General features: G+C 58.1%; 45 protein-coding genes and 1 pseudogene. 25 read left to right on the top strand and 21 right to left on the bottom strand.

Annotation, left to right across the window (positions count from 1 at the left end; all coding sequences use genetic code 11):
• Positions 1 to 212 (bottom strand): hypothetical protein (locus H8S59_RS26775; protein WP_214658234.1); only part of this gene is annotated, 212 nt, incomplete at its 3' end.
• On the opposite strand from H8S59_RS26775, the gene H8S59_RS07350 reads away from it, so the two are divergent.
• The 8 genes from H8S59_RS07350 to H8S59_RS07315 all read left to right on the top strand — a co-directional run bounded on the left by H8S59_RS07350 (position 213) and on the right by H8S59_RS07315 (position 9,617).
• Positions 213 to 1,265, top strand: coding sequence for an ABC transporter substrate-binding protein (locus tag H8S59_RS07350; RefSeq protein ID WP_187520982.1), 1,053 nt, complete (start codon positions 213 to 215; stop codon positions 1,263 to 1,265). It abuts the gene before it with no gap.
• A gap of 717 nt (positions 1,266 to 1,982) precedes the next feature.
• Entirely contained in the window at positions 1,983 to 2,912 is a 930-nt protein-coding gene (locus H8S59_RS07345) for an ABC transporter permease (RefSeq protein WP_187520981.1), read from the top strand.
• Positions 2,913 to 3,710 carry an ABC transporter permease gene (locus tag H8S59_RS07340; protein ID WP_095102156.1) on the top strand — a complete coding sequence of 266 codons (798 nt, stop codon included), beginning with the start codon at positions 2,913 to 2,915 and terminating at the stop codon, positions 3,708 to 3,710.
• Between the two features lie 226 nt (positions 3,711 to 3,936).
• Entirely contained in the window at positions 3,937 to 5,397 is a 1,461-nt protein-coding gene (locus H8S59_RS07335; RefSeq protein WP_187520980.1) for an NAD-dependent succinate-semialdehyde dehydrogenase, read from the top strand.
• Between the two features lie 130 nt (positions 5,398 to 5,527).
• Positions 5,528 to 6,613 carry an ABC transporter ATP-binding protein gene (locus H8S59_RS07330; protein ID WP_187520979.1) on the top strand — a complete coding sequence of 362 codons (1,086 nt, stop codon included), beginning with the start codon at positions 5,528 to 5,530 and terminating at the stop codon, positions 6,611 to 6,613.
• Between the two features lie 388 nt (positions 6,614 to 7,001).
• Positions 7,002 to 8,291 carry a 4-aminobutyrate--2-oxoglutarate transaminase gene (gene gabT / locus H8S59_RS07325; RefSeq protein WP_187520978.1) on the top strand — a complete coding sequence of 430 codons (1,290 nt, stop codon included), beginning with the start codon at positions 7,002 to 7,004 and terminating at the stop codon, positions 8,289 to 8,291.
• A gap of 108 nt (positions 8,292 to 8,399) precedes the next feature.
• Complete coding sequence (locus H8S59_RS07320) at positions 8,400 to 9,086, top strand: HAD family hydrolase (RefSeq protein WP_095102454.1); 687 nt, start codon at positions 8,400 to 8,402, stop codon at positions 9,084 to 9,086.
• A gap of 39 nt (positions 9,087 to 9,125) precedes the next feature.
• On the top strand, positions 9,126 to 9,617 hold the full coding sequence (locus H8S59_RS07315; protein WP_027900155.1) for an Lrp/AsnC family transcriptional regulator: 492 nt from the start codon (positions 9,126 to 9,128) through the stop codon (positions 9,615 to 9,617).
• Between the two features lie 294 nt (positions 9,618 to 9,911).
• Here the strand turns inward: H8S59_RS07315 and H8S59_RS07310 are convergent, their stop codons facing one another.
• From H8S59_RS07310 to H8S59_RS07300, 3 genes are all read right to left on the bottom strand, one after another.
• Positions 9,912 to 11,195 (bottom strand): NAD(P)/FAD-dependent oxidoreductase, encoded by a 1,284-nt coding sequence (locus tag H8S59_RS07310; protein WP_187520977.1) that lies wholly within the window; start codon positions 11,193 to 11,195, stop codon positions 9,912 to 9,914.
• Between the two features lie 74 nt (positions 11,196 to 11,269).
• Complete coding sequence (locus tag H8S59_RS07305; protein ID WP_187520976.1) at positions 11,270 to 11,974, bottom strand: HAD-IA family hydrolase; 705 nt, start codon at positions 11,972 to 11,974, stop codon at positions 11,270 to 11,272.
• A 140-nt stretch (positions 11,975 to 12,114) separates the two neighbouring features.
• Positions 12,115 to 13,062, bottom strand: a complete 948-nt coding sequence (locus H8S59_RS07300) for a LysR family transcriptional regulator (RefSeq protein ID WP_187520975.1) — start codon at positions 13,060 to 13,062, stop codon at positions 12,115 to 12,117.
• A gap of 149 nt (positions 13,063 to 13,211) precedes the next feature.
• Between H8S59_RS07300 and H8S59_RS07295 the strand changes: the two genes are divergently transcribed.
• Complete coding sequence (locus tag H8S59_RS07295) at positions 13,212 to 14,639, top strand: aldehyde dehydrogenase family protein (RefSeq protein WP_187520974.1); 1,428 nt, start codon at positions 13,212 to 13,214, stop codon at positions 14,637 to 14,639.
• A gap of 612 nt (positions 14,640 to 15,251) precedes the next feature.
• Here the strand turns inward: H8S59_RS07295 and H8S59_RS07290 are convergent.
• The 3 genes from H8S59_RS07290 to H8S59_RS07280 all read right to left on the bottom strand — a co-directional run bounded on the left by H8S59_RS07290 (position 15,252) and on the right by H8S59_RS07280 (position 19,203).
• Complete coding sequence (locus H8S59_RS07290) at positions 15,252 to 16,928, bottom strand: GMC family oxidoreductase N-terminal domain-containing protein (protein ID WP_187520984.1); 1,677 nt, start codon at positions 16,926 to 16,928, stop codon at positions 15,252 to 15,254.
• Between the two features lie 15 nt (positions 16,929 to 16,943).
• A complete protein-coding gene (locus H8S59_RS07285; RefSeq protein WP_187520973.1) occupies positions 16,944 to 17,981 on the bottom strand; it encodes an ABC transporter substrate-binding protein in 1,038 nt (345 codons plus the stop codon).
• A 307-nt stretch (positions 17,982 to 18,288) separates the two neighbouring features.
• Complete coding sequence (locus tag H8S59_RS07280) at positions 18,289 to 19,203, bottom strand: LysR substrate-binding domain-containing protein (RefSeq protein ID WP_187520972.1); 915 nt, start codon at positions 19,201 to 19,203, stop codon at positions 18,289 to 18,291.
• A gap of 108 nt (positions 19,204 to 19,311) precedes the next feature.
• On the opposite strand from H8S59_RS07280, the gene H8S59_RS07275 reads away from it, so the two are divergent.
• From H8S59_RS07275 to H8S59_RS07265, 3 genes are all read left to right on the top strand, one after another.
• Positions 19,312 to 20,397 (top strand): tartrate dehydrogenase, encoded by a 1,086-nt coding sequence (locus tag H8S59_RS07275; RefSeq protein ID WP_187520971.1) that lies wholly within the window; start codon positions 19,312 to 19,314, stop codon positions 20,395 to 20,397.
• Between the two features lie 218 nt (positions 20,398 to 20,615).
• Positions 20,616 to 21,446, top strand: coding sequence for a DUF1206 domain-containing protein (locus H8S59_RS07270; protein ID WP_187520970.1), 831 nt, complete (start codon positions 20,616 to 20,618; stop codon positions 21,444 to 21,446).
• A gap of 110 nt (positions 21,447 to 21,556) precedes the next feature.
• The gene (locus tag H8S59_RS07265; RefSeq protein ID WP_095102436.1) at positions 21,557 to 21,886 is read left to right on the top strand and encodes a hypothetical protein; all 330 of its coding nucleotides are present in this window, start codon (positions 21,557 to 21,559) and stop codon (positions 21,884 to 21,886) included.
• Positions 21,887 to 22,191: 305 nt separating this feature from the next.
• On the opposite strand, the gene H8S59_RS07260 is transcribed toward H8S59_RS07265, so the two are convergent.
• The 4 genes and pseudogenes from H8S59_RS07260 to H8S59_RS07245 all read right to left on the bottom strand — a co-directional run.
• Complete coding sequence (locus tag H8S59_RS07260; RefSeq protein ID WP_187520969.1) at positions 22,192 to 23,292, bottom strand: SMP-30/gluconolactonase/LRE family protein; 1,101 nt, start codon at positions 23,290 to 23,292, stop codon at positions 22,192 to 22,194.
• A gap of 140 nt (positions 23,293 to 23,432) precedes the next feature.
• The gene (locus tag H8S59_RS07255; RefSeq protein WP_187520968.1) at positions 23,433 to 24,170 is read right to left on the bottom strand and encodes an SDR family oxidoreductase; all 738 of its coding nucleotides are present in this window, start codon (positions 24,168 to 24,170) and stop codon (positions 23,433 to 23,435) included.
• A 237-nt stretch (positions 24,171 to 24,407) separates the two neighbouring features.
• The gene (locus H8S59_RS07250) at positions 24,408 to 24,668 is read right to left on the bottom strand and encodes a hypothetical protein (RefSeq protein ID WP_095102429.1); all 261 of its coding nucleotides are present in this window, start codon (positions 24,666 to 24,668) and stop codon (positions 24,408 to 24,410) included.
• A 156-nt stretch (positions 24,669 to 24,824) separates the two neighbouring features.
• Positions 24,825 to 25,136 (bottom strand): annotated as a pseudogene (locus tag H8S59_RS07245) (GNAT family N-acetyltransferase); the annotation flags it as partial.
• 248 nt (positions 25,137 to 25,384) lie between these two features.
• Between H8S59_RS07245 and H8S59_RS07240 the strand changes: the two are divergent.
• Positions 25,385 to 26,032: a YajG family lipoprotein gene (locus H8S59_RS07240; RefSeq protein WP_187520966.1), complete on the top strand. Its 648-nt coding sequence runs from the start codon at positions 25,385 to 25,387 to the stop codon at positions 26,030 to 26,032.
• A gap of 66 nt (positions 26,033 to 26,098) precedes the next feature.
• Here H8S59_RS07240 and H8S59_RS07235 read toward each other — a convergent pair whose 3' ends face one another.
• Positions 26,099 to 28,210, bottom strand: coding sequence for a TonB-dependent siderophore receptor (locus H8S59_RS07235; RefSeq protein WP_187520983.1), 2,112 nt, complete (start codon positions 28,208 to 28,210; stop codon positions 26,099 to 26,101).
• Between the two features lie 318 nt (positions 28,211 to 28,528).
• Between H8S59_RS07235 and H8S59_RS07230 the strand changes: the two genes are divergently transcribed.
• Positions 28,529 to 30,175 (top strand): methyl-accepting chemotaxis protein, encoded by a 1,647-nt coding sequence (locus H8S59_RS07230; protein ID WP_425504561.1) that lies wholly within the window; start codon positions 28,529 to 28,531, stop codon positions 30,173 to 30,175.
• Between the two features lie 55 nt (positions 30,176 to 30,230).
• Here H8S59_RS07230 and rtcA read toward each other — a convergent pair whose 3' ends face one another.
• Genes rtcA through H8S59_RS07210 form a run of 4 tightly spaced genes read right to left on the bottom strand, consistent with a single transcriptional unit; the run spans position 30,231 to position 34,699 of the window.
• Positions 30,231 to 31,259, bottom strand: a complete 1,029-nt coding sequence (gene rtcA / locus H8S59_RS07225; RefSeq protein ID WP_187520964.1) for an RNA 3'-terminal phosphate cyclase — start codon at positions 31,257 to 31,259, stop codon at positions 30,231 to 30,233.
• Positions 31,260 to 31,302: 43 nt separating this feature from the next.
• Positions 31,303 to 32,097: a nucleotidyltransferase domain-containing protein gene (locus H8S59_RS07220; RefSeq protein WP_425504562.1), complete on the bottom strand. Its 795-nt coding sequence runs from the start codon at positions 32,095 to 32,097 to the stop codon at positions 31,303 to 31,305.
• A 30-nt stretch (positions 32,098 to 32,127) separates the two neighbouring features.
• On the bottom strand, positions 32,128 to 33,468 hold the full coding sequence (locus H8S59_RS07215) for a HEAT repeat domain-containing protein (protein WP_187520962.1): 1,341 nt from the start codon (positions 33,466 to 33,468) through the stop codon (positions 32,128 to 32,130).
• A gap of 4 nt (positions 33,469 to 33,472) precedes the next feature.
• Positions 33,473 to 34,699, bottom strand: a complete 1,227-nt coding sequence (locus H8S59_RS07210) for an RtcB family protein (RefSeq protein ID WP_187520961.1) — start codon at positions 34,697 to 34,699, stop codon at positions 33,473 to 33,475.
• A 269-nt stretch (positions 34,700 to 34,968) separates the two neighbouring features.
• Here H8S59_RS07210 and rtcR point away from each other — a divergent pair, with 269 nt between their 5' ends.
• Positions 34,969 to 36,585: an RNA repair transcriptional activator RtcR gene (rtcR, locus tag H8S59_RS07205; protein WP_095102391.1), complete on the top strand. Its 1,617-nt coding sequence runs from the start codon at positions 34,969 to 34,971 to the stop codon at positions 36,583 to 36,585.
• 36 nt (positions 36,586 to 36,621) lie between these two features.
• The gene (locus tag H8S59_RS07200) at positions 36,622 to 37,368 is read left to right on the top strand and encodes an NUDIX hydrolase (RefSeq protein ID WP_095102385.1); all 747 of its coding nucleotides are present in this window, start codon (positions 36,622 to 36,624) and stop codon (positions 37,366 to 37,368) included.
• Between the two features lie 486 nt (positions 37,369 to 37,854).
• Here H8S59_RS07200 and H8S59_RS07195 read toward each other — a convergent pair whose 3' ends face one another.
• A complete protein-coding gene (locus H8S59_RS07195) occupies positions 37,855 to 38,745 on the bottom strand; it encodes a serine hydrolase domain-containing protein (protein WP_187520960.1) in 891 nt (296 codons plus the stop codon).
• Between the two features lie 177 nt (positions 38,746 to 38,922).
• On the opposite strand from H8S59_RS07195, the gene H8S59_RS07190 reads away from it, so the two are divergent.
• Positions 38,923 to 39,330 (top strand): SRPBCC family protein, encoded by a 408-nt coding sequence (locus H8S59_RS07190; RefSeq protein ID WP_095102378.1) that lies wholly within the window; start codon positions 38,923 to 38,925, stop codon positions 39,328 to 39,330.
• Positions 39,331 to 39,455: 125 nt separating this feature from the next.
• Positions 39,456 to 40,307 (top strand): CAP domain-containing protein, encoded by an 852-nt coding sequence (locus H8S59_RS07185; protein ID WP_095102375.1) that lies wholly within the window; start codon positions 39,456 to 39,458, stop codon positions 40,305 to 40,307.
• A 126-nt stretch (positions 40,308 to 40,433) separates the two neighbouring features.
• Here H8S59_RS07185 and H8S59_RS07180 read toward each other — a convergent pair whose 3' ends face one another.
• From H8S59_RS07180 to H8S59_RS07165, 4 genes are all read right to left on the bottom strand, one after another.
• Positions 40,434 to 40,871, bottom strand: coding sequence for a YqaA family protein (locus H8S59_RS07180; protein ID WP_095102372.1), 438 nt, complete (start codon positions 40,869 to 40,871; stop codon positions 40,434 to 40,436).
• Positions 40,872 to 40,897: 26 nt separating this feature from the next.
• Complete coding sequence (locus tag H8S59_RS07175; RefSeq protein ID WP_187520959.1) at positions 40,898 to 42,952, bottom strand: hybrid sensor histidine kinase/response regulator; 2,055 nt, start codon at positions 42,950 to 42,952, stop codon at positions 40,898 to 40,900.
• 93 nt (positions 42,953 to 43,045) lie between these two features.
• On the bottom strand, positions 43,046 to 44,665 hold the full coding sequence (locus H8S59_RS07170; protein WP_187520958.1) for a methyl-accepting chemotaxis protein: 1,620 nt from the start codon (positions 44,663 to 44,665) through the stop codon (positions 43,046 to 43,048).
• Between the two features lie 449 nt (positions 44,666 to 45,114).
• A complete protein-coding gene (locus H8S59_RS07165) occupies positions 45,115 to 45,951 on the bottom strand; it encodes an IclR family transcriptional regulator (protein WP_187520957.1) in 837 nt (278 codons plus the stop codon).
• 250 nt (positions 45,952 to 46,201) lie between these two features.
• Between H8S59_RS07165 and H8S59_RS07160 the strand changes: the two genes are divergently transcribed.
• The 7 genes from H8S59_RS07160 to H8S59_RS07130 all read left to right on the top strand — a co-directional run.
• Positions 46,202 to 47,230: an ABC transporter ATP-binding protein gene (locus tag H8S59_RS07160; protein ID WP_095102360.1), complete on the top strand. Its 1,029-nt coding sequence runs from the start codon at positions 46,202 to 46,204 to the stop codon at positions 47,228 to 47,230.
• Positions 47,227 to 48,099 carry an ABC transporter permease gene (locus tag H8S59_RS07155; RefSeq protein WP_095102354.1) on the top strand — a complete coding sequence of 291 codons (873 nt, stop codon included), beginning with the start codon at positions 47,227 to 47,229 and terminating at the stop codon, positions 48,097 to 48,099. The genes H8S59_RS07160 and H8S59_RS07155 overlap by 4 nt, the downstream gene beginning before the upstream one ends.
• Positions 48,100 to 48,102: 3 nt before the next feature.
• Positions 48,103 to 48,897 carry an ABC transporter permease gene (locus tag H8S59_RS07150; protein WP_027901476.1) on the top strand — a complete coding sequence of 265 codons (795 nt, stop codon included), beginning with the start codon at positions 48,103 to 48,105 and terminating at the stop codon, positions 48,895 to 48,897.
• Between the two features lie 24 nt (positions 48,898 to 48,921).
• Positions 48,922 to 49,212 carry a (2Fe-2S)-binding protein gene (locus H8S59_RS07145; protein WP_095102350.1) on the top strand — a complete coding sequence of 97 codons (291 nt, stop codon included), beginning with the start codon at positions 48,922 to 48,924 and terminating at the stop codon, positions 49,210 to 49,212.
• On the top strand, positions 49,209 to 50,579 hold the full coding sequence (locus H8S59_RS07140) for an NAD(P)/FAD-dependent oxidoreductase (RefSeq protein ID WP_187520956.1): 1,371 nt from the start codon (positions 49,209 to 49,211) through the stop codon (positions 50,577 to 50,579). Before H8S59_RS07145 ends, H8S59_RS07140 begins: the two co-directional genes overlap by 4 nt.
• Positions 50,576 to 51,718 carry an NAD(P)/FAD-dependent oxidoreductase gene (locus H8S59_RS07135; protein WP_187520955.1) on the top strand — a complete coding sequence of 381 codons (1,143 nt, stop codon included), beginning with the start codon at positions 50,576 to 50,578 and terminating at the stop codon, positions 51,716 to 51,718. The genes H8S59_RS07140 and H8S59_RS07135 overlap by 4 nt, the downstream gene beginning before the upstream one ends.
• A gap of 33 nt (positions 51,719 to 51,751) precedes the next feature.
• Positions 51,752 to 52,791: ABC transporter substrate-binding protein (locus tag H8S59_RS07130; protein WP_187520954.1), on the top strand; the 1,040-nt coding region annotated here is incomplete at its 3' end.

The raw sequence follows: 52,791 nt of genomic DNA, 5'->3' as shown, positions 1-52,791 counted from the left end.
GCGTCGCTGACAGAGAAAACACTTGGCGGCCGTTCAGCGCACGACATGCCGTCCCTCCTCCCCTTTTCGCAATAAAGCGCTTCTGCGTCGCGCATTTGTGCCCGCTTCATTTCCCGACATGCCAGTAAATTAAAGGCACGGTCCCGCAGAGCGACCGACAGCAAATCTCCAGCTCGCTCAAGAAATCTGCCAACCATCGGGGAGAACTTCATATGACAGCATCGAGTATCCGCAGCTTCAAACTGGCGAGTTTGGCAATCCTTACCGGCTGCGCCAATATGGCGTTCGCTGAAGACATCACATTTGTGTCCCAGGGCGGCGCTTATCAGGAAGCGCAAAGCAAGGCGATCCTCGAGCCTGCCGCGAAGAAACTCGGCCTGACGCTGAAACAGGACAGTTCGCCCAAAGCCTATCCCATCATCAAAACCCAGGTCGAAAGCGGCAAAGTCACCTGGGATGTGGTGGACCTGCCGACCGGCGACTGCGTACGCGGCGAGCAGGAAGGCTTGTTCGAAAAGCTCGACCTGGCGCTGATCCCCAACGCGGCGCAATTACCCGCGGATCTTAAGGATGATTACAGCGTTGGCTACATCAGCTACTCGACGGTGCTGGCTTATCGCACCGACGCTTTCAAAGGCGACAAGGCACCCAAAACCTGGGCGGATTTCTGGGACACGAAGAAATTCCCGGGGCAGCGTTCATTGCGGAACCTGCCGCGCCCGACCCTGGAAATAGCCCTCTTGGCCGACGGCGTCGCCCCCGACAAGCTCTACCCGCTGGATGTAGAACGCGCCTTCAAGAAACTCGAAGAAATCAAACCGCACATTTCCACCTGGTGGACGTCAGGCGGTCAGTCGGCACAGCTGATCAGCGACGGCGAAGTAGACATGATTCAAGCGTGGAACGGCCGCATTACCGCGGTGCAGGCTGACGGCGCGCCTGTGGCGTTCGATTACAACCAGGGCGTACTGGAAACCAACTCCCTCTGCGTCCTCAAGGGCACACCGCACAAAGCGGCGGCAATGAAGTTCGTCAACGAAGCCATCGATGCGAAACTGCAGGCGGCATTGCCAATGATCATCGATTACGGCCCGCTCAACCCCGAAGCATTCAAGACCGGCACGATTCCCGCTGAGCGGGCTGCCAAACTTCCATCCGCGCCGGAAAACATCTCCCGTCAGGCTCTGCTGTCGGCCAAATGGTGGGCGTCTGCAGACGGCATCAAGGCAGAGGAACGCTGGTTGTCGTTCGTGCAGAAGAAGTGATAGCTGCGCGCATTTCCCGGTAGGAGCGAACTTGTTCGCGAGGCGGCAGGACTGATACACCGCATCAAGCCCTCTCGCCAACAAGTTGCCTCCTACCTGACATCGCCGCCAAATGGGCATCCGCATCAAGGCCGAAGAATGCTGGTTGTCGTTCGTGCAGAAGAAGTGATAGCTGCGCGCATCTCCCGGTAGGAGCGAACTTGTTCGCGAGGCGGCAGGACTGATACACCGCATCAAGCCCTCTCGCCAACAAGTTGCCTCCTACCTGACATCGCCGCCAAATGGGTATCGACATCAAGGCAGAGGAACGCTGGTTGTCGTTCGTGCAGAAGAAGTAACAACTGAACGCCTATCCCGGTAGGAGCGAACTTGTTCGCGAGGCGGCAGGACTGATACACCGCATCAAGCACTCTCGCCAACAAGTTGCCTCCTACCTGACACGGCGGAGGGAATGAATACCGTGCCAGAAGCCCCAACGCAGGACATGCCGTCTACCCGCCCCATTACGCAATAAAGCACTTTGGCGCAGGGCATTTCAGCGGCTTCATTTGCCGACATCTGGGTACAGTGGAAATCGCACGGTCCCGCAGAGCGACCGAAACAGGAAACACCCTCGCTTTCAGCATCTGCCCCCACCTTTCGGGAGTCGTTCACATGCCAACACTCAAGCACGGCGCCTTCCAGCGCTTCAGCCAGACCAAGTGACGGGAGACAGACATGTCCAATGCTTATCTCGCCAAGTCCCTGCCTGAATCCGACAACCACAAGCATCAGCCGCCGCTGACCAATAGCGATGCCCTTGCCCGCGAAGAGCGCAAGGAAAATACCTCGATGATGCTGCTGCTTACCCCGGCGCTGGTCATGGTGGTGGTGCTGCTGATCCTGCCAATGTGCTGGCTGGCGTTTCAGTCGGTGCAGACCGAAGACGGCTTCTCCCTGGCCAACTATGTCCGCATTTTCGAAGAGCGAATCTACTGGGATACCTTTGTCCTGACCTTCAAGATCAGCCTCATCGTCACCGTGCTGTCGATTTTCCTCGGTTTCCCCATCGCCTATGCCGCTTCCCGCCTGCATGGCTTCTGGGCGAACCTGATTCTGATCTGCGTAATTATTCCGTTCTGGACCAGCGTGCTGGTGCGCTCCTACGCCTGGCTGGTTCTGCTGCAACGCCGGGGGCTGGTCAACCAGACGCTGATCGACATGGGCATCATCGATCAACCGCTCAACCTGATGCACAACACCACTGGCACGGTAATCGGCACCCTGCACGTGATGCTGCCGTTCATGGTTCTACCGCTGTATTCGGTGATGAAGAAAATCCCGCAGGACCTGATGCAAGCCTCGGAAAGCCTTGGGGCCAAGCCCTTTTACACCTTCCGCCGAGTGTTCTTGCCGATGGCGGCACCCGGCATCATGGCAGGGTCGATTCTGGTCTTTGTCATCTGCCTGGGCTTCTTCATCACCCCTGAACTGCTCGGTGGTGGCCGCACGATCCTGGTATCGATGCTGGTCCAGCGCAACGTTGAGCTTTATCACGCCTGGGGCGCCGCGAGTGCGGTCGGTCTGGTGCTGTTGTTGGTGGTATTCCTGATTTTCTGGGGTATCAACAAGTTCATCCCTATCGAACGCATTCTGGGAGCGCGCTAAATGAAACTGGTTGCCTATCTGCGTCAGGTCCGCGTCTCCCACTTGCTCTTCACCGTGTTGGTAGCAGCCATCCTGCTCTACCTGATTCTGCCAGTGCTGATTGTGGTGCCGATGTCGTTTTCCGAGGCGCGCTTCCTGCAATTCCCGCCCAAGGAGTGGTCACTGCGCTGGTACGCGGCGTTCTTCCAGAGCGCTGAATGGATGTCGGCGGCACGGGTCAGTCTGATTACCGCAGCGGTCACTACGGTGGTCAGCCTGCCCATCGGTATGGCTGCGGCCTACGCCATCAATAGCTCCAGCCTGAAGGTCGTGCGCACCCTGCAAATCATTCTGCTGCTGCCGATGATGGTGCCGATCATCCTCATCGCCGCCGGGGTGTTTTTTGTGTACGCCAGGGTGGGTCTGATCAGCACCATGACCGGGCTCATTCTGGCGCACATCATGCTGGCACTGCCCTACGTGATCATCGCCCTGCTGGCAGGTTTGCGTAACTTCGACATGTCTCAGGAAATGGTCGCTCGCAGCCTGGGCATGAACCGATTCCGGGCGTTCATGGCCGTGACATTGCCGCAAATCAAACCAAGCCTGGTCTCGGCCACGCTGTTCGCCTTCATCACTTCGCTGGATGAAACCGTGGTCGCGCTGTTCATCTCCGGTGGCGACAACCAGACCCTGACCAAACGGATGTTCACAGCCCTGCGCGATGAAATCGACCCGACGATTGCGGCCATCAGCTCGATTCTGATTCTGGCTTCACTGTTGTTGGTAGTGATCGCGGGGCGCAATAAACCGAGCTAACAACACCATCTTGTAGGAGCTGCCGAAGGCTGCGAAGACAATTTGTCTGACACACCGCCTCGCAGCCTTCGGCAGCTCCTACAAGGGTAATGATGAATAGCAACATCTGCCGCCAGCATCGCAAATTCAGCATCTACCACCCGCTCAAGTGGCTATCTCGGCATCGGCCACCGGGCAGACATTCTTAAAATGAGTCCATCGTTCGGACCCTCAAGGCACCTTGATCATGTTGAAAAATACCCTGCGTGACCCTTCCCTTCTCGTTGAGCGCGCCTACGTCAATGGCGAGTGGATCAGCGCCGATGACGGCGCGACGCTGGACGTGACCAATCCCGCCGACGGCAGTGTTATCGCCCGGGTTCCAGCCTTGCAAGCCGCGGAAACCCGCCGCGCCATAGAGGCAGCTGAAGCTCGTTTCGTGTCCTGGCGCGAAGTCCCGGCGGCCGAGCGCGCGCGTTTTCTTGAAGTCTGGTTCAAGCTGATCATGGACAATCAGGAAGACCTGGCGCTGATCATGACCGCCGAGCAAGGCAAGCCCCTTGCTGAGTCACGCGGCGAAATTGCCTACGGTGCCAGCTTCGTCAAATGGTTTGCTGAAGAGGCCCGGCGGATCTACGGCGACACCATTCCTTCGCCGGTCGCTGATCGACGAATCATCGTGCTCAAACAACCGATTGGCGTCGTCGCGGCGATCACCCCGTGGAACTTCCCTAACGCGATGATCACCCGTAAATGCGCTCCTGCTTTGGCTGCGGGTTGTCCGGTGCTGGTCAAGCCTTCTGAAATGACGCCGCTGTCAGCCCTGGCGTTAGCAGTACTGGCAGATCGCGCCGGAATCCCGGCCGGTGTGTTCAACGTATTGACCGGTTTGCCTGCCGGGGTCGGTGGTGAAATGACCAGCAATCCGGCAGTACGCAAGCTGTCATTCACAGGCTCGACCCGGGTTGGCCAACTGTTGATGAGCCAGTGTGCAAGCACCATCAAACGCCTGAGCCTGGAGCTGGGCGGCAATGCGCCATTTATCGTCTTCGATGATGCGGACCTGGACCTGGCCATTGCCGGGGTCATGCAGAGCAAATTCCGCAACGCCGGACAAACCTGCGTCTGCGCCAATCGCATTCTGGTGCAGGACGGTATTTATGATCGGTTCGCAGAACGCCTGAGCGCGGCCGTCGCCGAACTGAAAGTCGGTGACGGCCTGCAAACCGGGGTCACGATTGGCCCGCTGATCAATGCCGCCGCCGTGGACAAAGTGACCCGCCATATCGGCGATGCGCTGGAAAAAGGTGCCAGCGTGGTCATTGGCGGAGCGCCTCAGGGCAACGGTCTTTACGTCCAGCCCACCGTCTTGCGCGATGCCAAAGCCGACATGCTGCTGGCCAGCGAAGAAACGTTCGGCCCTGTTGCGCCGCTGTTCCGTTTCAAGGACGAGGCCGAGGCGCTGGCGCTCGCCAACGCCACGCCGTATGGCCTCGGTGCGTATTACTTCACCCAGGACATGCGTCGCGCCTGGCGCGTAGGTGAGCGACTGGAGTTCGGCATGGTCGGTCTGAATACCGGGATTATTTCCATGGAAGTCGCCCCCTTTGGCGGCATGAAGCAGTCAGGCACCGGCCGTGAAGGCTCGAAGTACGGCCTGGACGAATTCCTCGAAGTGAAGGCCTGGCATATCGGCGGTCTGGACTGACGGCCAGCGTTGGACACGGATACCGCCGGGCAGCAGATCCTGTTTTTCCGGCGGCTCAAAACGGCACGAACACGGCCAGCGCCTGTGTTCAGATGGATGCAGACACCCGCTCTGCACAGGAGGACGCTTCATGAATTTCACTGAAGGTTTTGAATCAGTCAGCGTCAATCAGGTTTGCAAGGATTACGGCAGTTTGAAGGCGCTGAACAACGTGAACCTCAAGGTGGAAGCGGGAGAATTCATGTCCCTGCTGGGCCCTTCCGGGTCGGGCAAAACCACATTGCTAAGCATTCTGGGCGGCTTTATCCGGGTCAGCTCCGGCAGCATCCTGTTTGGCGAGCGCGACGTCACGCTGATGCCACCGCACAAACGCGAAATCGGTGTGGTCTTCCAGAACTACGCATTGTTCCCCCACATGACGGTGGGCGAAAACGTTGCCTTTCCCTTGCGCGCCAGAGGTGAAAGCGCCGCCAAAAGCCTGGGCCGCGTGAAGCAGGCACTGGCAACAGTTGAATTGAGCGGCTACGAAAGCCGCTCCATTGCAGCACTCTCCGGCGGCCAGCGGCAACGGGTGGCACTGGCCCGTGCGATTGTCTTCGAACCCAAACTGATCCTGATGGATGAACCGCTTTCCGCTCTCGATAAACAGCTGCGCGAGACTATGCAGATTGAGCTGCGCGCCCTGCACAAACGCCTCGGCGCGACGATGATTTACGTCACCCACGACCAGCGTGAAGCGCTGACCATGAGCGACCGCATTGCGATCATGCGTGGCGGCCAGTTGGTACAGGTCGATACACCGCGTCGTCTGCACGATCATCCGTCCGATGATTTCGTCGCCAGCTTCATTGGCGAAAGCACGCTGATCCCGTTGCAACGCAGTGAAAGCGGCCTGAACCTGGGCGCTACTGCACTGCGCACGACCCGTCCAATCCCGCCGTCGGGGGACGTATTCCTCGCGCTGCAGTCGGAAAAACTGTTGCTGGACAATGACACGTCAGGCCCCGAGTGGAACCGCCTGCGCGGGCGTGTTTCGGACATCGTGTTCCAGGGTGAAAGCCTCAAGGTATTCGTCGACCTTGAAGGCGGCCCGACCGTCAGCCTGCGTCAACCAAGCCATCACGAAGGCAACCTGAGCCTGCCCCCCATTGGCTCCCCGCTGCTGATGCGTTTGCATCCGGAAGACACCATCGTTGTGCCGCGGGCAGCGGTTTGACGCAGGGCTATTATGTGGGAGCTGCCCAGGTGTCCCTGACACAGCGCTATGCGAATCAACCCATAACTGTAGGAGCGCACGAGCACCGCGAGGCCGCGATAGCGATTTGTCTGACACACCGCCATCGCTGCCTCGCGGTGCTCGTGAGCTCCTACAAAAAACACTCCAAGTCAGGTAAGTGCATTTATTTGATAGGAGCAAGCTCTGTTCCCACAGGGATTTACGAACCACCCAAAATTGCTTGCACCACCCCACAGTGAAATATTTCGCAACCTCCCTCTAAAACAGTCGATCACAGCACTGGTCCGGGCAACTTCAGTGCTTGTGGTTCCGGCCAGTGCTTATCCTGATCACATCACCTGCCACCCCGGCGATCACGGAGATTGAGATGAATTCTGCACTGACTGAAACCCAACGGTTGCTCGCCCTGCGTGAGCAACACATCCCGCGCGGCATCATCACGGCTCACCCGGTTGTTGCGGCGCGCGCCGAAGGCGCCCAGCTGTGGGATGTGGACGGCAAGCGCTATCTGGATTTCGTCGGTGGTATCGGCGTACTCAACGTTGGCCATAACCACCCCAGAGTTGTCGAAGCAGTACGGCGTCAGGTGGGTGAAATTTCCCATGCCAGTTTTCAGGTCGCGGCCTACGAAAGCTACATCGAAGTCGCCGCACGCCTGAACACGCTGATTGGCGGCGAAGAGCACTACAAAAGCATCCTGTTTACCTCGGGTGCCGAAGCGGTGGAAAACGCGATCAAGATTGCCCGCAGCCACACCAATCGTACGGCGGTGATTTCCTTCCGGGGCGGCTTCCATGGCCGGACCCTGCTGGGCGTGACCCTGACCGGTATGAGCCAGCCCTATAAACAGAATTTCGGCCCCTTCCCGGCCGAGATCTACCACGCCACCTACCCAAATCCTTATCGCGGGATCAGCAGCGACGACGCGCTGGCCGAGCTGGATGAACTCTTCGCCACCGATGTCGCACCTGACCGGGTTGCAGCAATCCTCATCGAGCCTGTTCAGGGCGATGGTGGTTTTATTGCGGCCTCAAACGAATTTCTCCAGGCCTTGCGGGCGCGCTGCACGCAACACGGCATTGTGCTGATCCTCGATGAAATCCAGACCGGCTTTGGTCGTACCGGCAGGATGTTCGGCTTCCAGCACTCGGGCATCAAACCTGATCTGGTGACCGTTGCAAAAAGCCTCGCGGGCGGCATGCCGTTATCCGGCGTTGTTGGCCGTGCCGACATCATGGATGCGCCGACACCGGGCGGACTGGGCGGCACGTACGGCGGCAACGCGGTGGCTTGTGCGGCGGCGCTGGCGGTGCTGGACCTTTTCAAAGAGCAGGATCTGCTGGGGAAAGGCGCGAAACTCTCCACACAGCTGCATCAAGGTTTGCTGGCCTTGCAGACACGTTACCCGCGTATCGGTGATGTAAGAGGCCTGGGTTTCATGCTGGCAATTGAAATGGTGGCAGCCGACGACAAGCAAAGTCCGGACGCTGCGCTGGCACAAAAAGTTATTGATGAAGCGCGCCATGCCGGCCTGCTGGTGATCAAGTGTGGGGTGCACCGTAACGTGGTGCGTTTCCTCGCACCGCTGGTGACCACCACAGAGCAGGTGGCAGAAGCTTTGCAGATGCTCGACTCCGCACTGGCTGCGGCCTGCTGAGACCCGCGCGGCAAGACCTGGCCCGGCCTGTTGGTGCAGCGCCGGGCCGGGTTCGGAACACGGGTGCGGAACGTGACGGAACCGAGAGCTGTTACTCAGGAGCGAATCATGAAAGTCACCCAGTACAAGGCATTGGGGTTTTCCTTCGGAACACTGATTGATCGAGAACGGGGCATTCTTGAGGGGCTTCGACCGCTGGCAGTGCAAGGCAATCAGGCGATCAGTGATGAACAGCTGCTGAGCGCCTACCGAAGTACCGCCGACCTGCTGATCAGCAGTGGATCAGCGGGCAGCCCGACCGCCTTTCACGGTCAGTTGTACCAACGTCTGGCTCACCAATTGCATACCATTCCTGACTGGGATCAGAGTGTTGCTTTCAGTAGCTCCTCTGATCACTGGCCCATATTCGAAGATGTTCCAGGTGCCTTGCAGTACCTGAGCAAGTTCTACCGTTTGATACTGATCGCCCCACCTCACGGCATCAATGTGAGTTCGCTGACAGACCGGTTGCCGCTAACGTTCGATGCAGTCATCGAGCCCGTTGACAGCGACTGGCACACGAGCCTGGATGCCGCGTTACTCCAGCTGGAACTGGAGCGATCAGAATTGTTACCGGTGCGTAGTACCGAGGCGGACGACCCGTGGAACGAGCGGGTGGATTTCCCCCTATGTACATTGCGACGGGGTCATAGCCAGCCGTGGAATCACTCACCGCAGGCACTGGATGGCAAGCGCTGTGAATACGCCAGCCTGGCAGACCTCGTCCACGCGCATCAAAAAGCACTGCACGCCTGAGGTGAGCAGTCTGAATTTTGAAATGGCGAGGACTGAACCATGGACGCGGCAACGAAGCTCGATCGTATCGACATCAACATCCTGGTCCAATTGCAGAAAGACGGGCGAATGACCAACGTCAGCCTCGCCGAAGCTGTCGGCCTGTCTCCCAGTCCTTGCTTACAGCGGGTCAAACGGCTCGAATCGGCCGGTTACATCAGCGGCTACGAAGCCCACGTCAATCTGGCCAAGTTCGCCAACTCGGTCACCGTCTTCACCGAAGTCACCCTCTCCGACCACAAACGTGGCGATTTCGTGAAATTCGAATCCAGCATCCGCAACATCGACGAGGTGCTGGAATGCCATTTGATCAGCGGCGGTTATGATTATCTGGTGCGATTCCTGTGTAGCAGCATTCAGCACTACCAGGAATTGATGGAGTCGATCCTGGACAAGAACATCGGGATCGAGAAGTACTTCAGCTACATCGTGATCAAGTCACCGGTGGTGAAAAGCACCGTGCCGTTGCGGAGTCTGGTCAGGGCGGTTTGACACACAAGACTCGGTTACTCCTGGCAAACATGACGCTCTCCCGGCTAAAGCCGGTCCTACAGGGCATACACATCCGTAGGACCGGCTTTAGCCGGGAGGGCGTCAGGTCAGTCACTACATAAGGCAGGGTGCTGAATGCTGTGAATCAGTTACAGAATTGCACCCTCCGATCTGGAATGCTTTTTCTGTAGGAGCTGCCGAAGGCTGCGAAGCATTCATTCTGATACACCGCCATCGCAGCCTTCGGCAGCTCCTACAGGTCCAATGTTTGAGGCAGATAGCGTGGTGCAATGATCACCGCCCGATAACATCAAGGAATTGCTGCCACCCTGCAGCCAGGCGCACTCCGGGCGCGCGGAATGCGTGCATGGGAATGGGATTGAATTTGTCGCCGCAAAGTAAACCCAGATCGACCTTCTCTCCGGCCGTCATCTTCGCCAACTGCCCGCCCATATACGTCGACATGGCGACTCCACCACCGTTGTAACCGATCGCGTAGAAACTGCGTTCGTCCAGTTGTCCTGCATGGGGCAGATAGTCCAGAGTCATGGCGACCAGGCCAGACCAGCGGAAATCCACCTGGTAATCACGCAGTAAGGGAAAAACCTCCCCCATGCTGCGCTGCAAGGTACGGAATGCACTCTCGGAATCGTTCTTGCCGAAGGCACCACGGCCACCAAAAATCAGCCGGTCGCCCACGACCCTGAACCAGCGCAACATGCGCTTGGTGTCCCCACACACCTGACCACCCGGCATGATCTGCGCCAGCACATCGGCTGGAAGCGGCTGAGTAGCAATAATCGCGCTGCGAAACGGGATCAGGCGTCGATGCAGGGTGTCGGTGACACGGGTCTGATCGGAATAGCCATTGGTGGCGTAGATCACCTGCCGTGCGCTGATTCGCCCTTGAGGGGTCATGACAATGACGCGGCCCGCCTCATGACGAATCTGGTTGGCAGGACTGTTGATGTACAACTTCACGCCGCGATCAGTCAGGCTTTGCGCAATGCCCCGAGCGTAATTGAGAGGATGAATGCCGCCTGCTTTGGGCGTCAGCAAGCCACCGGTAAAAATCTTCGACCCGGTGGCTTCGCGAACCTGCTCGGCGCTGATCATCAACGACGAGGTGCCACCGGTTTCGCGCTTGATCCAGTTAGCCGTGGACTCAAGCCCGCCTAACGCATGAACGCTATGCGCAGCGGCAATGTGCCCGCCCATGTGCAACTGCGCCCCGGACAGGCCAAGGCTTTCGACCATTTCCACCAGACTGTCCACTGCAGCATAACCGGTGCGGTACATCTGCAAGGCCGTGTCTCGGCCAAAACGCTCCATCAGTGTCGGAAAGCCTACACGGAACTTGGGCGAAACCACCCCGCCGTTACGCCCGCTGGCGCCCCAGGCCAGGGTATTGGCCTCGACAATCAATGGTTCGCGACCACTAAGGGCAATGTGGTGCGCCGCAGACAAACCGGTATAACCGGCACCGATGATCACCACGTCGCACTGGCGGTCACCTTCAAGGGATTGCAATGCGGGAGAAGGCCGGGCAGTGGCCGCCCACAGGCTCTGAACAGTCATGGCGAACATCCAGCTAAAAAGAGAAAAGGCGCTCGCAGCAAGGCCAGAGCGCCAGAGTCGTCACCCAGCGTCAGTCAGCCCAGTTCTTTCTCGACCGCGTCCGCCAATTGCGCCAGCGAAGTGAAGTGGTAATGCGGCTCCACGCGATCGGACTCAAGCGTACCTCCAGTCCCTTTTTGCGCGAAGCGACGTTCGATCCAGCAGGTTTGATAGCCCAGACGCATGGCCACGCCGATGTCGTGGTACTGGCTCTGTGCAACGTGCAGGATGTTTTCGAACAGGATGCCTTGAGTCGCCAGCACGCCGCGGGTGTAGGCAAAGAACTGTGGATCAGGCTTTTCGAAACGCACGTCGTCAACGGTCACCCGCACATCAAACGGTTCCTCCAATGTCTTGGCCATTAGATCCAGTGCCCATATCTGCGAGTTGGTGGTCGCGACCAGTTTGAAATGCTTGCGCAGACGCTTCAGCGCCTCAATCGAATCAGGGAACGCAGGGAAATTCTTCACCGCAAGGCTCAGGCCCTTGGCGTATTCGTCGTTGTCGGGCAGTCCCAGTTTCGCGGCGATGACGTGGTAGCAGCGCTCCAGATCATCCGGCCACCAGCCTGAATCGGTTTGTGCACGAGCCTCGCGATAGGCTTTGAGAATGTCGTCATCGCTATGGGCTTTACCTGCTTCGCCCGTCACTTCACGAACATGAGCGAGAATGCCGGCTTCAAAATCAATGAGGGTGCCAACGACATCGAACGTCAGGGCTTTGAATTGCTTGAATGACATAGGGCGCTCCGCAGGATATTCATGGGGTCGAGCAAGCTGGTTGACTCATTATCAACGTGCTTCCCTCATGAAATATTCCGTTTTTCACAGACCTTGAAGCATAACCTACGGTTTTTCCACGTTGTGCGGCACACCTGATCTCAACGACCCGACTGGAGAAGTGCCGACAGCCCCAAATGAGGGTAAAGCGCGTCCACTTTTGCGACGTCGGCACGCATCTCTTCGATGATCCAGTCACGAACACTTTCGACCACCGGGCGCACCGGACGATTCGCTGGAGTCACCAGACAACACCGACGCTGTGTGACATGAACCTGTTCGGCGGCGGGCACCAACTCGCCTTTGACCAGGCTGTTCGAGACGACCGTCAACCAACCCAGCGCCATCCCCTGCCCCAGCAAGGCAGCCTGCACGACCACTGCATAGTCAGAAAAAATCAGGGCATTTTCCACGCGCCCGGACGAGCCAAATTCCAGTGTCCAGTCCCGATCCTGATTGTCCATGCAGATCATCGTCGGCGGCTGCTTTTTGCCTGCGTCCTGAAAGACCTGCTGGAAATACTGGGGGTTGCAGACGGGCAAGGTTATTTCCGGGACAACCAGTGTATCCGTGGCTTTCAGGCTGCCTGAGTCGATGTAGCGCATGCCCAGATCGACATCCACCAAAGGCCCGCCAATCCGGCCAGACATCAGCTGATATCGCATGTCCACACTGGGAAATCGCTGACTGAAGCGGCTCATGCGCGGCATTAGCCAATGGGTCGTGAATGCCGTTGAGACGGACAGCGTGACGGTTTCGATGCCCGTTGCGCGGGATTCAATTTCGCTGATCGCCGACTCGATGGTGCTGAATCCTTCCTGCACCCGTCGATACAAAATGCTGCCGCTCTCGGTGAGTCGCGCACCGCCCCGCGTGCGCTCGAAAAGCTGCACGCCGAGATGCTCCTCGAGACGCGACAGCATCCGGCTGACCGCTGGCTGGCTGACGCACAGTTCATCCGCCGCCCGGGTGAAGCTGCCACACCGCGCAGCCGCTTCAAAGACGAACAGAGAACTTGAACTGGGTAGCTTTCGGCGAAGATTAGACATGACCTGAGCTTATGCCTGAAGCAACTATTAGTAAATTGCCGGATGCAGAAATTGATGCTTATTCTTGCGAGCGACCGAGTGTGTGTTTTGCAACGATCAAGATCCTCACTCGCCCTTTTCTGCTCTTCCCGACGAGACCGCGCCTGATTATGGAAAACGCCCTGAAGTTTTATATCAATGGTGGCTGGGTAGCACCCGCCGGGGACTCGCAGCTGGCAGTCATCAATCCCGCCACTGAACAGCCCTTCAGCCAGATAGCCATGGGCAATCAGGCCGACGTGGACGCCGCAGTCGCCGCGGCACGCCATGCATTTCCGGCATTTGCCCGCACGACGCCCAATGAAAGGAAAGTCCTGATCGAGCAGATACTGGACGTATTCATGCAGCGTTACGACGAGATTGCCGAAGCCATCATGGCCGAAGTCGGTGCACCGAAAGCACTTGCCTACGACTGGCAGGCCGGTATCGGCAAGCGTCATCTGCAACAACTCCTGCGCACGCTGGACACGTTCGCGTTTCAGAAAACCAACGGCAATACCCTGATCAATCTGGAGCCGGTGGGGGTCGTTGCACTCATTACACCCTGGAACTGGCCCATCAATCAGATCGTCTGCAAAGTCGCTCCAGCGCTGGCGGCAGGTTGCACAATGGTCCTCAAACCCAGTGAAATCGCCCCTCTCAATGCAGTGCTGTTTGCCGAAGTCATGCATGAAGCGGGTGTGCCTGCCGGGGTGTTCAACCTGATCAATGGCGACGGGCCAACCGTGGGTGCTGCATTGGCAGCTCACCCCGGAGTGGACATGGTTTCATTCACCGGCTCGACGCGTGCCGGGGTGGAAGTCGCTCGTCTGGCGGCGCCCTCCGTGAAACGCGTACATCAGGAACTCGGTGGTAAATCGGCAAATATCCTGCTGGACGATGTCTACCTGGAGAAAGCCGTCACCTCAGGGGTCAATGGCTGCTTCGGAAACAGCGGACAGTCCTGCAATGCGCCTACCCGCATGCTGGTGCCTGCTGCGTTGCATGATCAGGCAGTGGAAATCGCCTGTCGTGCGGCCCTCGCCCATCAGGTGGGTGATCCAACCGACCCGCAATCGACCATGGGACCGGTGATCAGCGACCGGCAATTTCAAGCCATCCAGCGAATGATCGCCATTGGCATCGAAGAAGGTGCGCAATTGGTGTTCGGTGGCCTGGGCCGGCCCGAAGGCCTGGAGCGTGGCTACTACGTGAAGCCCACCGTGTTTGCCGGAGTGACGCCGGACATGACCATCGCCAAAGAGGAAATCTTCGGACCGGTGCTGGTGATACAGGCCTATGACGATGATGAGCATGCGGTGGTGCTGGCCAATGACAGCGTATTTGGTCTGGCCGGTTACGTACAGTCCTCCAGCCTGCAGCGGGCCCGGGAGATTGCGTTGCAGCTTCGGGTCGGCGGCGTCTACATCAACCATCCCGACTGGAACCCCGGCGCGCCGTTTGGCGGTTACAAGCAATCGGGTAATGGCCGGGAATATGCAGAGTGGGGACTGGAGGCGTTTCTGGAGACCAAGGCGATTGTGGGCTTCCACCCTTAATGATCCCACCCTATCTCCCGCCAGCTCAAATCCCGGTGGGAGATTCCATGTTTGCCCGCAAGCTGATTGACGACGTGGGACCGGCTTTAGCCGGGAAGACGGTATTTCTGCAGATGAAGATTCAGCGTCTGTGCCGGCCTCTTCCCGGCTGAAGCCGGTCCCACGTCAGTGACTCTTGCAAGAGCGAATTCATTCGCGAGGAGGCCGGTACATCCGCAGTCGGTATGTCGTCTGAAATACCGCCCTCCCGAATGAATTCGGTCCTACCGTACTGCGTCTAGCCCACGTTACCGGTAGGAGCGAATTCATTCGCGAGGAGGCCGGTACATCCGCAGTCGGTGTGTCGTCTGAAACACCGCCCTCCCGAATGAATTCGGTCCTACCATACTGCGTCTAGCCCACGTTACCGGTAGGAGCGAATTCATTCGCGAGGAGGCCGGTACATCCGCAGCCTATGTGTCGCCTTAGCCATCGCCCTCCCGAATGAATTCGGTCCTACCAACTCTGCGCCCTGGACAGGTTACAGGTAGGAGCGAATTCATTCGCGAGGAGGCCGGTACATCCGCAGTCGGTATGTCGTCTGAAATACCGCCCTCGCGAACAAGTTCGTTCCTACCCAGCCTTGATCAGGTCTGCAATCCGCTCCGCAATCATGATCGTTGGCACGTTGGTATTGGCACACGGAATAGACGGCATCAACGACGCATCACATACCCGCAAGCCAGTGACACCAATGACGCGTCCATCACTGAGGGTGACGGCCAGCGGATCATCGGCCCGGCCCATGCGGCAGGTGCCTGACGGATGCCAGGTGCCGCCGACATTTCGCCTGACAAACCCGGTCAGTGCCTGATCATCAGCGAGCAGTTTTTTCAGCGTCACGCCCTGAGTAACCAACCCGTGAACAAGCCACGCCCGAAACGGCCCGGCCACGTCCAGCAAGAGGCTCAACACCCCGCGCAACATGCCGTTGATCGCGCCAGGCTGAGCGACTTTAGCCACCCGGGGCGAGTAACTGGTGGGGAATGCCACGCTACGAAGCGCGCCGAGGTGCGGAGCTGAAAGCGTGGCCGCACCAAATTTCAGTGCCTGCTTGAGGCGCTCCAGGTCTCGTGGATCAGACAGCATATTGAAGTTCACTTCCGGTTCCTGAGCCGGATCACTGGAGACCAGTCGTACACGGCCTCGGGAAAAAGACTTGTTGACCCAGAAAAACATTGTGCCCAATCGATACCCCAAAGAGTGCCAGCCGGATCGCGACAGAATCGCGCCATGCATGTCGCAAGGCACGGTGTCCGGCAAACCCGAGGAAAAGCGCACGATGGCTTGCTCGTGGTGCTCGTCGGGGAACGCCGTGCGCCCTGCTTTGCTCAACAATGCCGAGACTGCTATCGATGGATGCTCCATCAGATTACCGCCGACACCTGGACGGTCAGCTACGACGAAAATGCCTGACTGGACCAACTCATCGGCGGGCCCGATGCCGCTGCGCATCAATACTGCAGGGCTGTGGATCGCCCCGGAACAGACGATCACTTCTTTGGCGAACAGATCAATTGAGGAGCCGTCCGCCTGGACAATGCGCGCCCCTATGGCCTGATGGGACTTGAACAGCACACGGTCAACCAGACATTCAGTGCGTACTTTCAGATTGCTGCGTTGGCGAACCTCATCGGACAGATAACATACCGAGGTGGGAATCCGCTCACCCTCAGGACTGACGCCAATTGCCCCGATATAAACGCCGGGTTCCCAAGGGCCGTTCTGATCCGGCTTTGTCGCCAGACCGCCCTCCCCCAACACGTTCATGACGGCTTTGACGAAAGGTGAAAGAAACTCCTGCGCGGTGCGGCGAATCCTCAGAGGACCTTGCTTGCCGTGCAGCGGTCCGTCGAAATCGGTATCGTTTTCCAGTTTGCGGAAGTACGGCAGGCAATTATCCCAATTCCACCCCTCGGCACCGAGTCGCTGCCACTCGTCATAGTCGTCGGGCGCGCCGCGATTGGTCATCAGGGCATTGATCGCCGAACCGCCGCCCAGCAAGCGTGCCTGCTCATAACGACGTTCGGTAGAGAGTTTGCCCATCAGCGCCGTCAGCTGTCGCCAGATATTGCGGGTATCCAGGTAAGCACGCCCCGGATAGCGGCTGCGAATCTCGGCAGGCATGTTGCCCGCCGAGATGTCGCGCCCCGCTTCAACCAGGCACACACGCTTGTCAGCATCCTCGGACAACCGCGCAGCCAGCACGCAGCCTGCAGAACCGCCGCCCAGAATCAGGTAATCGAGCACTTTCAAGAGGTCGGCCTACTGAACAAACTTGAGCCAGCGATCCTTGGCCGCAATGCCAGCGGCCGACGACCACCACTCTTCAGACATCAATGCCTGCTTTGCGGCGTTATCCGGTGAGCTCGGCAGCTCTTTGGCCCGCTCGGCGGTCAACTTGCCGGTGCCAAACGCAGCCGGGTTACCGGGACCGTAATCGATATACATCGGCAGGTTGGCCTGCAGGTCCGGCGAGAGCGCTTCATTGACGAACCGGACCGCAGTTGCGTAGTTCGGCGCGCCTTTGAGGATGCACAATTGGGTGTTTTGCAGAATGCCGTCGTTATAGGTGAAAGCGACGTCAGGATTATCCTTGCGGACTGCGCTGGCGCGGCCGTTCCAGATCATCAACATGTCCACTTCGCCGTCGTTGAGCAACTGCGCCGACTGACCACCCGAGCTCCACCACACCGCGATATCCGGTTTGATCTGCTCCAGCCGTTTGTAGGCACGATCAACATCCAGTGGGTAAAGCTTGTCACGAGGCACGCCGTCCGACAGCAATGCCGCCTCCAGCGTCCCCATCGGGTCGTTGCGTAATGAGCGCGTCCCCGGAAAATCCTTCACGTTCCAGAAGTCGGCCCAACTCTGCGGCACCTTCTTCAATGTTTTGGTGTTATAGCCCAGAACCGAGGAATAAAACTCATAGGCGACGGAGTAAGGCGTGCGGTAGGCCTCAGGCATGGCCTGAACATTGGGCATCTTGCTCAGGTCGAGTTTTTCGATCAACCCTTCGTTGCCACCACGAATACAATTGGAAGGCGGCGTATCGATCACATCCCAGACCGGCTTGCCCGCCGAACCCTGAGCCTTGACCATGGGCAGAGCATCGGGGACGCTGTCTTGTTTGATGGTGATGTTCAGACGCTTGGCTGCGGGATCAAGAATCGCCTTGGTCTGGGCTTCCTGATAAACCCCGCCTTGGGAAACGAAGGTGATTTCTTCTGCCGATACCGACATCGCGCACGATATCGACACGCACAACAGGGATAAGACTGAACCCACTGAAACGGTTTTCATGGCAAATCTTCCTGAACGTAGAATGATTCGGCAGCTGCAAAAACCCTGTTCTGAACACCCTGCAAAAACGAACGCATGCTCAGGTTTAAGTTTTATTGTTACCGAGCGGGTCGGCAGGACGTTACAAGAGCCGGGGCCTGTCCGGCAATGCACCAATAATCATTACTGACATGATCTGTCGTTATGCGACTTGCCACCTCCGCTGTTGGAGCGAGGCTTGCCCGCGAATCATACTTGCAGCGATTCATCCATCAGCCGACCTGACGCCTTCGCGGGCAAGCCTCGCTCCAACAGATCTCGTTAGACTTCAGTATCCCGGCACCGCAAACGGCAGGCGCTTGGTCAGTTCCTGCGCGAGGTATCGGGTGAACAGCGAGATGCGCTGCGGGATGTGCCGTCGATGCTGGTAGACCGCAAAGATATCGCCACGTGGCGGTTGATAATCTTCCAATACCGGCACCAGCCGTCCACTTTCCAGGTGCGCCTGCACATCCCAGCGCGAACGCAAAATCAGACCGTGGCCGTCAAGCGCCAGACTCAGCGCCACTTCACCGTCGTTGCTCGATAGCGTGCCACTGACCTTATGGGTGAAATCCTGGCCGTCTTTCCGAAAACGCCAGATCGCGTAATCACTGCCGAACTGACGCAGCACGATACAGTTGTGCTCGGCCAGATCCGTTACACGCGTCAGCGCAGGCCGACCTTCCAGATAATCAGGTGACGCACAGAGAATCCGTGGATTCTCCAGCAGGCGAATGCCGATCAACCGTGAATCTGGCGGCTCTCCCATGAACACGCCAATGTCGAACTGATCATCGAGCAAGCTGACGGGCTGGCTGGTCAGCTCCAGGGAAATCTCCAGTTCAGGATGCAGCCGGGCAAAACCCGACACCACGGGAGCCAGATGCCGTCTTCCGAAACCTAGCGTGGCATTGATTCGCAGACGCCCATGCAACGTTGGTTGGCGACTGTTCAGGGCACTTTCCAACTCTTCAAGTTGACGCAGTATCGGCCGCCCTCCTTCCAGATAGAGCACGCCTTCAGGAGTCAACGATAACCGGCGCGTAGTGCGCTGCAGCAGTTGCACGCCGAGCCGCGCCTCAAGTTGGCTCAAACGTTTGCTCACGGCGGGCAGCGACAACCCCAACTGACGTGCAACTTCGGTCAGGCTGCCGCGTGTGGCCACCTGCTGAAAGAAGCTCAGGTCATCGATCATGGTCATCGATTATTTCCTTGGATCTAAGAATGGCTTTCGCGAATGACTAATTATTAATCCAGAGACACTGCATACACTGAGCTTCGTTCACCATCAACTCTGGAGTCGAAACTCATGAGCAAGCCCCATTACAAAATTGCCGTCATCCCTGGCGATGGCATAGGCAAGGAAGTCATGCCCGAAGGCGTACGCGTGCTGGACGTGGTGGCCGCGCAGCACAACCTGGAGTTGCAATGGGACTGGTTCGACTTTGCCAGCGCCGACTACTACCTGGCCCACGGCAAAATGATGCCCGACAACTGGTTCGATATTCTCAAAGGCTACGACGCGATTTACTTTGGCGCAGTGGGCTGGCCGGACGTGGTGCCTGATCATATTTCCCTGTGGGATTCCCTGCTGCAGTTCCGCCGTGAGTTCGACCAGTACGTAAACCTGCGCCCTTGCCGCCTGATGCCTGGCGTGAAAGCACCGCTGGCCAATCGCAAACCGGGTGACATCGACTTCTGGGTGGTGCGTGAAAATACCGAGGGCGAATACTCCAGCGTTGGCGGCAAGATGTTCCCGGGCACCGACCGGGAAATTGTCCTGCAGGAAACCGTCATGACCCGTGTCGGCGTCGACCGTATCCTCAAATTCGCTTACGACCTGGCCCAGAGCCGTCCGAAGAAGCACCTGACTTCTGCGACCAAGTCCAACGGCATTGCGATCACCATGCCGTATTGGGACGAGCGCGTCGTGGAAATGGGCAAGAAATACCCTGACGTGAACGTCGACAAGTACCACATCGATATTCTCACCGCGAACTTCGTCCTGCATCCGGACTGGTTCGACGTCGTCGTGGCCAGCAACCTGTTCGGCGACATCCTCTCCGACCTGGGGCCGGCCTGCACGGGCACCATCGGCATCGCGCCTTCGGCCAACATCAACCCTGAACGCAACTTCCCGAGCCTGTTCGAGCCGGTGCATGGCTCCGCCCCGGACATCGCCGGCAGAGGCATCGCCAACCCGATCGGACAAATCTGGTGCGGCGCGATGATGCTTGAGCATCTGGGTCATCCAGAGGCCGGTGCAGCAGTGCTCACCGCGATTGAAACCGTGCTGGCCATGGGTCCGGAAAACGCACCGCTGACTGCTGATATTGGCGGTAAGGGCAATACCGAGTCGCTGGGTAAAGCCATTGCGGCTGCGTGTGCACGATAAGGAGCAGTCCGCATCGCCTCTCAACTGAATTGAAATGCATTCTCTGTAGGAGCTGCCGCAGGCTGCGAAGCATTTATCCTGACACACCGCTATCGCAGCCTCCGGCAGCTCCTACAGATCCAATGCCTCCCACGCGGCACCGGCTACACACCAATTAAAGCGAACCCCGCGTGCCGACATCGGTCTGCTCCTGTATCACTTTCAGGAAGATCCCCTTTATGTCCACGCAACGCAGCCTCACTCTCCTCGCCCGAAGCGGCTATGCCGCTCGCGGTGTGGTGTATCTGATCATTGGTATTTTTGCCCTGCTCGCCGCCCAGGGTTCGTCTCAGCCCAAAGACAGCCACAGCAGCCTTGAAGCGCTGTTGAGTCAGCCCTTCGGCAACGTCATGGTCGCGATTGTGGTGGTCGGCCTGCTGGCGTTTGCAGCCTGGCGCGTTCTGCAGGCTACTCGCGATGTGGATCATCACGGCACAGAATTCAAAGGTCTGGTGATTCGCACTGGCTTGATGGTGGGTGGCGTGACCTACGGCGCGTTGGCCTTTTTTGCTTTGGGTCTGTTAATCAGCGCCCTGAAAAGCTCCGGCGATTCAGGCGGTAAAACCCAGGACCTGCTCGCCACTGTCTTGTCCTGGGATCATTCGAATATTCTCGTTTACCTCGTGGCACTGGTGCCGCTCGGCGTGGGCATCACCCACATCATCAAAGGCTGGAAAGCGTCTTTCGAGAAGTACTTCGAAGCCGATGAAGAGGTGATGCGCTATGTGCGTCCGGTATCGCAATTCGGCTTGATTGCCCGAGGCGTAGCATTCATCGAAATCGCTGCGTTGCTGGCCATCAGTGGTTCGAGCTATGACGCCATGCACCCGCCCGGCCTGAAAGACGCGCTCAACGGCCTGCAGGATCTGCCCGCCGGAGGCATTGTGCTGATGATCGTGGCCTTGGGGCTGATCGCATTTTCGGTGTACAGCTTTGCCGAAGCGGCCTGGCGCAAGATCAATATGGACGTGCCCGATGCACCGCATGCGGTCACCAAGCATTTCAACTGACGGGGCACGTCAGCGAAAGTTGTCCCGAAATAATACCCATTGCTGGCCCCTCGCCTCCTAGCGAACTTGGCAAACTTGCTTTCTTTTCAGAAGCTTAGGGGCTGGCATTTATGCGGATTCTTGTATTGACCGTAGCGACGCTCGCGCTGGCCAGCGTTTCACTGGCGTCGCAGGCCAAAGACGTTACTCAGAGCGGTCGGTCGATTTGCACGTGGGGTTCGGGCATCGCCGCAGGCGCCCAGGAATCGAAACTCGCCGGAATCACCCTATACGGCGCACGCAAGAAATTACAGGGTCGCAAATTCAACCAGCCCTGGATGCGCATGACCGCCATGGGCATTACCGAACAGACCTATAAAAGCACGTCGCGGCTCAAACCTGCGGCCATCAAACAGACCTATTACGAACAATGCATCAAGCACGAACTGGCGAAACGCTGATTCTTTATCCTGACACTTCGCTCTCGCGCAGCAACAACAATGGGACCTGTGGGAGATTCTGTGTTGGCCTGCAAACTGATTGACGACGTGGGACCGGCTTTAGCCGGGAAGGCGGTAGTTCTGCCGATGAAGATTCAGCGTCTGTCACGGCCTCTTCCCGGCTGAAGCCGGTCACACGTCATCAATGATTCCTGTGGGCGCTGCCGAAAGCTGCGATCGCGGTGTACCAGAAGAAATGCTTCGCAGCCTTCGGCAGCTCCTACAGATTAATATCGCCGCGAGAAACTGCGGTAGTTTTTACCCAATCAAACGAACGTCGCACCGCGCGTATTCACGAACAAGGAATAGACCGAGTGGCTGCCAGCCATGAACAGTCGGTTGCCCTCACGCCCGCCGAAACACAGGTTCGGGCAACGCTCCGGCAAGGAGATGTGACCGATGGCTTTGCCATCCGGATTGAACACTCGAACACCGTCGAGTTTTTCCGGATCAGCCTTGGGATCACTGTTGCTGCCCCAGCCGCACCACAGGTTACCGCTTTCATCACACTTGATGCCGTCAATACCGGCGAACTCCAGCCCTTCAATGTGCTTGCGGCGCAGTCCCAATGTGCCGTCGTCGTTGACAGCAATGGCCCAGATAATCCGGTTGGGTTTGGCTCGACCTTCAACCACGTAAAGGGTTTTTTCGTCCGGTGAAAAACACAGGCCGTTAGGCCCTGTCAGATCGTCAATCACCCGGCTGACCTTGCCGCTCGCGCCATCGATGCGGTACACCGCGTGGGGCAACTCAGGGGTGACTTTATGTCCTTCGTAGTTGTTGCCGGTCTGGAACGGAGGATCGGTGAACCACACCGAGCCGTCGCGTTTGCAAACGATGTCGTTAGGCGAGTTAAAAGGCTTGCCCTCGTAGTTGTCGGCCAGCACGGTGATGCTGCCGTTGTACTCGGTGCGGGTCACGCGGCGGCCTTCCTTGCTGGTCGTCGAGCCTTCGCAGACCAGCAAGCGACCCTGCCGGTCACGGCACATGCCGTTGGAAAAGTTAGAGTTGTCGCGGTAAACCGACAGGCCACCGGTGACTTCATCCCAGCGCATGATGCGGTTGTTGGGGATATCGCTGAACAGCAAGTAACGACCGTCACCTACCCACACAGGACCTTCTACCCAGCGCAGGCCAGTCGCGAGGCGTTCAACGCTGGCATTGAAAATGCGCAGGTCCATGAAGCTGTCGTCGAGGATGCTGACCAGCGGATCTGGATAACGCTGACTCAACGGCTCGGCGGCGCTGGCCAGTCGAGGCAACGCAGCGCTGCCCAACGCAGCTACGCCGGCGGATACTGCCAGCGACGTTTTGAGGAATGCTCTGCGACCATGGTCGGCGGCTGTGTCCCGTTGCGATGAGTCCATCGTGCATCTCCGTTATTTTATTGTTGGACGGGGTGCTCGTTGTACATCGGCTCAGGTCATCGTACAAGTGTTAAGGACGAGGGTTTGCCCGCTATCAACGTGCCGGTAAGCCCTCGCACTTTGGGCTGATACCGGGTAAATCAGTAAGGGCTGGCGGTAGGGCGCACGATCAGTTCACTGACGTCGACATCGGCTGGCTGCTCAACGGCGTAGGCAATTGCCCGGGCGATGGCCAATGCCGGGATGGCGATTTTGCGGAACTCGCGCATCTCGGCGCGCCCGCCTTCATCAGAAATACTGTCAGCAAGCTCAGACTCGGTGACGCCCGGGGAAATTACCGTGACGCGAATGTCGGCACCGGCTTCCTGACGCAAGCCTTCGGAAATCGCCCGCACGGAGTACTTGGTTGCGCAGTAGACCGCCGCAGTCGGACTCACCGCATAGGCCCCGATGGAAGCGATGTTGATGAATTGCCCCGCTTGCTGCTTCTGCATCAATGGCAGCCCGGCCGCTATGCCGTGCAACACGCCACGAATGTTGACATCGATCATCTGGTCCCACTCGGACACTTTCAACGCATCCAGCCTGGACAGCGGCATGACCCCGGCGTTGTTGACGATCACATCGACACGACCAAACTGGCTAACGGCGTAGTCGACGAAGGCTTGCACATTGGCCCGATCGGTCACGTCCACTGCCTGATACTGCGCGCTGCCACCGGCGGCAACCAGCTCTTTGCAGAGTTCTGCCAGGCGCTCCGTACGCCGCGCACCGAGCACAACGTGCGCGCCCTTCTCGGCCAGCAGCCGCGCGGTGGCTTCGCCGATACCACTGCTTGCGCCGGTGATTACCACGACTTTGTTTTTGATGTTCGACATGATTATTGTCCTTATCCGAGTGGTGAGCCAGATGGCTCGATACGCATCAGAGTAAGGCGATAACGCGGGAGCAATTAGACCGATCCTTCGGAGTGATTGCCTGATTCTGCGGTGGGGTTTGCGGAGAAAAACGAACAGCTGTAGGACGGGGCTTTAGCCGGGAGAGCGTTATCCTGACCGGAAAACAGAGTGGATTTAACGCCCCTCTCCCGGCTAAAGCCGGTCCTGCGGTGTTTATCAGTTCTTCTCAGGTGTCTTGAGCGACTCTGGAACCTGGGTGGTTGGCACGAAGGTCTTATCTTCTTCTGCCTTGGCTTCCTTGGACTCGGCCTGCGCTTCTGCAGCCTTGGCATTTTCCTTGGCCGCATCGGCAGCTTTGTCCTGTGCTTTCTCAGCGTGCTGTTGGGCTTCCTGCGCCTTGTCTTCGGATTTCGGATCGCAAGCGGCCAGACCAAGGGTGGAAGCCAGCATCAGACTGTAGGCAAGAGTTTTAAGCATGGGGTGAATGTCCCTGATTGAGAATGTATTGCTTCGAACCGCGGGCTAGAGCGTTGGTTCCATAAAAGCAGAACGTCCCTTCATTCATCATGCATTGGCATTACCGGTCCGGACGAAAGAGTACCGGTCAATGTCTGTCCTTAATTGCCAACCTTGCTTGCGCCAATAATCAGCAGCCGCGTGGTTGGTTTTAAGGACATCGATGTGGCACTTGAAAATGCCTTCACGTTCGAGACTGGAAAGGCAGCGCTCCACCAACTCATTGGCAATGCCCTGCCGCCGATACTTATCCAGTACCAGCAAATGCTGCAAATAACCTCGTCGCCCATCGTGACCACACATCACGCAACCAATAAGTACGGAATCTGCCTCAGCTACGAAGCTCATTCCGGGATTGCGTTGCAGATACCTGGCAGTCGACTCGCGAGAATCTGCGTCCCGGACAGAAACGCCGGGCGTGCTGCTCATGAGGGCAATGACTGAGTCGTAGTCGTCCATGGTCATGATGCGAATAGTGAACATTGAAAGTGCTCGTCGGACATGGATGTCGACCGACGAGGCTAGCAGAAATCGGGGGCGAAAAAGTTGCACTTGTGCTGCAGGGAAGGAATGGCCATGATGCCGACGCCAAAAAAGGCACAATGACATCACCGCATAGCCGCCCGAAGTGGCGGTACGCGCATGAGTAATGGATAGAAACAATGACTGGAGCCGTCATGAAACACCTGAAAATCGCCGCCCTTCTGATGCTTTCCACCGTACTTTTCGGCTGTGTCAGCAGCCGCTCCGTTATAGACGTACAGACGCCACAAAGTCCAAATGGTACAGGTCAGAAGGTGACGATTACCGCGATCGATGAGCGTCGTTTTGAAACTGCACCGAAGCAGGCAGACACGCCGTCACTGAAACACGCTGAAGAAATCTCCGACAAGAAAATCACCGAGCGCGCCATTGGCAGGAAGCGCAACAGCTACGGCATGGCTATGGGTGACGTATTGCTTCCTGAAGGCAAAACCGTTTCTCAACTCATCGCAAAAAGCGTCGCTGAAGGTTATCGAAAGGCCGGTTATCAGGTGGTCGAGGCTGCCGAAAAGAACGGTGAGACCCAGGCTGTGACCGTGCATATCACTGAGTTCTGGTCATGGTTTTCGCCCGGTGCGTTTTCAATTGCCGTCAACAACAAGGCGCGCCTGAATATCACCTCCACCGGTCAGCCCTCCCCAATCAGTCTGATCACTGACAAGCGCGAATCCATGCAACTGGTCGTGGAAAGCGACTGGAAGGTGATCACCGAGGAAGGTCTGCAGGCGATCACTGAGGCGACGGTCAAAGAGCTGTGCGCCAAAGGGTCCTGCAAGAAGTAAAACGGCGGCGCAGTTCAGGAACTGTCGGGGTGCGACGCCGACAGTTCCTGCTGTGATCAAGCGCTGTTAGAACGTAACGCTGGCAGTCAAACGCGCAGTACGCGCTTCGCCGACGTTGATCTGCAAATCGCTGCTTCCCGTACCTGACGGGTAGTACTCTTTGTCGAACAGGTTATCGACGTTCAACTGCAAGCGGGTCTTGTAGTCTTTGGTTGGCAGGTCCCAACGCAGGAAAGCGTCAGCAACGGTGTAGCTGTCCATGAAGAAAGTGTTTGCGGTGTCGCCCGGGCGCTCGCCTACGTAACGTGCACCGCCACCGACATGCCATTGTCCTGTCTGTTCAGGGAAAGCCAGATGGTGAGTCAGATAAAGACTGGCGGTGTGCATGGGGGCATTGCTGAGGCGCTTGCCTTCGTTCGTCGGGTCGTCAAGCACTTCTGTGTGGGTATAGGCGTAGGTGCCTATCATGTCCCAGCGCTCGGCCAGTTTGCCTGTGACGTCGAGTTCCAGGCCTCTGGAGCCTGCTTTGCCTGTTAGCTCATTGGTGGTAATGGTACCAACCGTGACTGGAGTCACCACGTTTTTCTTGACGATATCAAACACAGCAACGTTGACGTTCAACCGATCCGAAGGATTGTACTTCAAGCCAACTTCGTAGCTGCGTCCTTCTTCAGGATCAAAGGTCTTGTTGTCATCCGAGACGGTTTCGTTAGGTACAAACGATTCGCTGTAGTTGCCATATAGCGAAAGCGCTTCGGTGGGTTGATAGACGACACCGACAAACGGAACGAAGGCGTCACCATTGTCGTCACGCCCCACTACGCGGGTAACCAAACCCTGATCACTGTATTGATCATAGTGCTGCTGGCGTCCGCCAAAGACCAGAATCCACTGGTCATTCAAATGCCAGTTGTCCTTGAAATAAACGGACGTGGAAGTCAGTTCGTTGCGAGCATTGCTCTGGACTGAGTTAACAGTGCTGGGTTCAGCCAACCCACCATATTGAGGGTTATTGATATTGATTGATCCAGCACCATTCCTGCCAAGCGCATTTCGATATGTCTTGCCTCGATACTTGTCGAGCGCTTCGTTGTCCACTCCAACCAATATGTCATGGCGTTGACCGAACAACTGCTGCTCGCCGATGAAGTCGAGGCTGGTATAGCGTGTCTCATAATCGTAATGACCGCCATTGGCACGACGAGTCAGCGTGCTGCCAGTCAAAGTATCGGGCTGGGCAATCGCCAGACTATAGCGATCATTGTTCCAGCCATACGTCACCCGGGTCTTCCAGTCGTCATTGAGTTGGTATTCAAACTTCGCGCTGGCGGTTTCGCTGATGCCGACGGTCTTGGCCCAGCGCTCATCCAGACGATCCTTGTAACTGGCCGCTGCGGGCTTGCCATTGGCGAATACGGTGCCGCGGTCGAACGGGCTGGAATAGTCGTTGTATTCGTAAGCCAGGGTCAGCTTGGCGCGCTCGCCGGTCCAGCTCAGGGAGGGAGCCACAAGCGTGTGCTCGTTGACCCCGTAGTTGCGCCAGTAATCTTCGTGGCCACGCTCGGCAACCAGCCGGTAGGCGAGCCCGGTATCTTCAATCGGTCCGGTGGTGTCGACGCTGAACGTGCCACCGCCTTCGCTGTAACCGGAGCCAGTAATCGTGGTGCTGCGGGTATATTGCGGCTGCTTGCTGACGACGTTGATCAACCCGCCCGGCTCGATCGCGCCGTACAACAGCGACGCCGGCCCTTTCAATACCTCAACATGGTCAGTGGTCGCCCCGAGGTTGTGCCCCACCACCGAACGAATGCCGTCGCGCAAAATGCCCCCGTCATCGTTGGTACCAAAGCCACGCTTGATTAGCGCATCTTTGGTATTGCCCAGGGTGTTGGACTGCGACACCCCGCTGACAAACTTCATCGCATCGTCCAGCGACTTGACCTGAAAATCGTCAAGGGTCTGCTGGGTGACCACGTTGACTGACTGTGCTTCATCCCTGATCGGCACTTCCGATTTGCTTGCGGTGCTGCTGGTAGAACGAACATAAGGGCTGCTTTCGATATCGCCAGCGGCTTGAATATCGGTGGCAGGCAGCTCGGTAACGGTGTCTTCAGCGTGAGAGAAGGCAGGCAGCAACACACAACCGAAAGCCAGGGAAACGCAATAGGCGCGACGCATTGGGATGAACACAGAGGACAATTCCGGGCACTAATGGGAATTGTTATTATCTACGAACCATTTCCAAATGTGTAGCGCTTTGCCTGTTGTCGCAATGGACGGATCGTCGCAGGGGTCAATGGCCTCGCTTGAGAGAAAGCCAGGCAAAGGGGAACTCAGGCCGCTGACGCTTCTTGTCCGCTCATCCAGAAAAACCTTCGCAAGATTGGATCCCGCTTAAGGACAGGAAAGCCTTGCCGATAGGCTTAGGTAACCTATTCGCTTCCGTCAGACGGAGCGGGTCATTTCCCAACGTTCTTCGAACAATCTCTGCAGGACATGCCGATGAGTTGGCTGCACGATGCAAAACTGTCGACCAAATTGATTACCGCCTTCGGGCTTTGCGCTTTTATCACCTTGGGCGTTGGCTTGCTTGGCAGCCGGGGTGTTTCTCAGCTCTCCGATAGCCTGAAACTGGTATTCAGCAATAACCTGGTGTCGGTGGCTAAAACCGCAGAGGCGAAAGCCAAAGCTGTGGAGCAATCGCGAGACATGTATCGCCTGTACATCGCCACCAGCACCAATGCACCGCAGAACGAAAAAGATGAACTGCTGGCGTCCATGAAGGCTAATCAGTTGGCGAGTGAGCTGGCCTATTCGACTTACCGCAAGACTCCCCTGGCCGATGACGAACGTCTGGCTGGCGACAAAATGGATAAGGATTGGCCGGTTTATCAGGAGTTTGTGCAGAAGTTTGTGGCACTCATGAAAGCCGGTGATGTTGAGGGTGGCAACGCGTTGCTGCGCGGTGATCTGCAGAAAAGTTATCGGATTGTCATGGATGAACTGACGCTCATGGTTGAATCCAACAATCGTCAGATCGGCGAAGGTGCAGCGGACGCCGACGCCATGGAGTCTTCAGCCACGACTGCGCTTTACACCGGCATTACCTTGGCGTTCATTGCCGCACTTGCTCTTGGGTTGTTCATCAGTCGCCTGATCAGTCGCCCCATCGCAACAGCAGTAACCAGTGCTCAGCGCATTGCCAATGGAGACTTGACCCAGAATATCGTCAGCACCGGGCGCGATGAGGGAGGCCAGTTGCTCAGCGCGTTGAGCGATATGCAAATCAGCCTCAAAGGCACCATTCAGCAAATCTCCAGCGCCTCTGACCAATTGGCCTCCGCAGCCGAAGAATTGACCGCCGTCACCGATAATGGCAGCCGTGGCCTGGTACGCCAGAATGACGAGATCCAGCAAGCAGCGACCGCTGTTACTGAGATGACGTCAGCGGTCGAAGAAGTCGCACGTAACGCGATTTCTACATCAGAAGCGTCGAAATCAACCAGCCTGCAAGCCACCAACGGTCGCGACAAAGCCCGAAATGCGGTGTCCGCCATCAACAATGCGACGACTGAAATCGCGGCATCGACCACCATGGTCGAAGACCTGGCGGTCCAAGTCCGTGATATCGGCAAGGTGCTGGATGTGATTCGCGGAATTGCCGAGCAGACCAACCTGCTGGCCCTCAACGCGGCCATCGAAGCCGCTCGCGCAGGCGAGCAAGGTCGTGGTTTTGCGGTGGTAGCGGACGAAGTTCGCGCCCTTGCGGCGCGCACCCAGGCATCGACCGGGGAAATCGAGGGCATGATCAACTCGGTGCAAACCAGCGCTGACCAGGCCGTTCGCGCCATGGGTAAAAGCCAGTCTCTGGTAACCGACACCCAAAGCCTGGCTCAGGCTACCGGTGAGGCACTGGAGCAGATCGCTGAAGGCATCTCGCAAATCAACGAGCGCAACATGGTTATTGCCAGCGCGTCAGAAGAGCAAGCCAACGTGGCACGTGAAGTCGACCGTAATCTGGTCAATATCCAGGACCTGTCGACCCAGACCGCTGCTGGCGCGCACCAGACCAACGCTTCCACCCAAGAGCTGTCGAATCTGGCACTGTCGTTCAATAATCTGGTCAGCCGCTTCCGTTTGTAAGCAGCACATCGGGCAGCGCGGCTCGAGCGAGCCGCGCTGCTGAACCGCTACGCGTTTAGACGATGGATTTGCACTCCACCCGCAGCAGGTTTTCAGCCTGTTGCTGGCAGTCGAAACGCACCGGCAGAAAGCGCTCAATGACGGAAATGTTGCTCTGCAAATGCTCCGTCATTGAGGGTGTGGTGAAGCTTCCAGCACCCGCGATTGCCATCGGCAGCAGCAATTGATCCGCCAAATGCTCGCCGACGGCCGCAGGGCTGCCCAGCCAGTGCCGGGCCTGATCTACCCCACCTTGCGCCACAACCTCGGCACGCACTCTTGACTGACCAAAAGCACTGAACAGCTCAGTCACCTGTTCGCAGGCGAACTCCAGCATCAGGACGTTACCTGGGCCACGCTCATCAGCCAGCACCACACAGTGCCGGGCTTCAGAGGCGATATCCAGACTCGTCCCGGCGTGCAGCAGTTCACGCTCTGCGACCTGCCGGTCCAGCCCGGCGATCAACGCGATAGCTTTCGAATCAAGCAACATGCCTCGATCCGTCAGATGCAACGGCTTCAGCATCGAGGGCTTGATATGCACTTCCAGCTCACCGCCACCGGCCGGTACAAACCCATGACGCAACAGGTTCAGCCCTACGTCAGCGCCCATACGCCGCAATTGTGGCAACCACGCTCGCTCGATGAAGTCCGACGGCGGCGCCAACGGGTTATGGGTGCCACCGGAGATCGTCACCCGGCTCGGTTCCGACGCCTGCAACAGCGCGGGCAGCAAGGTCTGCAGCACCAATGTGCAACTTCCGGCGGTGCCAATGGCAAAGCGGTACTCGCCACCCCGAACAACGCCTGGCTCAAAGCGCAGACGCTGGGAACCCAACTCCGCCCCCGTGACGCTGGCGCCACACACTTGAGCAGCAGCGAGCACAGCGGTCAGGTGTTGGCGCAGCAATCCCGGACGGCTGCGCCGGGCTCTGATGTTTTCGATCTGTAATGTCCGACCGGTCAACATCGACAAGCTCAAGGCGCTACGTAACACCTGACCGCCGCCAATGGATCCGTCCAGTTCAATCATGTCCTGCTTCATCTGTTTCACCCTTCTGCGTATGTTTCACCCTTCTGCGTGTGTTTCACCCTTCTGCGTAGTGCCGAACCATTTGCCGCAGGTATTCGTCCAGTAATCCGTTGTCTTCAACCGTTCGCTTCAGCACCGGCACCGGACGCTCAAGCTCTGCCGTGATGAAGGCATGTAACGCGACTCGCCGGGGGCCATAAGCGGCCTCATCGGCATTGCGCTTGAGGACCAGCAGCTCGGCGACTTCATCGAGCAGCGCTTGATCGTCAACCGTGGCCAACAAATCCGTGAACGTCATGGGCGGCCTTCCCCGCCCCTGGTCGATCCAGCGCACCGCCAACAACGGCCGAAGTACATAGAAGTACTTTTTGAGCCGCACCTCGTCACCTTGCAGATAACCACGAAAATTCTTCTTCGCCATCGACAGGTAATGATTGCGCGCCGCTGGCGGACTGTAGAACGCCTCGGCCAGCTCGCGCAGACGCTGGGTCGCTGCGGTTTCGCTGCGATAAACCAACGGCGAATCGAGCCATTCCAGCAACGTCGGATTGGACTTGCGCAGCAAGCCGAGGGTCTTGCGCAACTCCCAGCCACTGATGTCCAGTTCGTCATCCAGAGGACGCTCGATTACATCCCGAGGCGCGTCGACCTGAACGAACCATTCCGGGCGCTCGACGTACACAAAACGCACATCGTAATCGCTGTCAGTTGACGCAAAACCCCAGGCGCGACTGCCTGATTCACAGGCATACAGCACGGTGACATTGTGTTCACGCTCTATACGCTTCAACTCATCCAGCACCCGTTCGCGCATGGCGCTACTGAGGGGATGAGTGACTGCATCTTCCATTTCCATGACCCTATCCCTCATGTTTCACATTCAACGCAGGCGACGTACCGTGCCTGACTTCAAATCTCCTGAATCTTCCATGACCTGCAAACGCTGCAATAGCGCCTCGCGCTGCACTTTCGGCGTAACCGGATCCACCAGCGTGTACTGAGCGTCACACCAGACGACGATATGATTTAGCCAGGCATCAGCATCCACCGTGGCCTGATCGTAACGTCGCAGCAGATACTGCAACTGAAGCCACACAGGCTTGAGTCGCAATAACGCTGCACGACGCTGATCACTCAGGACATGCCAGTCACGGTCCAGACGCTGATCAAGTTGCGCATCGAACCGCGACCACGTCTGTTGACTCAACAGCTGTACCGCGCCACGGAACACCTTGTCAGACTGATCGTCCAGCGCCGCAAGTTGCCGGCCCAGCCCCGCCTCCCCCAATAATTGCAGCGCCTGCACACGAACAACGGCGACAGGCGACTTCAATGCAGCTTGCAGCACTGAAGCGGGCAGCGGCTGATCCAGCTCTTTCGCCAATCCGAGCAGCCCCAGCCATTCGCGCTTGCTGGACGGAACGTCCTTGTCCAGTCGCGACAGCAATACTTCCCGGCTGTCCACGGCGTAACGCGGCGCAGCCCATCGAGCCAGACAGCGAACTGCAGAGGAGCCATCGAGCAGGCCAGCCTGCAAATGCTCACGGGGATCCTCCAGCATGCTCAGCAAGCCCCGCAACGCTTGCACTCGAAGGCTGGCCGCCGAAGATTGCAGTGCCCGTTCAAGCAACGGCACAGCATCTGTCGCCAGTAAATCCGCGCAGGCAGTGACTGCCTTTTGCCTGACCGTGACATCCTCATGTATCAGCGCAGCGGCCAGAAACGAAGGTCGGTCCGCGCAGTGCTCAAGCGTCAGGTCAAAGACAAACCGCGCAGCCCTGCCGCGGCATGACGCAAAAGCTTGCCCGACCTGTTCACGCAATTGCGGCAGCGATAACAGGCTGCGAGCCTTGAGCAAGGTGTCCCGATGATCTACACGCTGCTTGTCTCCCAACGCCAACAACGGCGTCAGGGCTTGCAGCAACAGGTCAACACGCTCGACAACCAGAAACTGCTCGAGCGCCTTTTGCGCCTGTTGCCTGACCTGCGGCACCCAATCATTCAAGCGCTCCAGGATCGCGAGCAGTGCCTCAGTGGAGGCCTGCCCGGCAAGTCGTTGCACCGCTGCCTCACGAACAAAACCATTGCCAAACTGGCTCAGCTTCACCAGGGCTCTGGCCGCATCATGAGTTTCCTGGATCTCCCGAACATACCTGGCCTCAAGGTCAGTCAGCTGGTAATGCCAGTCTCGCAGGTGTTCGAACGTCATCACCTCATTCATCGCCCTATCCTTTAACGCATACGACCTGTCGCAAGGTATGCAGCACTTCCACCAACTCACGCTGGGCGTGCATGACCTTATCGATGTCTTTGTAGGCCATTGGAATTTCGTCGATCACTGCGGCGTCCTTACGGCACTCAACGTGAGCCGTGGCGCGAATCTGGTCTTCCACAGTGAACGTGTTCTTGGCTCTGGTCCGGCTCATGGTGCGCCCGGCACCGTGGCTGCAAGAGCAGAAAGCCTCTTCATTGCCCAAACCGCGGACGATGAAGCTCTTGGCCCCCATGGAGCCGGGGATAATCCCCAGTTCGCCCTTCTTCGCCGACACCGCACCTTTGCGGGTGATCAGCACTTCCTCACCAAAATGCTGCTCTTTTTGCACATAGTTGTGGTGGCAGTTGACGGCTTCCAACGCCACTTGAAACGGCTTGCTGATCACTTGACGCGTGGCCTGAATCACCGCCTGCATCATCAGCTCCCGGTTCTGCCGGGCAAAATCCTGCGCCCATCCCACGGCTTCCACATAATCGTCGAAGTGCTGACTGCCCTCTTCGAAATAGGCCAGATCACGATGCGGCAGATCCGCAATGTGTTGCCGCATGTCCGCCTGGGCCATCTGAATGAACAGGTTACCGATAGCGTTTCCTACCCCGCGGGAGCCGCTGTGCAACATGAACCAGACACGGTTGCCCTCGTCCAGACAGACCTCGATGAAGTGGTTACCGGTGCCCAGCGTTCCCAGGTGCTGGCGGTTGTTGGTGTTGGCCAGCGAGGGGTATTTGTCCGTGATCAACTTGAATCGCGGGTACAGCGCGGCCCAAACGTTATCAGCCTGTTGCGGGATCTCGTCCCAGGCGCCTTTGTCCCGACGGGAACGCGTCGACGTTCGGCCATGAGGCACCGCTTTTTCGATGGCGCTGCGCAGCCCGGCCAGATTGTCCGGAAGGTCCGCCGCCGTGAGCGAGGTTCGCGCGGCAATCATGCCGCAGCCGATATCCACACCCACAGCCGCCGGAATGATCGCGCCCACCGTCGGAATCACACTGCCAATCGTGGAACCCTTGCCCAGATGCACGTCAGGCATGACGGCCATGTGTTTGAAAATGAACGGCATCCGCGCCGTGTTCATCAATTGCTCTTTGGCTTCATTCTCTACCGGCACGCCCTCGGTCCACATTTTGATGGGTTTGCCGTTGATGACTTCCAGCAATTGGTAAGTGCTCTTTTCCATGATCTCTACTTCTGTTCAATGACTGCTATTCAAAACGATGGGCTCGGAGTTGCACGCCTGCGGTTCGCACTCATTGCGTCAACCGGCCCTGCTTGGAACAGGTAACTGCAGCAGCCATGCCAATCTTGAAAATGGGAAACCATAAACTTTATAAGCAATTGTTTTAAATAGATAAAATAATCAATCGCTCGCAACATCCAAAAAACAAGAGGCAGCTCAAGTCGGAATTATCTATCCTTGTATCTCGTTTTTTATCTTCTGAGATAACCATGTCTACAACACGAACTGTAGCCATCGGCTTCATCGGCTCGAAACTCGACCGCGTCGGCAAGGGTGCCAACCGCTGGAATCACTGGCGCCCCAGCGTTGGCCTGTGTCAGCAGGAAGATGTGCAGATTCACCGGCTGGAGCTGATCCACGGCGAGACTGCACGGGACGTCAGTCTCGCGCAGCGAGTCGCTGAAGACATCCGGCAAATCTCCCCGCAAACCGAAGTTCGCCTTCACCCCATGGCTCTTCGCAACGCCTGGGATTTCGAGGAGGTGTATGGCGCGCTGCATGATTTCACCACCGCCTACGATTTCGACACTGACAACGAGCAATACCTGGTGCACATCACCACCGGGACTCACGTCGCGCAGATATGCTGGTTCTTGCTCACCGAAGCCCGCTACCTGCCCGCCCGACTGATTCAGACTTCCCCGTCTCGGCGAGACAATGATGAAGCGCGAGCCACCGGCACCCATTCGCTGATCGATCTGGACCTCTCGCGCTACGACCGCATCGCGTCACGTTTCACCCATAAAAGACTGGAGGGCCTCGCGTTTCTCAAGTCAGGCATCGCCACGCGCAACGCCGCGTTCAACCGCTCCATTGAACAGATCGAGCAGGTCGCCGTGCGCTCCAAGGCTCCGATGCTGCTGATTGGCCCGACCGGCGCAGGCAAATCGTTTCTGGCAAGACGTATCTACGAGCTCAAGCGCAGCCGACACCAGATCGAAGGACGCTTTGTCGAAGTCAACTGCGCGACCTTGCGCGGCGATGGCGCCATGTCGACCTTGTTCGGCCATATAAAAGGCGCGTTTACCGGTGCCCTGGCTGCTCGCGAAGGTCTCTTGCGGGCTGCGGAAGGCGGCATGTTATTTCTGGACGAAATCGGCGAGCTGGGTGCAGACGAACAAGCCATGCTGCTCAAGGCCATTGAGGAGAAACGCTTTCTGCCCATGGGCTCGGACAAGGAAGTGGCCAGCGACTTCATGATTATTGCTGGCACTCACCGCGACCTGCGCGATCGGGTGGCGCAGGGTTTATTCCGCGAAGACCTATACGCGCGGATCAACCTCTGGACGTTCAATCTGCCCGGGCTGGCCAAACGGCGCGAGGACATCGAACCGAACATCGATTTCGAACTGGAACGCCACGCCCGCGAACACGGACGCCTGATACGCTTCAATCGCGAAGCCCGGCAGCGCTATATGGCGTTCGCCAATCATGACGACTCGATATGGTCGGGCAACTTTCGCGAGCTGTCAGCCTCGATCACGCGCATGGCGACACTGGCTGACAGCGGCCGCATCGATGAAACCCAGGTCGAAGAGGAGCTACAGCGCTTGCGCTATGCCTGGGCGCTGAACGACGATCAGAACGACGGACAAGATGAGCTATTACCAGTATTGGGCGACGGTAACGAACTGGATCTGTTTGATCGCTTGCAGCTGGAGGCGGTACTCAAAGTGTGCCGTAACGCTCGAAGTTTGTCGGATGCCGGACGCAAACTGTTTGATGTATCCCGCCTGAACAAGGCGAACCCCAATGACGCAGATCGTCTGCGCAAGTATCTGGCGCGTTTTGGCATTGAGTGGAAGCAAATCAATGGACAGGATTAAACTCACCACACTGACCTACGTCATCCAGGACTTTCAATGAAGTACAAGCTGAACGATTACAACGGCGTGATCATCGATCCGACGTCTTTTTCTTTTGAAAAAGCCGATCTTGAAGCCGCCATCAAGGGCTTTCTGCTTTTCATGGAAACCGAAAAGAAGGGCCTCGCGTGGATCACCCTGCCCATCGCCCGATGCGCGAGTGTCGAGCAGTTCGTGGCGCACGGTTTCATCTTCCACAGTTGCCTGCCCGAAAGCCTCACGCTGGTTCGAAAGCCACAGGAATCGACTTACGTGCCGTTTATCCCGACGCACATTGTGGGTGCCGGGGCAATCGTGATCAATCAGCACAACGAGATTCTGGTGGTCAGGGATCAAGGCGCTACCAGCTTCAATTTGCCTGGCGGGCATGTGGATCCGGGTGAGCGAATTCAGGACTCTATCGTCCGCGAAGTTCTGGAAGAGACCGGCGTCGAGGTCAGCTTCGATGCGATTCTAGGTTTCACGACCCGGCATCCCTATGAATTCGGCAAATCCAATATCCACTTCATCTGCCGCCTCAAACCGTTGACTCAAACCATCAATGTCATCGACACCGATGAAATTGCCGAAGCCAGATGGGTGTCGATTGAAAGCTATCTGGCCGACGAAAAGAACGGCCTGACCAATCGCGAAATCGTCAGCCAGATCGCTGACAGCAAAGGGCTGACCATCGCTGACTTTCAGAGCAACAGCGGTCGATTCAAAAAGCAGGAAATCTTTATGGCGGTGGAGGCGAAGCTGTAAGACTCGTGGGACCGGCTTTAGCCGGGAAGCGGCATTTCTGACAATAGAGATTTATTGAATCTAATGACCTCTTCCCGGCTAAAGCCGGTCCCACGTCATTTAATGTCAGGATTCAAGGGCTGACCATCGCTGATTTTCAGAGCAACAGCGGTCGATTCAAAAAGCAGGAAATCTTCATGGCGGTAGAGGCGAAGCTCTAAACTCGTGGGAGCGGCATTTCTGACGATAGAGATGTATTGAATCTAATGGCCTCTTCCCGGCTAAAGCCGGTCCCACGTCATTTAGTGTCAGGATTCAAGGGCTGACCATTGCTGATTTTCAGAGCAATAGCGGTCGATTAAAAAGCAGGAAATCTTCATGGCGGTAGAGGCGAAGCTCTAAAACTCGTGGGAGCGGCTTTAGCCGGGAAGCAGCATTTCTGACAATAGAGATGTATTGAATCTAATGACCTTTTTCCGGCTAAAGCCGGTCCCACGTCATTTAGTGTCAGGATTCAAGGGCTGACGTGATGCGCTGCACCAGCTCGGCTTCGACCAAGGCTTCCTCCAGGCCTTCGTGAAAAACAGCGCAGGTCACGGTGGTCTGGCTGTGAGTGCAGCGATATACCGCCAAAACACTGCCCGGCCCTACGCCGTTGTGGCCGCTCAATGTCAGACCACCCGCTACGCCGCCCTGCATCAAGCCAAGACCGTAACCCGGAGTCAGCCATGGTCGGCCTGGCAACGGGCCGCCCAGAACAAGGACTGTCTGCATTTCTTCCAGTAGCCAGCTCGGCAGCAGGTTGCCTGACAGCAAGCGATCGAGAAGCAGCGCCGCTTCTGCCAATGGCCCGATCAATAAACGGTGATACACCCAGCCCGAGTCGTAGCCAGGTGCGACGCCTCCACAGGCACTCTGCAAGTCTTCGCCCGTATTTGCCAAACGCGCCCGCATTACTCCCAACGGAGACAACACGCGCCGAACGAGTGCCTCTTCAAGTGAAAGCCCCGTCAGTCGCTCGATCAACCGGGCTACGAACAGGTAGCCGACATTCGAATAACGCCAGCCTTCGCCGGGCGTGTAACGCAATCGGGTAGCGTCCAGACGCTGCAGCATTTCATCCGCAGGCCAGGGACAAGAACCGCTGGCCACTGCAGCGTGGTACTCGGTCAATTCGCTGTAGTCGGCGAGACCGGCCTGATGACGCAATAATTGCCGCAGGGTAAACGGGCCTTCAGCAACCAGATCGTCCAGCCTGACCAGGCCATCGCGAACCAGGGTCAGCGCTGTTGCGGCCAGGACAGTTTTGGTGAAGCTCCACCAGGGGACAAGTGTCTCAACTGCATCGGCCGGTTCGGTCACGGCCGGGGCACCGTTGATGATGAGGGAGAACGGCATGGGCAATAGCTCTGGAAGTTCGGCACAAGGATAAGCCGCAGCTCCAATGCACGCTACCCAGCCAGGGACATGGAACCGGATGGCTTACATGAAGATCCACAGCGAGATCACCGCCACGGTGTCAGTCGCAATGCAATTGCGTTTACTATCCCCCTCATACCCTCAGGAGCAAATTCCATGGCAACGGCCTCTGCAAACATTCGTGTCCCCGTATCCGCCGACAAAGTATGGCAATTGGTTGGCGGTTTTATGTCCCTGCCGGACTGGCTGCCGTTCATTGCCAGCAGCGAAGCCTCCGAAGGCGGACGTGTCCGCACGCTAACCACAGCCGACGGCGCAGTCATTGTCGAAAAGCTGCAAACCTTCGACGAAGCCAACCGCACCTACAGCTATTCAATCGTGACAGGCCCGTTTCCGGTGACTAACTACCTCGCGACCGTCGTGGTCGCCGCAGCGGGCGATCACGAGACGCTGATCACCTGGTCTGGCAGCTTCACCCCTGACGGTGTCTCCGACGCAGAGGCTGAAGCCGTGTTTCTTGAGGTCTATCAAGGCGGACTGGAAGCTCTCAAAGCCAATTTCTGACCCTCCTGGACCTGCGGCACTGAACTGACAGCGCTCTTGAGCCTCAATATTGCTTCGATAAATGGCATTTCGCAGCACAGCGCAAAATCGCGCATCATGGGCGCGGTCAGTTCAAGGAGACATTAATGCGCGTTACTTTATCTTTTTTGCGTTTTGCCACCTTGTCACTGGGATTGGTATTGGCCGCCACCGCCGTGGCGTCGGAAGAGTCACAACTGGTCGATTCCATCAACAATTTCCGCAATCAGTCACAGCGTTGCGGCGATCAGGTTTCACAAGAGTTGCCGCCCCTCAACGTAGACACTCGGCTGGTTCTTTCTGCTACCAGCCCGGTAGATCTGCAGCAGGCCATGGCACGTGCCACTTATCCGATGGTCAATGTGCAGGCGATCAGCCTGTCTGGCCCGCGGGATGCACAGTCGGCCATGAACACCATTCAGGAAAGCTTCTGCCGGGTTGTACTTGATCCGCAGTTTGTCGACATCGGAGTGAGCCGCGAAGGACGCGACTGGCGCATCGTGCTGGCTCGCCCACTGCTGACGGCCCGTCTCGGAGACTGGCAGGCCGAAGGTCAAAAGCTGTTGGTGCTGATCAACGCCGCGCGAGCACAGTCTCGCCAATGCGGCACTCAGGCCGTGGCTGCGACCACACCGTTGACCTGGAACCCGGCACTGGCCTCGGCGGCCGAAAACCACAGCCGGGGGATGGCCAACAACAATTTCTTCGACCATATGGATCGTGACGGTCGCATGCCGGGTGATCGGGCAGAACTGGCCGGTTACTCAGGTCGGCAGATCGGCGAGAACATTGCCGCCGGACAAGGCAGCGTCGCCAAGGTCGTCGAGGGCTGGCTGGCAAGCCCCGGTCACTGCGCCAACTTGATGAATCCGGCGTTCAATGAACTGGGCGCGGCCTACGCGGTAGATCCCAAGAGCGATGCGGGCATTTACTGGACAGGCGTGTTTGGTGCGCAGTGATGGGGTTTGGTGATGAGCCCCTCACGGCAAAGCCGCTCCTACGGACCTCACACTGACGTGGGTGAAGGACATGAATTCAAGGGCGGAATCGCGCATTGATATCACCCAGGATAGCGCGTCATTAATTCATGCCCAGCCCAGCGTCGCTGCCGTGAGCAGCAAATACCGCATGCCTTTGGCAAACGTGACGATCAGCAGAAAACTCCACAGCGGTTCGCGCATCACGCCAGCCACCATCGTCAGCGGATCGCCAATGATGGGTACCCAACTCAGTAGCAGTGACCAGCGTCCATAACGTAGATAGAAACGCTGGGCTTTTTCAAGTTTGGCTTCGCTGACAGGGAACCAGCGTTTATGGCGAAACCGCTCCACGGAACGACCCAGCAGCCAGTTCACCAATGAGCCGAGCACGTTGCCCAAGGTCGCGACCAGCAGCAGCGTCGCGACGGTGTAGTGCCCGGAAAGCAGCATGCCCACCAGCACCGCTTCAGACTGCATGGGCAATAGTGTCGCCGCACCGAACGCAGCGAGAAACAACCCGAAGTAGCTGGAAATCTCAAACACTCAACCACCACCCCATCAACGGATCGTCAAACGGCCTTGATCAAGTCCTTGATCCGGGAAGCCAGCGCTTCCAGCGCGAAAGGTTTGGTCAGCACTTCGGTATGCGGCTCAAGGTGGCATTTGTCGAGTACGGTGGTTTCTGCATAACCGGTGATGAACAACACCGGCAGACCCGGTCGACATTGCCGACCCGCATCGGCCATCTGCCGTCCATTGATACCGCCCGGCAAGCCGACATCCGTCACCAGCAGATCGATTCGCACGTCCGATTGCAGAATCCTTAGCCCGGCCTGGCTGTCGGCGGCCTCAATGGCCACGTAGCCAAGACTGCTCAGTACCTCGGTCACGAGCATCCGAACCGATGACTCGTCATCCACGACCAGAACCGTCTCACCCTGCCCCGCCAAGGCTTTGCTGGTGACCGGCAATGCAAGCTCCGGAGTCTCCAGTTCTCGTTCATGACGAGGCAACTGCAGGCAAACCATTGTGCCCCGATCCACCTCTGAACGAATCCTGATCTGGCCACCCGACTGCCGGGCGAAGCCATAGATCATCGACAGACCAAGGCCCGTGCCCTCGCCGACCGGTTTGGTGGTGAAGAATGGCTCGAAGGCTTTGGCCGACACTTCGGCACTCATGCCGCAGCCGCTGTCAGTGACACGGATACTCAGGTAATCGCCCGGCAGCACTTCAGGGTCGAGATCATGACTTTCATCAAGACACTCATTGCGTGTCTCGATCAGGATGCTGCCGCCGTGGGGCATGGCATCCCGGGCATTGATGCACAGGTTGAGCAACGAGTTTTCCAGCTGTGCCGGATCAATCAATGCAGTCCACAAATCTGCGCCAGCACGAACCTGAATATCCACCGAGGGCCCGACAGTACGCCGAATCAGCTCTTCCATCCCCATGATCAAGGCATTGACGTTGGTGGGAATGGGCGCAAGTGTCTGACGACGCGAGAACGCCAGTAACCGATGAGTCAGCGCTGCCGCTCGCTGCACCGCGCCTTGAGCGACCACCAGATAACGATCAACATCCGCCACCCGGCCCTGCCCCAAACGCATCTGCATCAATTCCAGACTGCCGGAAATCCCCGCCAGCAAATTATTGAAGTCATGGGCAATGCCGCCGGTGAGCTGCCCGACCGCTTCCATCTTCTGCGACTGACGCAGCGCTTCCTCCACCACTTCACGCTCGCTGATGGCTTCACGAATGCGCTGTTCCAGCGTCTGGTTGAGCTCCTGTACCGCCGCTTCGGCCCGTTTCCTGGCCGTCACATCAATGGACGAGCCAATCAGACCGATGACTTCACCCGTTTCGCTGAACAACGGTGACTTGATCGACAACCAGGTCGCTGCGGAGCCGTCAGCCAGGCTGACCTGTTCCTCCACCTGTTCAGACACCCCAGCGCTCATGATCCGCTCATCAGTGGCCATGATCACGCGCGCCTGGTCCTTATCCTCCAGATACTCAAAGTCGGTCTTGCCGATATAAAACTCGGGAGGTTTGCCGATCAGCTCGGTGGTGCCACGGTTGGCAACCAGCATGCGCCCCTGGCGGTCCTTGGCGTAGACCACGCCTGGAACTGCTGCGGTAAAAGTGCGTAACAGCGTCGTGATGCGATCGCGCTCGACTTCAGCCTCGCGGCGCAGCTCGATATCCAGAAGAACGCCCAGAAAACGCGTCGGTTGGCGCCCCTCGTCGAACTCGACGCGCCCCTTGGCTTCCAGCCAGCGATAAGAGCCATCGCGATGCAGCACACGGTATTCGCATTTGAAAACACCGCCACGCAGCAAGGTCAGACCGATTTCGCTTTCGACACGCGCCCTGTCATCAGGGTGGATGGAGGCCGTGACCTTCTCCAGCGGCAGGCCTTCCACGGCCTCCTGAGCAGTCAGGCCAAACGTGGCGGCATAACGATCATCACCGATGACGTGGTTGTCCTGCACATGCCAGACCCAGGTGCCGATGATCGCATCGGCATCCAGTGCGAGCTGCAGCCGTTCAGCCGCATCTTTCGCCGGAAACTCAAGCGGCCCGCTGTTATCTGGCCTTTTATCCTTAAAATCGCTGCTCATGCCCTACCATCGTTTATCGTGATGCCAAAGCCTGGCGGCCGATTGCGGTGAATGGTGCCGGTGCGGCTGAGGTATTACAAGTCGTTGCGATGACTAGGCGCTCAAGCGTGAAATGACATCATTCAATCCTACAGACAGCCCATGTAGATCATGGCTGGCCGCCTGGGTGCGCTTGACGTTGTCCTGATTGGTGCTGGCAATCGCGGTAATTTCCGTGAGATTACGGGAAATATCCTCCGCCACTGACGTCTGTTCTTCAGCCGCCGTAGCAATTTGCCGGTTCATATCACGAATGGCTTCCACGGCAGTGGTAATACGGTTAAGCGTGGCGCTGGCATTACTAACCTGCTCCACACTCTCTTCGCTACGACTCTGACCACCTTGAATCGCTATGACCGCATCGCTGGCACCGGTCTGTACTGAGCTGATGATCTGGTTGATTTCGGCAGTGGACACTGCCGTGCGTTGCGCCAACGTCCGCACTTCGTCAGCCACCACCGCGAAACCGCGCCCGGCTTCACCGGCTCGCGCAGCCTCGATGGCCGCGTTCAGCGCCAGCAGATTGGTCTGATCAGCGATACCACGAATCACTTCAAGTACCTTGCCGATGCGCACGCTGTCAGTTTCCAGACGCTGAATCACATTGGCGGTATTGCCGATTTCACTGCGCATCAAGCTGATAGTGCTCATGGTCGACTGCATGACCTTGTCGCCTTCCCGGGCATGGTGATCGGCGTCATCCGCAGCTTTGGCTGCCTGAGCAGCATGCCGGGCGACTTCCTGCGCGGTTGCCGACATCTCCGTCATGGCCGTCGCGACCTGGTCGGTACGTTCGAACTGCTCGTGGGTGCCCTGGGCCATCAGTGTAGCGATGGACTTCAACTCGTTGCCCGCCGTGTCCAGGTCCGACGTGCTGCGCTTGAGCCGGTTGAATGTATCCGCCAGGAAGTCCCGGAGGATATTGGCTGCCACCGCCAGATGGCCGAGTTCGTCCTGACGGGTGATATTGACCCGCTCGCCGAACTTGCCTTGGCTTAACTGGGCAACGTAGTCGATCAACATGCGGATCGGCGCGCTCAGGTTACGATTGACCAGCCACCATGTCAGCAGACCGACCAATACCGCAGACGCGAGCATGATCAAGGCGCCAAACAGAATGGTCCGGTCGGCTGCGTTGCTGATCATCACCGATTGCTCGGCGCTGTTCTTGCGCAAGCTGTCTACCAACTGACTCATCTGCTCACTGGCGGCACGGTCGACGCCCTTCACCGCAACATCACCTGCGACCGGATCACCACCTGCAGCAATGAATGCATCACGCCCTTTGCGATAAGCCGTACCTAAAGCCTTGTGCTCTTCCATCAGTTTCTGCACTTGATTAAGCGTCGAGGCCGGCACGCCCTGCACTAACGACAGCTTGCCGAGGGATTCCTGGACTTTACGTTCCTGCGCCTCGAACTGTGCCCAGAACTTGTCACGATCGGCCGACAACTTGCCGCGCAGCAGCACATTCTTCCACTCCTGCACCTGAATCTTGAACTCAAGATTGGCTTCATCGACCAATTGCGAGGCATGCACCGGACCTTCGAGCAAGCCGCGATAGGACTGCACGTTGTTGGAAAGAAACTGGAAACAGGCCAGCGCAATCAGCAGCACCAGCACCAGACTGCCACCCAGCATGCCCAGGATCTGGAGTCGGAGGGATTTAGCCATAAAACGAACACCTCGGGAGGGTAATCTGCGGCAGCGCGCAGATCGGAAAATGTCGACTTCCCTGTACAAAGGTTACGGGCGAGAGGCTCGTAACGTGCCTGTTTGCGCATCGGCTTGAGGGGCGGGTTCTTGAGAGCCGCTGATCGTTTGAGGGAGGTGGATATTGATGCGTGGTGTTTCAAACGTGAATTATGCGGCGTTCAATGGCGCGCCGCCGCGACACGTTAAAAAACGGGACGTTTGAAACCGATTCATCCGGGAAGACGGTATTGCTGACGATAAAATTTCGTGAATGCACAGGCCCCTTCCCGGATAAATCCGGTCCCACAGGGTTAGGCGTACATTCAGACAGTTACCCGTCAGTTCGCAGCAAACAGAGGCAGCGATGGCGGTGCGTCAGGGCAATCGCATCGCAGCCTTAAGCAGCGCCTACAGAAAATGGATTGCGATCAATCCACCTGACCAAACACCTGACTCGGCCGTCGTAGGGTCGGGTCAAACGGGTTGATCCTTGCGCTGATCACTGCGGCCTCTCTCTTGAGCAGCTCCACCACGGTCAACAACCGGTCCGGCCCGAGGCGGTCGCTGATGGTGGCGACGCTGAGGGCGGCGACCGAGCGGCCTTCGCGGTCAAAGATAGGCACCGCCAGACCGGCCATGCCCGGCAGTGCGCCGGTGTTGCGGGCGGCGTAGCCGAGGCGGCGGACGTTTTCCACCTCTGAGCGCAGGAACACTTCATCGTAGAGGTGAAAGTCTTTAAGGCGTGGCAAGTTGTAGCGGATAACGGTGTCGCGTTCGTCTTCCGGCAGGTAAGCGAGGATCGCCAGACTGCCCTGCCCCACACCCAATGCAACACGCCCGCCGATGTCGCCGGTGAAGGTGCGAATCGGGTAAGGACCTTCGCTGCGATCCAGACAGACTGCATCAAAGCCGCTGCGCGCCAGCAGGAACAGTGAATCTCCAAGGGAGGCCGAGAGGCGCAGCATGCTCGGGCGGACCACGTCACGCAGATTGCTGGTCTTGCCCGCCTTCGCAGCCAGGGCGAAGAACTCGATGCTCAGGCGATAGCGTTTACTGCGTTGATCTTGTTCCACCATGCCTTCATCCATGAGGCTGCGCAGCAGGCGGTGTGTGGTGGGCTGCGATAGGCCGACCTGCTGGGCGAGCTGGGTCACGCGCTCGCCCTCTTCAGAGCAGTCGCCCAGGCAACGGAGCACTGCGAACAAACGCGAGACCGCACCCACACCGGTATCCTTTGGATTTTCATTCCGCTCAGTGGAATTCATATGATCACTTATCGATAACTAATTCATTGAACGAAAGAACTGAAAGAAATATACCATCCAGTGAAATTCAACCTTTCGCCCATCCTAGTCTTCGTCTTAATCTCAGTCCACAGGGCGATTTGAACAAAACCTGGTAGCCGACCCAGATCGAGCACCAACGTCCACAGCAACTGCAAAGCTTTCATTTCGCATCTGCCCATAACAAAAACGCACCGCAACGCTGTGCGTGATGAAAAGGTGGAACGCAGCTATGGCATTTTTGCAGCTTGAAGGTCTCTCCAAACGCTACGGCAGCATCGACGCCGTGGTCGCCACGAATCTGGCGGTGGAGAAAGGCGAATTCGTTTCTCTGCTGGGCCCGTCGGGCTGCGGCAAGACCACTACCCTGCAAATGATCGCCGGCTTCGTTGATGTCAGCGACGGGCGCATCATCCTTGATGGCCGTGACATCACTCACGCCAAACCCAGCAGTCGCGGCCTGGGGGTGGTGTTTCAGAGTTACGCCCTCTTCCCCCACATGAGCGTTGCTGACAACGTGGCCTTTGGCCTGCGCATGCGCAAAGTGCCGGCGGCGGACATTCAGCGCCGAGTGGCAACAGTGCTGGAACTGGTACGCCTGAGCCAGCACGCCCAGCGTTACCCGCGTGAGCTGTCGGGCGGTCAACGGCAACGGGTTGCACTGGCGCGAGCGCTGGTGATTGAGCCGCCGGTCTTATTGCTCGATGAGCCGCTGTCGAACCTCGATGCCAACCTGCGTGAAGAGATGCAATTCGAGATTCGCCGCATTCAGCGCGAAGTCGGCATTACCACGTTGATGGTGACTCACGATCAGGCTGAAGCGCTGTCCATCAGCGACCGCGTGGTGGTCATGCAGGCCGGGCGCATCACCCAGATCGACGAACCGTACAAGTTGTATGAACATCCGCGCACCCGGTTCATCTCCAGCTTCGTTGGCAAGGCCAACATGCTGCCCGGTGATCTGGACAGCCAGGGCTGCGCTCAAGTGCGGCAGACACCGGGCGACGGTGCGTTGACCCTGAGTCTGCGCCCGGAAAAGATCGATCTGGTGGCAGCTGGCACAGGGCGTTTGCAAGGCAAGGTCATCACCCGCTACTTCCTCGGCAGTCAATGGCTGTATCGCATCGAAACCGCGATCGGCGAGTTGACCGTGGTACGCCGCAACGACGGCGATGCGCCAATGGAAGAAGGCACCGCGGTGGGCATGGATTGGCCAGCCGGTTTGCTGCGGGTACTGGACGCCGACGAGGTGCACCCATGAGCCTGCTGAGTGATATGCGCCGTGGCGGCCGCGGCTATTTACTGTCGGCACCTGCGCTGGTGATGTTTACCTGCCTGCTGCTGGTCCCGCTGGCACTCACACTGATCCTGTCGTTCAACGTCTTCGACTATGAAGTCGGGGTCAAAAGCGATTCCTACACCCTGGCCAACTATGGCGAGGTGCTGACCGATTCGTACTTCTACGAAATCTTCCTGCGCACCTTCTGGATCAGTGCGCTGGTGACCTTGCTGTGCGTGGTTATCGGTGTGCCTGAGGCCTACATTCTGAGCCGCATGGGCACGCCCTGGCGTTCGATCTTTCTGATTCTGATCCTCACGCCGCTGCTGATTTCCGTGGTGGTGCGCGCTTTCGGCTGGAGCCTGCTGCTGGGTGCCGACGGCTTGATCAATCAGGGCATACAAGCGCTGGGCGGCCAGCCAGTCAAAATGCTCTACACCCCGTTCGCCGTGATCATTGCACTGGTGCACGTGATGCTGCCGTTCATGATCATTCCGATCTGGACCTCACTGCAGAAGCTCGACCCGGCGGCTGAACAGGCAGCCCTGTCCCTAGGCGCCAGTCAGGCCAAGGTGATGCGCCTGGTGGTGTTGCCTCAAGTCATGCCCGGCGTGTTGTCCGGCACGCTGATTGTCTTTGGCTTGTCGGCCAGCTCTTTCGCAATCCCCGGCCTGCTCGGCGGACGCCGCCTGAAGATGGTCGCCACGGTGGTCTACGACCAATACCTCTCGGAGCTGAACTGGCCCATGGGCGCGACCATTGCGGTGGCGCTGTTGCTGGTCAACCTGCTGGTCATGCTGTCCTGGAACCGCATGGTCGAAGGTCGCTACAAGAAAACCCTGGGGGAATGAACCATGTCTAAAAACGGTCCTTTGGCCCTGTCGTTCCACGCCCTCGTCGTCGTGTTCATGCTCGCGCCACTGGTGGTGGTCTGTCTGGTGGCTTTCACGCCAGAAAACACCCTCAGCTTGCCGACTTCTGGTTTTTCCCTGCGCTGGTTCCGGGCGATCTTCGAGCGTGCCGACTTCATCGACTCGTTCTATAACAGCCTGATTCTGGCGTTTGTCGCCGCCACGCTGGCGACGATCATTGCCGTACCCGCAGCGCTGGCGATTACCCGCCATCAGTTTCCGGGGCGCAACTTCCTCAATGGGTTGTTCCTCTCACCGATCATCATTCCCCATCTGGTGCTGGGCGTGGCGATGCTGCGGTTGTTTGCGCTGATGGGCGTCAACGGCAGCTTCTTCTGGCTGACCCTGGCCCACGTAGTGATCATCACCCCGTATGTACTGCGGCTGGTGATTGCCGCGGCCATCGGTATCGACCGAAGCGCCGAACAGGCAGCCGAATCACTGGGAGCCAGCCGCTTCACGCTGTTCCGCAAAATCACCTTGCCGATGATTCTGCCCGGCGTGGCCGGTGGCTGGCTGCTGGCGTTCATCAACAGCTTTGACGAGGTGACACTGTCGATCTTCGTCACTTCGCCTTCGACCCAGACCCTGCCGGTGCGGATGTACGTCTACGCCACAGAGTCCATCGATCCGATGATGGCCGCCGTTTCCGCGCTGGTTATCGCGTTGACCGCCGCCACCATGATCATCCTCGACCGGGTCTATGGCCTGGATCGAGTGCTGGTCGGCAAACATTAACCCGAGGCCTGGAGCGCGAAACGCATGGCATTGCTCAAACGTCTGGTCGAAAAAGACCGCCCGGCGCTGGCCTTCACCCTCGACGGTCAGCCCGCCAGCGGGCTGCAAGGCGATACTTTGCTCACCGCGGTATTGACCAGCAGCGAACATCTGCGCGGCAGCGACTTCAGCGCCGAACCCCGGGCCGGGTTTTGCATGATGGGCGCTTGTCAGGATTGCTGGGTGCGCCTGGGCGATGGCCGCCGGGTGCGCGCCTGCTCGACATTGCTTGAAGGTGGGCAAGTCGTCAGCCGTGATCCGGGACGGCAACTATGAATACGAATACCGCGCAATCGGTGGTGATCGTTGGTGCGGGTCCTGCGGGCATTCGTGCTGCGCAAACCTTGCATGCCCACGGGGTGAAAGCCTGCCTGCTGGACGAGGGCCTGCGGGGTGGCGGACAGATTTATCGCCGTCAACCCGAGAACTTCCGCCGCAATCCAAAAGCGCTCTACGGCTTTGAAGCGGGCAAGGCAGTCGCCGTGCACCAAACCCTCGACGAGCTTTCGTCACACATCGATTATCGTCCGCAAACGCTGGTATGGAACGCCGAAGATCAGCGACTCGATACTCTGCAGGAGAACCGTGCCGGGAGCATCGATTACAGTCATCTGATCATCGCGACCGGTGCCACCGATCGCATCCTGCCGGTGCCTGGCTGGACCTTGCCGGGTGTCTACAGCCTGGGTGCGGCGCAGATCGCCCTGAAATACCAGGGCTGTGCCATCGGCGAAAGAATCGTGTTTGCCGGCAGCGGTCCGCTGCTTTACCTGGTCGCGTATCAATACGCCAAGGCTGGTGCGAATGTGGTTGCAGTCCTGGACAGCGCGCCCTTTTCCGCCCAGTGCCGCGCCCTGCCCGCGCTGCTTGGCCAACCGCTGACGCTGGCCAAAGGTTTGTATTACCGCGCCTGGCTGACCGCTCACGGTGTCGCCGTCCACCAAGGCGCGACATTGCAACGTATCGACGGTCACAAACGGGTCAATACCGTCCAGTGGCAAGGCAGCAACAGCGTACAAACGCTGAGTTGCGACGCCGTGGCTTTCGCTCATGCACTGCGCAGCGAGACGCAACTGGCTGACCTGCTCGGCTGCGATTTTCAGTGGAGCGCGCTTAATCGCGCCTGGCTGCCCGCGCGTGATGACGCCGGACGCAGCAGCATTGCGGGTGTTTATCTCGCCGGTGACGGCGCAGGAATCATGGGCGCGGACGCAGCGGAAATGGCCGGGGAACTGGCGGCGCTGGCCTTGCTTGCAGACATCGGACAGAGCATTGATAACAATCGCAGCGTTCAGTTGAAGAACAAACTGGCGAGCATCCAGCGCTTTCGTCACGGGCTGGAAACCGCTTTCCCCTTTCCCGTTGACTGGGCCGCGAAGGTTCCGGACGAAACCATTATCTGCCGCTGTGAGGAAGTCAGCGCAGGCGATATTCGTACAGTGGTCGACGAAGGTCACTGGGAGATCAATCGGGTCAAGGCCATGTGCAGGGTTGGCATGGGGCGCTGCCAGGGCCGGATGTGCGGACTGGCAGCAACGGAGATCGTCGCGCACTGCAGCGGTCGGGAGCTGCAAGGCATTGGTCGGCTGCGCGGCCAGGCACCGATCAAGCCGTTGCCGTTTGGTGTGGAGGCCCAGTCATGAGCGCAGCGATTGAAAGCGATGCACTGATCATTGGCGGCGGCATCGTCGGCGCATCAGCCGCCCTGTTTTTAGCCTTGAAGGGCAGACGCGTGACCTTGCTGGAACGTGACTTCTGCGGCTCGCATTCCAGTGGCGTCAACTACGGGGGCGTGCGCCGTCAGGGGCGGCCGTTGAGCCAGCTGCCGTTGTCACAACGCGCCCACACCATCTGGAGCGGTTTGCGCGAGCTGATTGGCACTGATGGTGAATATCAGCGCTCGGGGCACCTGAAGCTGGCCCGCAGTGAGACCGACATGAACGCCTTGCGCACTTATGCCGAAGTCAGTCGCGGCTTCGGGCTGGAGCTACAACTGCTGGATCGCCAGCAGTTACGGGCGCGCTTTCCTTGGGCGGGGGATGTCGCGGTGGGTGCTTCGTTGTGTGCCGACGACGGCCACGCCAACCCAAGACTGGTGTCCCCGGCTTTCGCCCAGGCAGCCAGGCGGGCCGGCGCGCAAATTTTCGAACAGGCCGAGGTGATTGACGTCTGCCATGACGGCCATGCATTTGTGGTCCGCACGGCCAGCGGCCTTAACCTGCGCGCCCCGTGGTTGCTCAATTGCGCGGGTGCCTGGGCCAGCGATCTGGCTGCACAATTTGGCGAACCGGTGCCGATGGTGTCGGGCCATCCGGCCATGTTGGTGACTGAGCCGCTGCCGATGTTCATGGATGTAAGCACCGGCGTCGAGGGCGGTGGCATCTATGCCCGGCAGGTCGCCCGAGGCAATTGTGTACTGGGCGGCGGTCAGGGCTTCGCGCTGGACCCCGCCCGCGCCAGGCCGGGGCAAGCCGCTGTATTGGAGATCCTGCGCAACGCAGTCGAGCTTTACCCGCCGCTGGCCGGAGCCCAGGCGATTCGCACCTGGAGCGGCACCGAAGGTTACTTGCCGGATCGCGAGCCGGTCCTCGGCCCTAGCATGCTGCAACCGGGCCTGCTGCATGGCTTCGGTTTTGCGGGTTCTGGATTCCAGATCGGCCCCGCCGCGGGTGAAGCCCTCGCCGAGTATGTTTGCACCGGCCAGTCGACGATTACCCTGGACGCTTTTTCCATCCGCCGTTTTCAACACACTGCCCAACCCTGTAATACCGTTAGCCATTGATTTCATCACTTTGCACAGAGGAAGGTCGCTGCAATGAAGAACTTAAAACGCATCGCATTTACCGGCTTGTCGAGCCTGCCATTGGCGGCATTGCTGGTCGCCTCCCCGGCCCACGCCGCAACGACCCTTTATCTGGGCATGAACGGCGGCACCATGGAACGCCTCTATGCCGATCAGGTGTTGCCTGCTTTCGAGAAAGCCAACGACGTAAAAGTGGTGATCGTGCCGGGCACCTCTTCGGACATCCTCGCCAAGGTTCAGGCCAGTAAAGACAACCCGCAGATGCACGTGATGTTCCTCGATGACGGCATCATGTACCGGGCGATTTCCATGGGTCTGTGCGACAAGTTGCAGCCGAGCGCTTCCCTTGCGGACTTGCCAGCCAAGGCGAAGATCAAGGATGAAGCCGCCGCCGTGAGCCTTGGCGTAACCGGGCTGGCGTACAACACGAAAATGTTCAAGGAAAACGGCTGGGCTGCGCCGACCTCGTGGATGGATCTGGCGGACAAGAAGTTCAAGGAGAAAGTGGTATTCCAGTCCATGGCCTCCTCCACCTTCGGCCTGCATGGTTTCCTGATGTTCAACCGCATTCAGGGCGGCAGCGAGACCGACGTAGAGCCAGGTTTCAAGGCCTGGCCGAAAACCGTGGGCCCGAACGTACTGGAATACATCGCCAGCTCGGCGAAGATTTCCGAGATGGTGCAGACCGGTGAGGCTGCGCTGTTCCCGCTCACCCCTACTCAGGTGACGGCGCTGAAGATCAAGGGCGTGCCCGTCGAATACGCGCCGCCGAAAGAAGGTGGCGTGGTGCTTAACGTGGCCGAGTGCGCCATCGCTAAAAACGACCAGCCGGAACTGGCACAGAAGCTGGCGGCTTATCTGCTGACGCCAGAAGCTCAGGCGCCAGCGCTGGAGTTCGGTGACCAGATCCCGTCCAACCCGAAAACCCCGACCACCGACAAGACCAAAGCTCAGGTCGACGCAATGAACAAGTACCTGGAAACTGCAGTGACCATTGATTGGGATCAGGTCAACCAGACCCGCCCAGAATGGAATGCCCGCTGGAACAGGAC

The organism is Pseudomonas folii, from assembly GCF_014357575.1.
Classification (GTDB): domain Bacteria; phylum Pseudomonadota; class Gammaproteobacteria; order Pseudomonadales; family Pseudomonadaceae; genus Aquipseudomonas; species Aquipseudomonas folii.
Note: the sequence above shows the minus strand (reverse complement) of the source record. Positions and strands in the feature narration are given on the sequence as shown.

Bases quoted from the DNA above. Each gene is read 5' to 3' on its own strand.
- rtcA (WP_187520964.1), bottom strand. From the start codon at position 31,259: ATGAAGCAGGACATGATTGAACTGGACGGATCCATTGGCGGCGGTCAG.
- H8S59_RS07140 (WP_187520956.1), top strand. From the start codon at position 49,209: ATGAATACGAATACCGCGCAATCGGTGGTGATCGTTGGTGCGGGTCCT.
- H8S59_RS07320 (WP_095102454.1), top strand. From the start codon at position 8,400: ATGAAAGTCACCCAGTACAAGGCATTGGGGTTTTCCTTCGGAACACTG.
- H8S59_RS07195 (WP_187520960.1), bottom strand. From the start codon at position 38,745: ATGCCGTTCTCCCTCATCATCAACGGTGCCCCGGCCGTGACCGAACCG.
- H8S59_RS07270 (WP_187520970.1), top strand. From the start codon at position 20,616: ATGTCCACGCAACGCAGCCTCACTCTCCTCGCCCGAAGCGGCTATGCC.
- H8S59_RS07340 (WP_095102156.1), top strand. From the start codon at position 2,913: ATGAAACTGGTTGCCTATCTGCGTCAGGTCCGCGTCTCCCACTTGCTC.
- H8S59_RS07170 (WP_187520958.1), bottom strand. From the start codon at position 44,665: ATGGCTAAATCCCTCCGACTCCAGATCCTGGGCATGCTGGGTGGCAGT.
- H8S59_RS07250 (WP_095102429.1), bottom strand. From the start codon at position 24,668: ATGCTTAAAACTCTTGCCTACAGTCTGATGCTGGCTTCCACCCTTGGT.
- H8S59_RS07200 (WP_095102385.1), top strand. From the start codon at position 36,622: ATGAAGTACAAGCTGAACGATTACAACGGCGTGATCATCGATCCGACG.
- H8S59_RS07260 (WP_187520969.1), bottom strand. From the start codon at position 23,292: ATGGACTCATCGCAACGGGACACAGCCGCCGACCATGGTCGCAGAGCA.
- H8S59_RS07275 (WP_187520971.1), top strand. From the start codon at position 19,312: ATGAGCAAGCCCCATTACAAAATTGCCGTCATCCCTGGCGATGGCATA.
- H8S59_RS07190 (WP_095102378.1), top strand. From the start codon at position 38,923: ATGGCAACGGCCTCTGCAAACATTCGTGTCCCCGTATCCGCCGACAAA.
- H8S59_RS07165 (WP_187520957.1), bottom strand. From the start codon at position 45,951: ATGAATTCCACTGAGCGGAATGAAAATCCAAAGGATACCGGTGTGGGT.
- H8S59_RS07330 (WP_187520979.1), top strand. From the start codon at position 5,528: ATGAATTTCACTGAAGGTTTTGAATCAGTCAGCGTCAATCAGGTTTGC.
- H8S59_RS07145 (WP_095102350.1), top strand. From the start codon at position 48,922: ATGGCATTGCTCAAACGTCTGGTCGAAAAAGACCGCCCGGCGCTGGCC.
- H8S59_RS07135 (WP_187520955.1), top strand. From the start codon at position 50,576: ATGAGCGCAGCGATTGAAAGCGATGCACTGATCATTGGCGGCGGCATC.
- H8S59_RS07295 (WP_187520974.1), top strand. From the start codon at position 13,212: ATGGAAAACGCCCTGAAGTTTTATATCAATGGTGGCTGGGTAGCACCC.
- H8S59_RS07315 (WP_027900155.1), top strand. From the start codon at position 9,126: ATGGACGCGGCAACGAAGCTCGATCGTATCGACATCAACATCCTGGTC.
- gabT (WP_187520978.1), top strand. From the start codon at position 7,002: ATGAATTCTGCACTGACTGAAACCCAACGGTTGCTCGCCCTGCGTGAG.
- H8S59_RS07230 (WP_425504561.1), top strand. From the start codon at position 28,529: ATGCCGATGAGTTGGCTGCACGATGCAAAACTGTCGACCAAATTGATT.
- H8S59_RS07345 (WP_187520981.1), top strand. From the start codon at position 1,983: ATGTCCAATGCTTATCTCGCCAAGTCCCTGCCTGAATCCGACAACCAC.
- H8S59_RS07210 (WP_187520961.1), bottom strand. From the start codon at position 34,699: ATGGAAAAGAGCACTTACCAATTGCTGGAAGTCATCAACGGCAAACCC.
- H8S59_RS07280 (WP_187520972.1), bottom strand. From the start codon at position 19,203: ATGACCATGATCGATGACCTGAGCTTCTTTCAGCAGGTGGCCACACGC.
- H8S59_RS07285 (WP_187520973.1), bottom strand. From the start codon at position 17,981: ATGAAAACCGTTTCAGTGGGTTCAGTCTTATCCCTGTTGTGCGTGTCG.
- H8S59_RS07265 (WP_095102436.1), top strand. From the start codon at position 21,557: ATGCGGATTCTTGTATTGACCGTAGCGACGCTCGCGCTGGCCAGCGTT.
- H8S59_RS07310 (WP_187520977.1), bottom strand. From the start codon at position 11,195: ATGACTGTTCAGAGCCTGTGGGCGGCCACTGCCCGGCCTTCTCCCGCA.
- H8S59_RS07305 (WP_187520976.1), bottom strand. From the start codon at position 11,974: ATGTCATTCAAGCAATTCAAAGCCCTGACGTTCGATGTCGTTGGCACC.
- H8S59_RS07185 (WP_095102375.1), top strand. From the start codon at position 39,456: ATGCGCGTTACTTTATCTTTTTTGCGTTTTGCCACCTTGTCACTGGGA.
- H8S59_RS07240 (WP_187520966.1), top strand. From the start codon at position 25,385: ATGAAACACCTGAAAATCGCCGCCCTTCTGATGCTTTCCACCGTACTT.
- H8S59_RS07255 (WP_187520968.1), bottom strand. From the start codon at position 24,170: ATGTCGAACATCAAAAACAAAGTCGTGGTAATCACCGGCGCAAGCAGT.
- H8S59_RS07155 (WP_095102354.1), top strand. From the start codon at position 47,227: ATGAGCCTGCTGAGTGATATGCGCCGTGGCGGCCGCGGCTATTTACTG.
- H8S59_RS07215 (WP_187520962.1), bottom strand. From the start codon at position 33,468: ATGAATGAGGTGATGACGTTCGAACACCTGCGAGACTGGCATTACCAG.
- H8S59_RS07220 (WP_425504562.1), bottom strand. From the start codon at position 32,097: ATGGAAGATGCAGTCACTCATCCCCTCAGTAGCGCCATGCGCGAACGG.
- H8S59_RS07350 (WP_187520982.1), top strand. From the start codon at position 213: ATGACAGCATCGAGTATCCGCAGCTTCAAACTGGCGAGTTTGGCAATC.
- H8S59_RS07160 (WP_095102360.1), top strand. From the start codon at position 46,202: ATGGCATTTTTGCAGCTTGAAGGTCTCTCCAAACGCTACGGCAGCATC.
- H8S59_RS07150 (WP_027901476.1), top strand. From the start codon at position 48,103: ATGTCTAAAAACGGTCCTTTGGCCCTGTCGTTCCACGCCCTCGTCGTC.
- rtcR (WP_095102391.1), top strand. From the start codon at position 34,969: ATGTCTACAACACGAACTGTAGCCATCGGCTTCATCGGCTCGAAACTC.
- H8S59_RS07335 (WP_187520980.1), top strand. From the start codon at position 3,937: ATGTTGAAAAATACCCTGCGTGACCCTTCCCTTCTCGTTGAGCGCGCC.
- H8S59_RS07300 (WP_187520975.1), bottom strand. From the start codon at position 13,062: ATGTCTAATCTTCGCCGAAAGCTACCCAGTTCAAGTTCTCTGTTCGTC.
- H8S59_RS07235 (WP_187520983.1), bottom strand. From the start codon at position 28,210: ATGCGTCGCGCCTATTGCGTTTCCCTGGCTTTCGGTTGTGTGTTGCTG.
- H8S59_RS07175 (WP_187520959.1), bottom strand. From the start codon at position 42,952: ATGAGCAGCGATTTTAAGGATAAAAGGCCAGATAACAGCGGGCCGCTT.